The 55,186-nt window shown below is 70.9% G+C and carries 52 protein-coding genes, 3 tRNA genes and 1 pseudogene (1 of these 56 cut by a window edge); 31 read left to right on the top strand and 25 right to left on the bottom strand.

What is annotated here, in order from left to right; genetic code table 11:
• From ACLBYE_RS06475 to ACLBYE_RS06450, 6 genes are all read right to left on the bottom strand, one after another.
• On the bottom strand, positions 1-1,002 hold the 5' portion of the coding sequence (locus ACLBYE_RS06475; RefSeq protein ID WP_447693518.1) for an MmgE/PrpD family protein. 456 nt of this gene lie to the left of the window's left edge; the window shows 1,002 of its 1,458 coding nt (coding positions 1-1,002); the start codon lies at positions 1,000-1,002; its stop codon lies beyond the left edge, outside the window.
• 41 nt (positions 1,003-1,043) lie between these two features.
• Complete coding sequence (locus tag ACLBYE_RS06470; RefSeq protein ID WP_447693517.1) at positions 1,044-2,372, bottom strand: MFS transporter; 1,329 nt, start codon at positions 2,370-2,372, stop codon at positions 1,044-1,046.
• 123 nt (positions 2,373-2,495) lie between these two features.
• The gene (locus ACLBYE_RS06465) at positions 2,496-3,185 is read right to left on the bottom strand and encodes a 4-carboxy-4-hydroxy-2-oxoadipate aldolase/oxaloacetate decarboxylase (RefSeq protein ID WP_447693516.1); all 690 of its coding nucleotides are present in this window, start codon (positions 3,183-3,185) and stop codon (positions 2,496-2,498) included.
• Entirely contained in the window at positions 3,182-3,907 is a 726-nt protein-coding gene (locus ACLBYE_RS06460; RefSeq protein ID WP_447693515.1) for a PIG-L deacetylase family protein, read from the bottom strand. Before ACLBYE_RS06460 ends, ACLBYE_RS06465 begins: the two co-directional genes overlap by 4 nt.
• A gap of 178 nt (positions 3,908-4,085) precedes the next feature.
• Positions 4,086-4,982, bottom strand: a complete 897-nt coding sequence (locus ACLBYE_RS06455; RefSeq protein ID WP_447693514.1) for a LysR family transcriptional regulator — start codon at positions 4,980-4,982, stop codon at positions 4,086-4,088.
• 512 nt (positions 4,983-5,494) lie between these two features.
• Positions 5,495-6,481 carry an NAD(P)H-binding protein gene (locus tag ACLBYE_RS06450; protein ID WP_447693528.1) on the bottom strand — a complete coding sequence of 329 codons (987 nt, stop codon included), beginning with the start codon at positions 6,479-6,481 and terminating at the stop codon, positions 5,495-5,497.
• Between the two features lie 336 nt (positions 6,482-6,817).
• Between ACLBYE_RS06450 and ACLBYE_RS06445 the strand changes: the two genes are divergently transcribed.
• Positions 6,818-7,261: a hypothetical protein gene (locus tag ACLBYE_RS06445; protein WP_447693513.1), complete on the top strand. Its 444-nt coding sequence runs from the start codon at positions 6,818-6,820 to the stop codon at positions 7,259-7,261.
• A gap of 34 nt (positions 7,262-7,295) precedes the next feature.
• A complete protein-coding gene (locus ACLBYE_RS06440) occupies positions 7,296-7,547 on the top strand; it encodes a hypothetical protein (protein ID WP_447693512.1) in 252 nt (83 codons plus the stop codon).
• A gap of 232 nt (positions 7,548-7,779) precedes the next feature.
• Here ACLBYE_RS06440 and ACLBYE_RS06435 read toward each other — a convergent pair whose 3' ends face one another.
• Positions 7,780-8,307 carry an N-acetyltransferase family protein gene (locus ACLBYE_RS06435; protein ID WP_447693511.1) on the bottom strand — a complete coding sequence of 176 codons (528 nt, stop codon included), beginning with the start codon at positions 8,305-8,307 and terminating at the stop codon, positions 7,780-7,782.
• 1,316 nt (positions 8,308-9,623) lie between these two features.
• On the opposite strand from ACLBYE_RS06435, the gene ACLBYE_RS06430 reads away from it, so the two are divergent.
• The 4 genes and pseudogenes from ACLBYE_RS06430 to ACLBYE_RS06415 form a co-directional block, all read left to right on the top strand.
• Entirely contained in the window at positions 9,624-9,944 is a 321-nt protein-coding gene (locus tag ACLBYE_RS06430; protein WP_447693510.1) for a hypothetical protein, read from the top strand.
• Positions 9,945-10,516: 572 nt separating this feature from the next.
• The gene (locus ACLBYE_RS06425; protein ID WP_170855082.1) at positions 10,517-10,687 is read left to right on the top strand and encodes a hypothetical protein; all 171 of its coding nucleotides are present in this window, start codon (positions 10,517-10,519) and stop codon (positions 10,685-10,687) included.
• A 92-nt stretch (positions 10,688-10,779) separates the two neighbouring features.
• Positions 10,780-10,971 (top strand): hypothetical protein, encoded by a 192-nt coding sequence (locus ACLBYE_RS06420; protein WP_447693509.1) that lies wholly within the window; start codon positions 10,780-10,782, stop codon positions 10,969-10,971.
• Positions 10,972-11,296: 325 nt separating this feature from the next.
• Positions 11,297-11,650 (top strand): annotated as a pseudogene (locus ACLBYE_RS06415) (oxidoreductase); the annotation flags it as partial.
• Between the two features lie 535 nt (positions 11,651-12,185).
• On the opposite strand, the gene ACLBYE_RS06410 reads toward ACLBYE_RS06415, so the two are convergent.
• Positions 12,186-12,263, bottom strand: a tRNA-Pro gene (locus ACLBYE_RS06410).
• Positions 12,264-12,402: 139 nt separating this feature from the next.
• On the opposite strand from ACLBYE_RS06410, the gene ACLBYE_RS06405 reads away from it, so the two are divergent.
• The 9 genes from ACLBYE_RS06405 to ACLBYE_RS06365 all read left to right on the top strand — a co-directional run bounded on the left by ACLBYE_RS06405 (position 12,403) and on the right by ACLBYE_RS06365 (position 22,846).
• Complete coding sequence (locus ACLBYE_RS06405) at positions 12,403-13,683, top strand: glycosyltransferase family 4 protein (protein WP_447693508.1); 1,281 nt, start codon at positions 12,403-12,405, stop codon at positions 13,681-13,683.
• A 161-nt stretch (positions 13,684-13,844) separates the two neighbouring features.
• The gene (locus ACLBYE_RS06400) at positions 13,845-14,165 is read left to right on the top strand and encodes a rhodanese-like domain-containing protein (protein WP_427509070.1); all 321 of its coding nucleotides are present in this window, start codon (positions 13,845-13,847) and stop codon (positions 14,163-14,165) included.
• 145 nt (positions 14,166-14,310) lie between these two features.
• On the top strand, positions 14,311-15,465 hold the full coding sequence (locus tag ACLBYE_RS06395) for an efflux RND transporter periplasmic adaptor subunit (protein WP_091676637.1): 1,155 nt from the start codon (positions 14,311-14,313) through the stop codon (positions 15,463-15,465).
• 107 nt (positions 15,466-15,572) lie between these two features.
• Positions 15,573-18,770: an efflux RND transporter permease subunit gene (locus ACLBYE_RS06390; RefSeq protein WP_447693507.1), complete on the top strand. Its 3,198-nt coding sequence runs from the start codon at positions 15,573-15,575 to the stop codon at positions 18,768-18,770.
• A gap of 109 nt (positions 18,771-18,879) precedes the next feature.
• On the top strand, positions 18,880-19,395 hold the full coding sequence (locus ACLBYE_RS06385; RefSeq protein ID WP_447693506.1) for a hypothetical protein: 516 nt from the start codon (positions 18,880-18,882) through the stop codon (positions 19,393-19,395).
• A 74-nt stretch (positions 19,396-19,469) separates the two neighbouring features.
• The gene (locus tag ACLBYE_RS06380; RefSeq protein ID WP_447693505.1) at positions 19,470-20,249 is read left to right on the top strand and encodes a lysophospholipid acyltransferase family protein; all 780 of its coding nucleotides are present in this window, start codon (positions 19,470-19,472) and stop codon (positions 20,247-20,249) included.
• Between the two features lie 133 nt (positions 20,250-20,382).
• The gene (locus tag ACLBYE_RS06375; protein ID WP_012319408.1) at positions 20,383-20,829 is read left to right on the top strand and encodes a hypothetical protein; all 447 of its coding nucleotides are present in this window, start codon (positions 20,383-20,385) and stop codon (positions 20,827-20,829) included.
• A 137-nt stretch (positions 20,830-20,966) separates the two neighbouring features.
• Positions 20,967-22,073: a DUF2125 domain-containing protein gene (locus tag ACLBYE_RS06370; RefSeq protein ID WP_447693504.1), complete on the top strand. Its 1,107-nt coding sequence runs from the start codon at positions 20,967-20,969 to the stop codon at positions 22,071-22,073.
• Positions 22,074-22,186: 113 nt separating this feature from the next.
• A complete protein-coding gene (locus ACLBYE_RS06365) occupies positions 22,187-22,846 on the top strand; it encodes a phosphoribosylanthranilate isomerase (protein ID WP_447693503.1) in 660 nt (219 codons plus the stop codon).
• Between the two features lie 10 nt (positions 22,847-22,856).
• Here the strand turns inward: ACLBYE_RS06365 and ACLBYE_RS06360 are convergent, their stop codons facing one another.
• From ACLBYE_RS06360 to rpsA, 4 genes are all read right to left on the bottom strand, one after another.
• On the bottom strand, positions 22,857-23,225 hold the full coding sequence (locus ACLBYE_RS06360) for a LapA family protein (RefSeq protein WP_026604778.1): 369 nt from the start codon (positions 23,223-23,225) through the stop codon (positions 22,857-22,859).
• Positions 23,226-23,243: 18 nt separating this feature from the next.
• Positions 23,244-23,555, bottom strand: a complete 312-nt coding sequence (locus tag ACLBYE_RS06355) for an integration host factor subunit beta (protein ID WP_012319412.1) — start codon at positions 23,553-23,555, stop codon at positions 23,244-23,246.
• A gap of 50 nt (positions 23,556-23,605) precedes the next feature.
• A complete protein-coding gene (gene sppA, locus ACLBYE_RS06350; RefSeq protein WP_447693502.1) occupies positions 23,606-24,568 on the bottom strand; it encodes a signal peptide peptidase SppA in 963 nt (320 codons plus the stop codon).
• Between the two features lie 342 nt (positions 24,569-24,910).
• Positions 24,911-26,623, bottom strand: coding sequence for a 30S ribosomal protein S1 (gene rpsA / locus ACLBYE_RS06345; protein ID WP_447693501.1), 1,713 nt, complete (start codon positions 26,621-26,623; stop codon positions 24,911-24,913).
• 543 nt (positions 26,624-27,166) lie between these two features.
• Between rpsA and ACLBYE_RS06340 the strand changes: the two genes are divergently transcribed.
• The gene (locus tag ACLBYE_RS06340; RefSeq protein WP_447693500.1) at positions 27,167-27,934 is read left to right on the top strand and encodes a Crp/Fnr family transcriptional regulator; all 768 of its coding nucleotides are present in this window, start codon (positions 27,167-27,169) and stop codon (positions 27,932-27,934) included.
• A gap of 34 nt (positions 27,935-27,968) precedes the next feature.
• Here the strand turns inward: ACLBYE_RS06340 and ACLBYE_RS06335 are convergent, their stop codons facing one another.
• A complete protein-coding gene (locus tag ACLBYE_RS06335; RefSeq protein WP_447693499.1) occupies positions 27,969-28,817 on the bottom strand; it encodes a transglutaminase-like domain-containing protein in 849 nt (282 codons plus the stop codon).
• Positions 28,818-29,179: 362 nt separating this feature from the next.
• Between ACLBYE_RS06335 and serA the strand changes: the two genes are divergently transcribed.
• Together serA and ACLBYE_RS06325 are read left to right on the top strand one after the other, a co-directional pair.
• Positions 29,180-30,430: a phosphoglycerate dehydrogenase gene (gene serA, locus ACLBYE_RS06330; protein ID WP_447693498.1), complete on the top strand. Its 1,251-nt coding sequence runs from the start codon at positions 29,180-29,182 to the stop codon at positions 30,428-30,430.
• Positions 30,431-30,584: 154 nt separating this feature from the next.
• Positions 30,585-31,064, top strand: a complete 480-nt coding sequence (locus tag ACLBYE_RS06325; RefSeq protein WP_447693497.1) for a hypothetical protein — start codon at positions 30,585-30,587, stop codon at positions 31,062-31,064.
• A 3-nt stretch (positions 31,065-31,067) separates the two neighbouring features.
• On the opposite strand, the gene ACLBYE_RS06320 is transcribed toward ACLBYE_RS06325, so the two are convergent.
• Complete coding sequence (locus ACLBYE_RS06320) at positions 31,068-31,220, bottom strand: hypothetical protein (RefSeq protein WP_447693496.1); 153 nt, start codon at positions 31,218-31,220, stop codon at positions 31,068-31,070.
• A gap of 305 nt (positions 31,221-31,525) precedes the next feature.
• Here ACLBYE_RS06320 and ACLBYE_RS06315 point away from each other — a divergent pair, with 305 nt between their 5' ends.
• A complete protein-coding gene (locus tag ACLBYE_RS06315; RefSeq protein ID WP_020092165.1) occupies positions 31,526-31,741 on the top strand; it encodes a hypothetical protein in 216 nt (71 codons plus the stop codon).
• A 321-nt stretch (positions 31,742-32,062) separates the two neighbouring features.
• Here ACLBYE_RS06315 and ACLBYE_RS06310 read toward each other — a convergent pair whose 3' ends face one another.
• The 3 genes from ACLBYE_RS06310 to ACLBYE_RS06300 form a co-directional block, all read right to left on the bottom strand.
• Positions 32,063-32,395, bottom strand: a complete 333-nt coding sequence (locus ACLBYE_RS06310) for a hypothetical protein (RefSeq protein ID WP_020092164.1) — start codon at positions 32,393-32,395, stop codon at positions 32,063-32,065.
• Between the two features lie 345 nt (positions 32,396-32,740).
• Positions 32,741-33,319 (bottom strand): NADPH-dependent FMN reductase, encoded by a 579-nt coding sequence (locus ACLBYE_RS06305; protein WP_447693495.1) that lies wholly within the window; start codon positions 33,317-33,319, stop codon positions 32,741-32,743.
• A 72-nt stretch (positions 33,320-33,391) separates the two neighbouring features.
• Positions 33,392-34,051, bottom strand: coding sequence for a cell wall anchor protein (locus ACLBYE_RS06300; protein ID WP_447693494.1), 660 nt, complete (start codon positions 34,049-34,051; stop codon positions 33,392-33,394).
• A 476-nt stretch (positions 34,052-34,527) separates the two neighbouring features.
• Between ACLBYE_RS06300 and ACLBYE_RS06295 the strand changes: the two genes are divergently transcribed.
• The 3 genes from ACLBYE_RS06295 to ACLBYE_RS06285 all read left to right on the top strand — a co-directional run bounded on the left by ACLBYE_RS06295 (position 34,528) and on the right by ACLBYE_RS06285 (position 36,001).
• Positions 34,528-34,710 carry a hypothetical protein gene (locus ACLBYE_RS06295; protein ID WP_447693493.1) on the top strand — a complete coding sequence of 61 codons (183 nt, stop codon included), beginning with the start codon at positions 34,528-34,530 and terminating at the stop codon, positions 34,708-34,710.
• A 69-nt stretch (positions 34,711-34,779) separates the two neighbouring features.
• Entirely contained in the window at positions 34,780-35,097 is a 318-nt protein-coding gene (locus ACLBYE_RS06290; protein ID WP_447693492.1) for a hypothetical protein, read from the top strand.
• 217 nt (positions 35,098-35,314) lie between these two features.
• Positions 35,315-36,001: a BA14K family protein gene (locus ACLBYE_RS06285; RefSeq protein WP_447693491.1), complete on the top strand. Its 687-nt coding sequence runs from the start codon at positions 35,315-35,317 to the stop codon at positions 35,999-36,001.
• Between the two features lie 122 nt (positions 36,002-36,123).
• Here the strand turns inward: ACLBYE_RS06285 and ACLBYE_RS06280 are convergent, their stop codons facing one another.
• The 3 genes from ACLBYE_RS06280 to ACLBYE_RS06270 all read right to left on the bottom strand — a co-directional run bounded on the left by ACLBYE_RS06280 (position 36,124) and on the right by ACLBYE_RS06270 (position 37,147).
• The gene (locus ACLBYE_RS06280) at positions 36,124-36,366 is read right to left on the bottom strand and encodes a hypothetical protein (protein ID WP_447693490.1); all 243 of its coding nucleotides are present in this window, start codon (positions 36,364-36,366) and stop codon (positions 36,124-36,126) included.
• A gap of 136 nt (positions 36,367-36,502) precedes the next feature.
• Positions 36,503-36,727 (bottom strand): hypothetical protein, encoded by a 225-nt coding sequence (locus ACLBYE_RS06275; RefSeq protein WP_447693489.1) that lies wholly within the window; start codon positions 36,725-36,727, stop codon positions 36,503-36,505.
• 344 nt (positions 36,728-37,071) lie between these two features.
• A tRNA-Asn gene (locus ACLBYE_RS06270) sits at positions 37,072-37,147 on the bottom strand.
• Positions 37,148-37,415: 268 nt separating this feature from the next.
• On the opposite strand from ACLBYE_RS06270, the gene ACLBYE_RS06265 reads away from it, so the two are divergent.
• Positions 37,416-37,652, top strand: a complete 237-nt coding sequence (locus ACLBYE_RS06265) for a hypothetical protein (RefSeq protein ID WP_447693488.1) — start codon at positions 37,416-37,418, stop codon at positions 37,650-37,652.
• A gap of 320 nt (positions 37,653-37,972) precedes the next feature.
• Positions 37,973-39,652, top strand: coding sequence for a methyl-accepting chemotaxis protein (locus ACLBYE_RS06260; RefSeq protein WP_447693487.1), 1,680 nt, complete (start codon positions 37,973-37,975; stop codon positions 39,650-39,652).
• Between the two features lie 48 nt (positions 39,653-39,700).
• Here ACLBYE_RS06260 and ACLBYE_RS06255 read toward each other — a convergent pair.
• The 3 genes from ACLBYE_RS06255 to rocF form a co-directional block, all read right to left on the bottom strand.
• A tRNA-Cys gene (locus tag ACLBYE_RS06255) sits at positions 39,701-39,774 on the bottom strand.
• A 117-nt stretch (positions 39,775-39,891) separates the two neighbouring features.
• The gene (locus tag ACLBYE_RS06250; protein WP_447693486.1) at positions 39,892-40,770 is read right to left on the bottom strand and encodes an urease accessory protein UreD; all 879 of its coding nucleotides are present in this window, start codon (positions 40,768-40,770) and stop codon (positions 39,892-39,894) included.
• Positions 40,770-41,738: an arginase gene (gene rocF, locus ACLBYE_RS06245; protein ID WP_447693485.1), complete on the bottom strand. Its 969-nt coding sequence runs from the start codon at positions 41,736-41,738 to the stop codon at positions 40,770-40,772. The genes ACLBYE_RS06250 and rocF overlap by 1 nt, the downstream gene beginning before the upstream one ends.
• Positions 41,739-42,153: 415 nt before the next feature.
• Between rocF and ACLBYE_RS06240 the strand changes: the two genes are divergently transcribed.
• Positions 42,154-44,310, top strand: a complete 2,157-nt coding sequence (locus ACLBYE_RS06240) for a methyl-accepting chemotaxis protein (protein ID WP_020092153.1) — start codon at positions 42,154-42,156, stop codon at positions 44,308-44,310.
• 25 nt (positions 44,311-44,335) lie between these two features.
• Here the strand turns inward: ACLBYE_RS06240 and ACLBYE_RS06235 are convergent, their stop codons facing one another.
• Positions 44,336-45,745, bottom strand: coding sequence for an ATP-binding protein (locus ACLBYE_RS06235; RefSeq protein WP_447693484.1), 1,410 nt, complete (start codon positions 45,743-45,745; stop codon positions 44,336-44,338).
• Positions 45,742-46,497 (bottom strand): response regulator, encoded by a 756-nt coding sequence (locus ACLBYE_RS06230; protein ID WP_020092151.1) that lies wholly within the window; start codon positions 46,495-46,497, stop codon positions 45,742-45,744. The genes ACLBYE_RS06235 and ACLBYE_RS06230 overlap by 4 nt, the downstream gene beginning before the upstream one ends.
• Before the next feature lie 124 nt (positions 46,498-46,621).
• Here ACLBYE_RS06230 and ACLBYE_RS06225 point away from each other — a divergent pair, with 124 nt between their 5' ends.
• From ACLBYE_RS06225 to ACLBYE_RS06200, 6 genes are all read left to right on the top strand, one after another.
• On the top strand, positions 46,622-47,866 hold the full coding sequence (locus tag ACLBYE_RS06225) for an acyl-CoA dehydrogenase family protein (RefSeq protein ID WP_447693483.1): 1,245 nt from the start codon (positions 46,622-46,624) through the stop codon (positions 47,864-47,866).
• A gap of 126 nt (positions 47,867-47,992) precedes the next feature.
• Positions 47,993-49,858 (top strand): glycoside hydrolase family 15 protein, encoded by a 1,866-nt coding sequence (locus ACLBYE_RS06220; RefSeq protein ID WP_447693482.1) that lies wholly within the window; start codon positions 47,993-47,995, stop codon positions 49,856-49,858.
• A gap of 130 nt (positions 49,859-49,988) precedes the next feature.
• Complete coding sequence (locus tag ACLBYE_RS06215; protein WP_447693481.1) at positions 49,989-51,248, top strand: aromatic ring-hydroxylating oxygenase subunit alpha; 1,260 nt, start codon at positions 49,989-49,991, stop codon at positions 51,246-51,248.
• 2 nt (positions 51,249-51,250) lie between these two features.
• Complete coding sequence (locus ACLBYE_RS06210; protein WP_447693480.1) at positions 51,251-52,390, top strand: 2Fe-2S iron-sulfur cluster-binding protein; 1,140 nt, start codon at positions 51,251-51,253, stop codon at positions 52,388-52,390.
• Positions 52,391-52,452: 62 nt separating this feature from the next.
• Positions 52,453-54,495 (top strand): oxidoreductase, encoded by a 2,043-nt coding sequence (locus ACLBYE_RS06205; protein WP_447693479.1) that lies wholly within the window; start codon positions 52,453-52,455, stop codon positions 54,493-54,495.
• Between the two features lie 8 nt (positions 54,496-54,503).
• On the top strand, positions 54,504-55,186 hold a 683-nt coding region (locus tag ACLBYE_RS06200), incomplete at its 3' end, for a DUF3483 domain-containing protein (RefSeq protein ID WP_447693478.1).

Here is a 55,186-nt window from a genome sequence, read left to right as displayed (position 1 = left end):
CCGCACATCCTCGGCGCGCACGCCGTAGCGCTCGCGGAGCGTCAGCACGGCGTCGAGCGGCGACTGGATCGGGTACCCGACCGAGAAGGTCTTGATCGCGGTCTCGGTGACGAAGAAGCGGCTTCCGAGCCCGTCGAGCATCGCCTCGGGCTTCGGGTCACCGGAGAGCGCGATGAACAGGTTGTGCGTGCCGTCGAGGACGTCGCTGACGCCGGTCAGGCCTGCCTGGACCATGGAGACGGCGGTGACCCCGTTGCGCGCGCCCATGCCGGCGAAGTCGAAGGCCTTCTCGATATGGTCTTCGTCCTTGACCCAGCTCCACAGGCCGGAGACCTGCTGGGCCGCGTAGGAGATCGCGAAGCGCGTACCGCGCTCGTCGAGCTGCGCGAGCGCGGCCGCCGCCCCGAGCGCACCGAACGTCGAGCTCGTGCCCTCCGCGCTGCGGTGCGCGCCGCGCACGAGATCGGGCCCGAGCGCCATCAGGAGCCGGCAGCAGAGATCGTAGCCGAGCGCTACCGCCCGGATCATCTCCGCGCCCGAGCGGCCCTCCTTCTCGGCCATGGCGAGAGCGGCCGGCACGGTCGCCGAGCCTGGATGGGCCTTGGTGACGGGCTCGAAATCGTCGGTCTCGTCCGCGTGGGCGCACATGGCATTGGCGAGGGCCGCGTTGATCGCCGTCGTGCGGGTGCCGGACGCCACCACGGTGGCCTGCTCGATCCCGCCGAGGCCGCGCACATAGGCCGCCGCCATCTCGCCGGGCCGCATGCGAGCCCCGGAGATCATGGCGCCGAAGGTGTCGAGGATGCGGTGCTTGCAGGCCAGTACGACCTCGGGCGGCAGCGGCCTGTCGCGCGCCTCGACCATGTAGCGCGCGAGCCGCCCGGTGATCTCGGCTCCGGCCGGAGCCGCTCGAGCCGGCAGGGCGGTGGCGAGCAGGCTGCCGCCCGTCAGCTGCAGGAGCCTGCGCCGATCCGTGCCACGTCCGGGTGCGCTCCGCGACATCCGATGCTCCTCCCCGAGCCCTACCGTGCGGTCAGAGTCCGTCACGCATCGATCCGTACCAGATGGGGCTCGGAGGCCGTGCCGGCACCCTGGCCCGGCTCGACCCGGCGACCGTCCGGATCGCCCGGATCGCCGTGCAGGTCGGAGCCGGCGGTCTCGGGCAGGAGCAGCGCGGCGCAGAAGGCGACCCCGTAGGCGCAGAGGGCGCAGGCGCCCATCGCGGTGCCGAGGGGCAGGCTCCCGGCGAGGACCCCGACCGTCGCGGGCACGACCGACCCGAACCCGCGGCCGCCGCCCAGGCAGAAACCCTGGCCGCTCGCCCGGATCCCCGTCGGGAACAACTCCGCGAAGGTCGGGAGCATGCCCGACGCGAGCGCTCCCTGGAACGCGCCCAGGAAGAAGCTCAGCACGATCGTGGTGCCGAGGCCGATGGGCGCGAGCAGCAGGATCGCGACGTTGCCGGATTGCAGGACCAGGAAGGTCATGAAGGCCGGACGCCGGCCGATCCGGTCCGACAGCCAGCCGTAGAGCAGCGGGCCGACGAGCGAGCCGAGGATGTTCATCGCGAGATAGCCGGTGCTCGACTTGATCGAGAGGCCGAGCGCCGTGCGCAGGTAGGTGGGCAGCCAGGTGATCATCACGTAGGCGCCGCCGAAGATCCCCGTCGACATCACCGCGGCCGCGAGCGTGCGGCGCAGGTGCCGGCCCGCGAAGATCGCCCAGAAGGGAGGCGGGGCGACGCCATCGCGCTGCGCGGCCTTCGCCTGCGTGTAGATGCCGGATTCCGGGACCAGGCGGCGGATGAAGAAGACGAGGGCCGCCGGGGCGATGCCGATGGCGAAGAACACCCGCCAGCCCATCTCCTCCGAGAACAGCGCGGCGATCACCGGCAGCAGGCTCACCGAGATCGCGTAGCCGACCGCGTAGCTGCTCTGCACGGAGGCCGCGACCCGGCCGCGCAGGGCCGGCCGGATCACCTCGCTGATCAGCACGCCGCCGACCGCCGCCTCGCCCCCGTAGCCGAGGCCCTGGAGGAAACGGACGGCGGCGAGCGACCAGAAGTCGCTCATGAAGGCGGCCATGCAGGTGAAGCCCGCGACCATCAGGATGGTGAGTTGCAGGATGCGCACGCGGCCGATCCTGTCGGCCAGGATGCCCGCCGCCCATCCACCGACCGCGGCCCCCGCGAGCGAGGCGGTGGCGAGGTAGCCGGCCTCGGCCTGGGTCAGTCCGAGCGTAGCGATGAGGGCCGGGATGACGAGGGCGTAGATCGTCGTGTCCATGGCATCGAGGCCGAAGCCCGCGAAGCAGGCCCAGTAGGTCCGCCGCTCCGTGCGATCGAGTTCGTGATACCAGCCGAGCTTCATCATGGTGCGGGTCCTCCTGCCATGGGGGTTCGCGCCTCGCGCCGACCCTCGGCCGCGCGGGACGCGCCGCTCGGGCCCTGCCGTCTCTTGACGGACGGTCTGCCGGGCTCCGCGGTGGTGACTGCGTCAGTCCTGAGGATCGTCGACGTATCGCAGGCCCGCAGCGGCGAGCGGCCCGCGCATCGCGTAGAGGTCGAGGCCGAGCTCGCCCGAGGCGAGGCGGGCGCGCTTGGCCTCCTCGTTCGCCGCACGCGCATCGGCTTTCGCGGCGACCTCCGCCGCCTCGGCGTGGGGCACCACCACGACGCCGTCGTCGTCTGCGACGACCGCGTCGCCCGGGCGCACCAGGGCGCCGGCGCAGACCACCGGCACGTTCACGCTGCCGGGCGTGGCCTTCACGGTGCCCTTGGCCGAGATCGCCCGCGACCAGACCGGGAAGCCCATCTGCTTGAGGGCGCGCACGTCGCGGCAACCCGCGTCGATGACGAGGCCGACACCGCCGCGGGCCTTCAGCGAGGTGGCGAGCAGGTCGCCGAACATTCCGTCGGTGTTGTCGGTGGTGCAGGCCACGACCAGCACGTCGCCGGGCCGGCACTGCTCGATGGCGACGTGGAGCATCCAGTTGTCGCCGGGCTGGGCCAGCACCGTCACGGCGCTGCCGGCGATCGCGGCGCCCTCCCAGATCGGGCGCATGTAGGTCTTCAGGAGACCGGTGCGCCCCTGCGCCTCGTGGACGGTGGAGACGCCGTGCTGGGCGAGGCGCTGCGCCACCTCGGGCGCGATGCGCGGGATGTTGCGGACGACGACGGTCCTCATGCGAGCGCCTCCACGGTCATCGGGAAGAGCCGCTGGTAGGCCTCGCCATAGGTCATCGCGGTGCCGGAGTTCCGGCCGCCCTGAACGCCGCGGTTGAGGGCGACGCGCTCGTAATAGTCCCAGAGATGACGCTGGGCGGCGAGCACCCGGAAGGCGCGGCTCTTGGTCTCCCAGACCGGGTCGATGTTGAGGATCACCTGGGGCTTGAAGTTGCACTGCTCGGGCTGGTGCGGCTCGAACAGGAAGACCGGGGGCGCGCTGTAGCGACGCTCCGGGTCCGGCTTGTGCCCGGCGGCCTGGGCGATGACTCGGGCCTCCTGCGCGAGGTGAGCCGCGACCGGGTGGTCGAAGTTGTAGGGGTCCTCCAGGGCGTGCGTGAGCACGAAGGCCGGATTGAGCTCCCGGTAGACGTCGACCAAGCGATCGAGTTCGGCCTCGCCCACCCGCAGCGGGTAGTCGCCGACATCGAGGAACTCGATCTCGGCGCCGAGGATCGCGGCAGCCTCCTCGGCCTCGGAGCGGCGCTGCGCCTTCACGTCCTCGAGACGCACCCCAGCCGTCTTCCAGGCCCACTGGCTCTCGCCGCGCTCGCCGTAGGACAGGCAGACGATCTTGACGCGGTAGCCCCCGGCGGCATGGAGCGCGATGGCTCCGCCGGCGCGCCAGACGAAGTCGCCTGGATGCGCGGTGACCACGAGGCCTGCCTTCTGCACTGACGGCATGGACGCCTTCGTCCTCCCTGATCTCGCCGCGAGCCGGGACGCGCGGCCTTGTCTCAGGTCCAAGACTAGAAGGCGCCGATGTATGAGACAAATGAAATGATTATATGTTTTGTTGCATAAAATCGATGAATGGGGAACTCGCTCGCCCGTCCCCGCGGGCTGCTGCCGTGCTGAGACCTCAAACCGCCTGGAAGTAGTCTCGGAAGATCCGAGCCAGGCGCTCGGCCGGCGCCGACAGCGTATGGCCACGGCGGGTGACGACGCCGATCGTGCGCGAGATGCTGGGCGCGCGCAGCGGTACGGCGACGAGATCGCTGTCCGGCGCCGTCTGGAAGGCCAGGCGCGGCACGACGGTGATGCCGAGACCGCCGAGCACGAGGCCGATCGCTGTCGCGACGCGATGAACCTCATAGGTCCAGCCCATCTCGGCGTAGCGTCCGCCGAGGCCGGCCGCGATGAGGAGGTTGTTGCCGGTCTGCTCGCCGATCTTGACCAAGGCCTCGTCCCGGAGATCCGCCCAGGTGACCGCCTTCTCGCCCGCGAGCCGGTGGCCGGCCCGGCAGACCAGCACGAAGAGCTCCTGGTGGATCGGGGCGATGTCGAGGTCGTAGTGCTGCGCCGACATGATGGTGACGCCGAACTCGGCGTCGCCGGCGCGCACGCGCTCCACGATGGCGGTCGCCGAGTGATCGAGGATGTGCACCAGCACGTCTGGGTCACGCTGACCGAAGCGCTGCAGGATGACCGGCAGGTGGGAGCTCGCGATCGTCGGCAGGCACCCGATGCGCACGAGATCCTGGCTCTCGCGTCCCTTGGACCGCAGCTTACCGAAGATCTGGGATAGTTCCGCGACGATGCGCTGGGCGCTCGGCAGCAGGTCGACGCCGGCCGGGGTCAGGGTGACCTGCCGCGTGGTGCGGGCGACGAGCTTTACCCCGAGCTCGTCCTCGAGCTTCTTGAGGCGATGGCTCAAGGCGGCCTGGGACAGGTTGAGGCTGGCGGCCGCCCGGTTGAAGCTTCCCCAGTTGGCAATGCTGAGGAAGGCCTGGAGCCCCAGGAAGTCGACCCGCTCCATCGTGCACTGCCGTCCCGTGTCTGAAGGCGCCGCGGAACCGACGCAGTGGCACGCCTACGCCCAGGCGGGAAGCCTCGCCTGCACTGGGGAAGAGCTGGGCTGCAAGGGTCAGCCGATCGTCTCGTGGCCCGTGCAGGGAAGACCTGGACGCTCCGCTCACCTCGGGCTTGCCGGTCGCAGCACGGCGCCGAAGGCCACAGCGGCTTCGCCGCGCCGTTCACGGCAAGTGCGTCGTCCGATGGCTGCAGTTCCGCCCTCGCTGTCGGGGCTGATCTCGTGAGGGGAAGTGGCGGAAACTCGCCGCAGGCGCGATGGCGACCAGCGAGCCGATCTGTGCCGATGTCGGCTTCGGAGATGCCGGCTGATGCCACCGGATGGCCGAGATGGGCGCGAAGCCGAACGATCGGTTTTGCGCTCATCGGCGATCCACCGTGGCGGAGTTTGGCCGAAAGCTGCCGGTTCGCTTCGCAGTGATGCTGCCGGAAATGCCGACACGCTCCTGTCGCGCGTCGTCAGAACACCGCGTGGTCGCCGCGCTCGGCGACCGCCTCGCCACGGACCACGCGCGCATAGTAGTCGAAGAGCGTCTCCGATCCCGTCGACGGAGTGGCCTGGGCATCGTATCGCCCGGTCGCCGGGTCCAGGACGAGCATGGACTCCGTCGCGTAGTAGCGCCCGATCCGCGCGAGTTCGGCCTTGTCGGCCAGGGCCGGCACCCATCGGCCCATCGTCGCCAGAACGGCGACGATCACGTCCAGCAGCACGACAGGAACGTGCGTGAAGCGCGGTTCGCGCCCCAGCAGGGCGAAGAGCTGCTCGCCCTGCGCGCGCGGCGTGATCGCCTCGCCCGGGCCGCCGATCGGCAGAACGCGATTGCGGCGATCCCCATCGTCGAGGCAGTCCGCGAGATAGCGGCCAAGGTCGTCGTCGCTGATCGGCTTGCAGGCCGTCAAGGTCCCGTCTCCGAACACCAGAAATGGCTTTCCGCGTTTCACGCGTTCGATCTGTCCCGAGAGCGATTTGAAGAAGGCGGTGGGCCGAACGATCGTGTAGTCGAGCCCCGACGCGATCAGCTCTGCCTCGAAGGCGCGCTTGGCGTGCTGGAAAGCGAGGATCGGCTTCTGGACGCAGATCGCCGACAGAAGCACGACGTGCGTGACGCCGGCCGTCCGGCCCGCGTGCAAGGCCTCGACCTGCGCGCCGTAATCGATCGCCCAGGCATCGTCGGGCAGCCCGGTGCGCGAGGCGAGGCACGACACCAGGGCGTCGAAGCGTTCGCCGCGGACACCGTCGCGCGCCAGCGACGCCGTGTCGGTTAGATCCACGAGGCGCGCGGTAGCGCCCGCGGGGATCGCGGTTTCGGCAGGGCGCCTGACGAGGCAGACGACCTCGTGACCGCGCGACACCAGCGCCCGAACCGTCGCCCGGCCGATCGTGCCGGTCGCTCCCAGAAAGAGGACACGGCGCGGCCTCACTCCGTTCGCTCGACCCGCTTTCATGATCGCTTCATCACGATGCTCAACCATCCTGGCGCGACGGCGACGCTTGCGCTGCTCCGTCGAACGGCGAAAGCGGGGTTGCGACGGGATCCGCAGAACGAGCCGGGTCGATCCCGACGTTCAGCTGCGCGAGACCGCCTGTCCAGTGTCGACCCATGCCAGCCATACGGACGCACATAGGCGCTTCTCCGAAGCGGACACTCGTTGGCTGCCCGGCAGCTTCAGTTCGAAGTGGCACGCGGACCTTGAACGGTTGTCGTGAAGCGGGCCCACGTCCCATGATCGAATTTGACGATCCATCCTAGAGGTTGCATGTAGGCGCTAGAGAATCGCGCTATGATCGAAATCGATACACGCCTCAGCCAACTCCAAGCATCGGTCGAAGCCACCAGAGCCCGTGCTCGCGAGTTGCGGGCAGCTAGTCTCTCGATCCTGCGAAATCTTGAAGTGACGCGCCGAGAACTTATAGAGGTATCTTACCATACTGACGCGATACTCAAGGCAGTGCGTCAGCATCTCGCATCGCTGCGCATCGGATCAGCCGACCAGAGCGGATCCAAACCAGGATCGTCCAGCTCTGTGCTCAGAGCGATGACCATACTCGGGCGCGACGAATGCGATCTCGATGAGATGACCGACGACTTGATCGGGGCCTTCAAGACTGCGAGCGCCGTGGGCGACGATGAAGGGCGGGCACTGTTCGCCAACGCCCTCATGCTGGTCGGCCGACATCTCGCTACGCAGATCAGCCCCAAGGATGCGGGCGTGGTCATGAACTAGAGCCAACGCGGAGTCGCGATGGCAGAGGTACGTGATGGAACGTGAAACACCCGCCGCCCGCCTCGTCCAGCGGATTGCCGCTGAACTCGGCGTGTCTGTCGCAACTTTCTACGATCAGGATGGACCCTCATCTTCCGATAACATGGCGATGCAGAAGGCTGTTGCGGCGCTCCTCTGCGCCTTCGCTGCCGTCGGTAGCCCCCAGGAGCGAAGGCGCTCCGTCGCGGTCCTGACCGCTGAAGCAGAGCGTCTGCGTGACCTGTCCAGCGGCAGCGAGAAGGAGTAGGATTTCCTCAGCGTCCGCCCTGCTTCGAACGTTCTTAAAGCCCGCTAAGGGTCGTGTGCGGCACCTGCGGCTACATATGCTTGGATGCATCCGCCGCCAGAAGCAGAAATGCAGGAAACCACCCCGAGCGGTCCATCCGCATGCGACCCGATACAGCCGACCGGAGCGCTGTCGGCGCTTCTTCAAAGCGGACCGCTGTCGCTCGTTCGGCAACTTCGGCGCAAAGCGGAGGTCAGATTTCTAGTAGCGAAAGCGACATCAACACTTCATCGTAGTAAATATTGTCAATCTTCAACGCTCGAAGTTCGAGCCCATATTTTCGAAACCCTACGGATTTGTAAAACTCAAGGGCGCCATAGTTTTCCACTCCCACACTTAAGGTGAGCTCTTCTGCCGACAGGGTTGCATGCTCGATAGCCGTTCTCAGTAGTGCTGCGCCCAGACCGAACCGACGAACTTCCGCACGGACGTACATGCTCCATATCACTGCCTTATGCTTTGTTTTGGCTGCCGTAGGCCGATATATCCCGACAATCCCATCAAGGCGCGCGGTATCTTCAGTTATTGACCCAAAAACTACACCGCTATCTAGCCTAGCCGCAAATTCCGCTTCCGATTGTCTGACTTCATCTTCCCAGGATGCGCCGAACGCTTCTGGATGCTCATGAAGCCCTTCGAGTCGTAGTTCGCGGAAGGCGGCAGCATCGGGGCCGCTCAAGCGAATAATCTTCGAGGCAAGGGCTCGCGCTTCGGTGCTCATAGAGGAAGCTTACCGGCCAAGGGGCGGTGCGGCTACGGGTCCAGAGATGGCCAGCGGCTATGTCCGCTGTGACGCTCTGGCCGTCCAGAAGCGGACGGCCTCAAAACCACCCCAAGCAGTCGCGAAGCCGGACGGTGCGCACCCTGTCAGTGCGCAACCGGCAGTTTTCTCACTCGCGTCGCGCAGCGCGGGGTGCGCAACGCGAACCTGCCGGCGCCCTCGCTGACGAGCCCGCGCTACGCCGCAGGAAAGTGGCGGGCGGGTTCGGCACGCACCAGCGGGGCAGTTCCAGCGCGCCTTCGAGAAGCCGTCGGCCGCCGACGGGACGCCCGGCGCGGGCCGGGAGCGGCGTGGCGAAGAAGGCCGAGAATCTGTCCAGGCGGATGCCGGGCTCAGCGGCGCCGAAGGTGGTCGCCGGCGGTGAGACCGGCGAGGCGGAGAGTGTCACGAGCGCCGGTCAGTGGGGTTCAGATCCCCGACGACGTCGCCGAGAGCCTGCAGGGTTGATCGTCAGCCGCGCTCCTCGGCCGCGAACCCCTAGACCGGCGGTCTCGAGGACGGACTCGATCTCGACTCGCGATCGGCTTCGAGCCGGTCAACGCGAGTGCGATCCGAACGGTACCACCGTCGCCACAGGCTGAACGATCCCGGTCGTCGTGACACTGACCGGTCGACCAAACGTCTGTGCCCAACTCAACTGAATGACGCGAACTCTTTCTTCTCCCACCGATCGTCTCCGAGCTATCTCGATACGTCGACGTTTAGAGAAGCCGATCCAGCGCACGACCGGATGCCCGCATATATTGCGTGAGCCCACGGATTGCGCGATTTGATACCGAACGCGGGTCGAGCACTTGCACTTTTGCCTCACGATGCACATGGAATGCGGCTCCCTCCGGCAGCAGTGAGAGTCCACTGCAGAATTGAACCGGACGAGCTGGATCTATATTTCCAAACGATGAGCCTCGATGTCGGCCAGATGATGATTCAGTAATAATCTGCCCATCAATGATGATATAACATTGTTTGCTTGAGCTGGAATGGCGATCAACGCGTGGGCTTGCAACTAAATAACGTTCGCGCTTTGATACATTCAAGCTCGGATCGTGGTCTCGCACAGGCGAAATGCTTGACGGCCCCGCGACGAACTCTCCACTTCTGGACCAGCGAGAAGCCTGCTCAGATCAGTCACCCTCGGGGTGCACCGGGATGCGCGCCGCCGTCGCTGCCCCCCTCGACAGCGCGGCCGCCGAGGGAGCAGGCTGCGGGCGAGGTCAGTCTGACCGGAGATTCATCGCTGCGGCCTGATCCGAGCGATGACCGACCGCGCTCTGGTCACCGACGGCGATACCGGGGTGATCCGCGGGACCCGCATCCGCAATCGGACTGGAAGCGTGCCGCGCGCCGGCGGCGTCGAGACCCGGCCGGAGGCGGAGAAGCCCGCGGCGCCCACGGCAGCGCCCACGCGGGCTGCCTGCGCGATCGACGGCAACGTCTCGCGCAAGGGCGGCGAGATCGACCAACTGCCCGGAACCAGGGCCTACCGCCGGACCGTGATCGACACGAGCAACAGCGAGCGCCTACTCCGCGGCGAGGTCGAGGCGGAGGCCGCGAGCAGGCGAGCGGCTCGCGGGTGAGGGACGCGCCCGTCCCTGAACTACGCTCGACATCGACCGTTCCTGTGTCACAGCAATCGCAGGGACCTCTTCATGACTCGCACGCTCGCGGCGCTCGCAGGTGCCTTGTCCATCGCCTTGGCCGCGCCGGTCTCAGCGCAAACGGTGACGGGCGGCGCGGGAAACACTGGAGTCGCCCCGCCGGCGACAACCGGGGGTGCCAGCCCGGGTGCCCGGGATCTCGGACCGAGCCCGGTCACCCGCGGAAATGAGGCCAACCCGAGCCATTCGTCGATCCCGGGCACGACGCCGGGCGTCAACATTGGCGGCACCCCCACGAGCGGGCCGCCCGGTACTGGCGGCACGTCGGGCGGCCCGTCCCTCGGTCGGTAAGCCAGCTCGGCCCCGCCCCGATCTGCTCACGGGGCGGGAGAGCGCCTGATCTCACCAGCGTGGGAGCCGAGCCGATACGCAACGCGGCTCGGCGGCAGGTTCGCGGCCGGCGGTTACCGGGCGGCATCCCATGCACCGAAAGCAAGTTTTAAGATTACCGTTCTATAAGTCTGACATCGCATTGCGTTCTGATGTTGACCATGACTCTCGCGCTGTTGGCCGTCCTGATTGCCGGGGCGCTGTGTCTCGGAATGATCTCCGCGTTCCTGCCGTTTCAGCGTCCGCGCGAGGAGATCGAGCTGGCAGAGTTCACCGACGACGAATTCTTCGACATCGGCGGACCGATCATCGATTTGCAGGCTACACGCTAGAAGCGCTCGACACGGCATCGCCATCCATCGGTCGGCGGGGCATCGAGCGGCGCGCCACGGCGAACCGGGCAGGTCAAAGCGAGAGGTGCTTCGTGGACCCCCAGCCATTCACCATCGACACCGAGGCCCAGGCTCAGACGTACCTGACCGATCTCCTCAACAATCCGAAGAACCGGTCGATGAGCGAGATCGCGAGGCACTGCGCCCAGCGCGTCCGCAACCCGAAGATCAAGGCGTTCTTTCTGACCGAGGGCGCGAAGATGCTCGCCGAGATGAAAGCCTAGAGGCGAGACAGGAACGCCCCGTCCGGCGAACCGGGTGGCCCGTCCGGATCCGAGTCCCGGCGGGCGTGCAACAGCAGCGAGAACGAGAACGTCGCGCGCGGCGGTGCGGTCGGGGCTAAAGGCGGTCGCTTCGAGGGCATGCCGAGGCCCGGTCGACGCGTGGGCCGGCCGGGCGGTTATAGCCTCCGACGAGGATGACGCCCGGCCGGCGTCCAGGCCGACCTGACCGGCCGGCTTCGGACCGGGCTGATCGAGAGGATCAGCCAGGACCGGTGGAGCCGGATATGCGGCGCGGTCGGGAGACGCGCGCGGAGCAGGTCGCGCCGAAGAGTCGCTGGACCACGAGGTTCGTGGGCAAGGGATCCAGATCGTGCTCGTCGAGCCCGCCTTCACCCGGACGGCCTTCGACCGGAACCTCGTGCGCCCCGACGCGCCGCTCGGCATCTACGAGGCGGAGCACGCCGGTCGGGACCGGTTCCTAAGCGAGGTCATGAAGTCCGCCGACGCGCCCGAGGTCGTGGCGAAGGTCATCGTCGAAGCCGCCACCGCGACGAGCCCGAAGCGCCGTTACACGGCGGGCCCCAAGGCGAGACAGGTCAGCCTGCTGCGCCGCTTCGTGCCGGCCACAGCCTTCGACAAGAGCTTCCGTAAGGAGATGCGCCTCCCGCAGGTCCCGTGATCGACGAGCCCGGGGAGGTCGCGGATTCGGCGCGTGTCGGCGTGCAGGGTTCAAGATCCGCCGGGCGCCAGCGCCGTCGATCCTGACGCTCCGCGCCGCGTTGCGCGATGGCGAGCTTGCATAGCGCGGAAGGGAGTTCTCACCAGGCACACCGACACCACCCGCAGCTCCGCACCGCTTCGTCGACGTGTGGTGGAATGATCCGAGGTGGCCCAGGCAGAGCGAAGCCTGGACGGCTGCGCCTACCTGCGGGCGCTGAGAGTCGGGGAGGCGCGCCCCCGCCGCCGGTCGCGCTGCTGGGGATCCAAGTCGATCGCCTAGTCAGAAACCTCGGCGGCCTCGCGAAGCGCGGAGACGGTCGGGTTCGAGGCCATGGGCTTCGGCGACCCTTCGCCGCCAGGAATGCACCGACCGAGAACAGACCGCGGGTGGCTCTGGTGGCCCGTGGTCCCCACGTGCAGCGTGCGTTCCGCCTTTGCTCGCGGACTGACTGGCGATCGTTCCAGAATAAAGCCTTGGTGCCCAAAGGCTTTAATGGTCGGAGTGGCGGGATTCGAACCCACGACCCCTAGTCCCCCAGACTAGTGCGCTAACCGGGCTGCGCTACACTCCGACGCCGCGAGGGCTCGCGGCTCTTAGCCTCCGCGCCGCGCCCGCGCAAGCCCTTCGGCGCGCGGGCCGCGCGGATGTGCTGGCTCTCGCGGGTCAGGCCCGCTACGGGGAGGCCTCGCCCCCACGATTGCCAGAGGATCATGACGGACCGACCGATCGCCTTCGATCTCACGCGCCTCGTCACGCGGCTGCGCCACGCGAGCCCGTCGGGCATCGACCGCGTCGACCTCGCCTACGCGCGCGCCTATCTCGGCCGGGCGGGGACGGGCGTCGGCGTCGTCTCCACGGCGTTCGGACCGCGCATCCTCGACCGCGCGCAGGCGCTGGAGATCGTCGAGGCCGTGGCGGCCGGCTGGGTCGAGGACCGGGACGCCGCGTCGGACCCGGTCTACCGGCGGCTCGCGTCCCGCTGCGGCGATCCCGCCGCCGCGCCGCCGCCCGGCGCCGCACCGCAGGCCGGGTCCGCCGACCGGCGGAGGATCCAGGCGCGCAAGACCGTCGACATCGCGCTGCGCGGCCGGTCGGTCGCGATCCTGCCCCGGGACGCGCTCTACCTGCACACCTCGCACCTGCGCCTCGACGACCCGCGGCGGTTCGACTGGCTCTATACGCGGCGGGACGTCCGGGCGGCGTTCTTCGTCCACGACCTCATCCCGATCACCCACCCGGAATACGGTCGGTCCGGTGAGGCCGACCGGCACCGGGCGCGCCTGCGCACGATCGGGCGGCACGCCTCCGCCATCCTGGTGAATTCGGAGGATACCGGCCGGCGCACGCTCGCGCATCTCGCCGCCGAGGGGTTCGGGCGGCCGCCGGTGGCCGTGGGCCATCTCGGGGTCGAGGCCGCCTTCGGCCACGCCGGGCCGCGATTCACCCCCGACCGGCCGACCTTCCTGGTCTGCGGCACCATCGAGTCGCGCAAGAACCACCTGCTGCTGTTCCAGATCTGGCGGCTCCTGGCCGAGCGCCACGGGGCGGCCGCGCCCCGGCTCGTCGTGGTCGGGCGCCGGGGCTGGGAGGCGGAGAGCGCCATCGACATGCTGGAGCGCTGCCCCGGCGTGCGCGCCCACGTCATCGAGGCCTCGGGATTGTCGACCCACGGTCTGGCGGCGCTGATGCGCAGCTGCACCGCCCTGCTGATGCCGTCCTTCACCGAGGGCTACGGCATCCCCGTCGTCGAGGCCGCGGCCTCGGGGCTGCCGGTGATCGCCTCTGACATCGCCGTCCACCGCGAGATCGCCGACGGCTTCGCGCTGTTCCGCGATCCCTTGGACGGTCCGGGCTGGATCGAGGCGATCGAGGCGCTCTCGCGGCCCGACGGGTCGCTTCGCGCCGAACTGGCCGGCCGGCTCGCCGGGTACCGTCCGCCGGACTGGCCCGCGCATTTCGCGGCCGTGGCGCCGACCCTCGCGGCGCTCTGACACTGGCCCCGATCCGCTCCGGGCCGGGCCTCCTCGGCCGCCTGCCCCCCGGCCGACGGTCGCGGGACGACGACGCACGTTGCGCCGCCGGGGTCTGACGAATAAGGAAAAGCGTCAGTCAGCCAGCCTGGCCGAGAGCGGGCGGAACGGAGATCCTGCCGATGCGGGTGGTCGACCTCGATCGCGAGACGGTCAAGCAGGGGCTCGATGACGGCTCGATGCTGATCATCGACGTCCGTGAGCCGCACGAGTACGAGGCCGGGCACATCCCCGGCGCCGTCTCGCACCCGCTCTCCGGCTTCGACCCGCAGGCGGTCGCGGCCCTCGTCGCCGAGGACGGCCGGCGGGCGGTGTTCTCGTGCGCCTCGGGCGTCCGCTCGGTCCACGCGCTCATGGCGGCGCAGAATGCCGGGCTCGACCTCGCCGAACACTACAAGGGCGGTTTCAAGGACTGGTACAGCGCGGGCGAAACGGTCGCCTGATCTGCCGTTTCAATCCGGCTCGCGGGACCGTGATGTGCGTTCGCGCACAAGCAACACCGTCGACCGCGGGTTACGGCGCACCCGCGGCGGAACAATCGTCAAGCTCGGCGCGACCGGACGGTCGGCCAACGGACAGCAGGACCCGATGCGCAGCCGGCTTCCCAGCCTACTCACCGTCTTGTCAGGCCTGATCGCGGCTCTCGCGGCAGGCCCCCTCGCGACTCCGGCCCGCGCGCAGGCGCCGGGCGGCCCGCCGCCCAAGGTCACCGTGGCCAAGCCCGTGGTGCGCCAGATCGTCGAGCAGGATCAGTATACCGGCCGCTTCGACGCGATCGATTACGTCGAGGTCCGCGCCCGCGTCACCGGCTACCTCGAGAAGATCAACTTCGTCGACGGCCAGACGGTGAAGAAGGGCGACGTCCTGTTCGTGATCGACCGGCGCCCCTACAAGGCGGCGCTGGAGCAGGCCCAGGCGGCCCTGGCCTCCGCCAAGGCGCGCCAGTCCTTCTCGCAGACGGACCTGGAGCGCGCGCAGACCCTGTCCCGCAGCGGCAACATCTCCGAGCAGGTCACCGACCAGCGCCGGCAGGCCTCGCAGACCGCCCAGGCCGACGTCGACAGCGCCCAGGCCGCCCTCAACAACGCCCAGCTGAACTACGACTTCAGCGAGGTGAAGGCGCCGATCAACGGCCGCATCAGCCGCCGCCTTGTGACCGAGGGCAACATCGTCAGCGCCGACCAGACCATGCTGACGACGATCGTGTCCCTCGACCCGATCTATTTCAGCTACACGGTCGATGAGAAGTCGTTCCTCAAGTACCAGAACAGCCTCGGCATCGGCATGGGCCAGACCCAGCAGGGCAAAGGCGTGCCGATCCTGATCGCCCTGTCCGGCGAGGCGAAGCCCACCCGCAAGGGCACGCTCGACTTCGTCGACAACCGCGTCGACAACGCCACGGGCACGATCCTGCTGCGCGCGACCGTCCCGAACCCCGACCTGTTCATCAAGCCCGGCCTGTTCGGCATCGTCTCGATGCCGGCGACCAAGCCGTTCCAGGGCATCCTGCTGCCCGACGACGCCGTGGCGGCCAACCAGGACAAGCGGATCGTCTACATCGTCGGGCCCGAGAACGTGATCCAGCAGAAGGACGTCGTGCTGGGACCGAAGGTCGACGGCTACCGGGTGATCCAGTCGGGGCTGAAGGGCGACGAGACCGTGGTGGTCAACGGCCTCTCCCGCGTCCGGCCTGGCGCCAAGGTCACGCCCGAGACCATCGAGCTGCCCCCGAGCAAGACGTGAGCCCGCGCGGCTCGTCACGACCGCCTTCGTGCGCGCCGCGCGGCGCGCCCCGCACCGACGACGCAGGGCCCCGTCCGGGAGACCGGCGGGCCTCAGAGGTTTGACCGATGCGTTTCGCCCACTTCTTCGTCGACAGACCGATCTTCGCGTCCGTCACGTCGATCGTCTTCCTGATCCTCGGCTTCGTGGCCTACGAGAGCCTGCCGGTCTCGCAGTACCCCGAGATCGTGCCGCCGACCGTGACGGTGCGCGCCTCCTATCCGGGCGCCAACGCCGAGACCGTGGCCGCCACGATCGCGACGCCGATCGAGCAGGAGGTCAACGGCGTCGACAACATGCTCTACATGACGTCGTTGTCGACCAACGACGGCAACATGCTGCTGACCGTGACCTTCAAGGTCGGCACCAACCTCGATATCGCGAACGTGCTGGTGCAGAACCGGCTCTCGGTGGCGCAGCCGCGCCTGCCGCCGGACGTCCGCAACCTCGGCGTCACGGTCCGCAAGGCCTCGCCCGACCTGATGCTGGTCGTGCACCTGCTCTCGCCGAACAGGACCTACGATCAGAACTACCTCGCCAACTACATCTACCTGAACATCCGCGACGAGCTGCTGCGCCTCGACGGTGTCGGCGACATCACGATCTTCGGCGGTAACGAGTACGCCGAGCGTGTCTGGGTCGATCCCAACAAGCTCGCCGCTTACGGCCTCTCGGTTACCGACGTCACCGCGGCGCTGCAGGAGCAGAACGTGCAGGTGGCCGCCGGCCAGCTGAATGGTCCGCCGGCCGCCAAGGGCGAGGCGTTCCAGCTCGTCGTGCAGTCGCAGGCGCGGTTCAAGACGCCCGAGCAGTTCGCCGAGGTCATCATCAAGGCGCAGGACGGGCGCCTCGTCCGGGTCAAGGACATCGCCCGCGTCGAGATGGGCCAGAAGGACTACACGACCAACTCGTTCCTCAACGACACGCCCGCGGTCGGCATCGGCGCCTTCCAGCGGCCGGGCACCAACGCGCTCGACGCGGCGGCGTCGGTCAAGAAGGTGATGGAGGAGGTCAAGAAGAACTTCCCCCCGGACGTCGAGTACCGCATCGCCTACAACCCGACGGAGTTCATCGAGGAATCGATCCACGAGGTCTACAAGACGCTGTTCGAGGCGGTCGGCCTCGTCGTCATCGTGGTCCTGGTGTTCCTGCAGAGCTGGCGCACCGCGATCATCCCGGTGATCGCGATCCCGGTCTCGCTGATCGGTACCTTCGCGGCGATGGCGGCCTTCGGCTTCTCGCTGAACAACCTGACCCTGTTCGGGCTCGTGCTCGCCATCGGCATCGTGGTCGACGACGCCATCGTGGTGGTGGAGAACGTCGAGCGCAACATGGCCGAGGGCCTGTCGCCGGGCGACGCCGCCCACAAGACCATGGACGAGGTCGGCGGCGCGGTCATCGCCATCGCGCTGGTGCTCGCCGCGGTGTTCGTACCGACGGCGTTCATCCCGGGCATCTCGGGCCAGTTCTACAAGCAGTTCGCGCTCACGATCGCGGCCTCGACCCTGATCTCGGCCTTCAACTCGCTGACCCTGTCGCCGGCGCTCTGCAAGCTGCTGCTGGTGCCCCACCACGCCCGCAAGGAGCCGAAGTTCTTCCTGACCCGGTTCGTGAACTGGCTGGCGAACGGCTTCAACCGCGCCTTCGACGCCACGTCGAACGCCTACGGCCGGACGATCCGGGTGCTCACCGGCGGCATCGTCGGCCTAGGCGTGATGCTGCTGGTCTACGCGGCCGTGATCGCCGGGACGCTGCACCTCGCGCAGACGACGCCCACGGGCTTCATCCCGGACCAGGACCAGGGCTACCTGATCGGCGTCGTCCAGCTCCCCTCCGGCTCCTCCCTCGACCGCACCACGGAGGTGTGCCTGCGCGCCGCCAAGCAGGCCCGGACGGTCGACGGCGTGGCCAACGCGGTGATCATCGCGGGCTTCGACGGCGCGACCTTCACCAACACGACCAACGCCGGCGTGATGTTCCTGACCCTCAAGGGGGCGAAGGAGCGCGCGGAAGTGGGTCGGAGCGCGGCCGTCATCACCGGCGACGTGCTGAAGGCCACCTCCGACATCCAGGAGGCGCGGGTCATCGTCATCCCGCCCCCGCCCGTCCGCGGTCTCGGAAACGGCGGCGGCTTCAAGATGCAGATCGAGAGCCGCCAGTCCTCGGATATCGGCCCGCTCATGGCCGCCGCCGGCGAGGTGATCGCCCAGGCGAACCAGAGCGCGGACGTGCAGCGCGTCTTCACGACCTTCGACAACTCGACGCCGCAGCTCTTCCTCGACATCGACCGGACCATCGCGCGGATGCTGAACGTGCCGCTGGCCAACGTGTTCTCGTCGGTTCAGGCGGATCTCGGCGGCACCTACGTCAACGACTTCAACACTCTGGGCCGCATCTACCAGGTGCGCCTGCAGGGCGACGCGGCGTTCCGCACGTCGGTGCAGGACATCTCGCAGATCAAGGTGCGCTCCTCCACCGGCGCCCTGGTGCCGATGGGCACGCTCGCCTCTGTGCGGGACGTGACCGGTCCGCAGATCGTGCAGCGCTTCAACCTGTACTACTCGGTCCCCGTGCAGGGCGTGGCCAAGCCCGGCGTCTCCACCGGACAGGCGCTCACCGCCATGGAGGAGATCGCCAAGAAGGCTCTGCCCGACGGCTACTCGTACGACTGGACCGAGATCGCCTACCAGCAGAAGGCGGCGAGCGGCACGGCCGGCGCGGTCTTCGCCCTCGGCGTGCTGCTAGTCTTCCTCGTGCTCGCCGCGCAGTACGAATCCTGGGCGCTGCCGCTCGCGATCCTGCTGGTGGTGCCGACCGGCGTGCTCGCCGCGCTCGCGGGCGTGCAGTTCCGGGGGCAGGACAACAACATCCTGACCCAGATCGGCCTGATCGTGCTCATCGGCCTCGCGGCGAAGAACGCGATCCTGATCGTCGAGTTCGCGCACGACATCGAGCAGCGGGAGCATCGCGGCCCGGTCGAGGCGGCGGTGGAGGCGTGCCGTCTGCGCCTGCGCCCGATCCTGATGACCGCCTTCGCGTTCATCCTCGGCACCCTGCCGCTGGTCGTGGCGACCGGCCCCGGCGCCGAGATGCGCCAGGCGCTCGGCACCGCGGTGTTCTTCGGGATGATCGGCGCGACCTTCTTCGGCCTGTTCCTGACCCCGGTCTTCTACGTGGTGATCCGCCACTTCTCGATCTGGCTGGGCCGGTTCCGGAAGAAGCACACGCACGGCGATCCCGGCGGCGCCGCCCCGGCCCACGGCTGACGGCACACGCCCCCCGGGCCGCGGAACGATGGAAGCCGCGCCGGATCCGCGAGGATCGGGCGCGGCTTCCGCGCGACATGCGGCCGCGCCCGGTGTAGAGGCTCGCGGCATGCACGCCCTCGGTCGCCTGATTCTCGGGGCCTTCGCCCTCCTGCTCGCCGTCCCCGCCGGCTGCGCGGTCCTCGTCCTGGCGCTGCTCGTCGACCCGGCCGCGCAGGTCTGGCTGTCCGGCGGGGCGCTCGCCGGACTCGACATGGCCCTGTCGGACCTCTCGGCCGGGCTGCCGCCGGAGGGGCTCGCCCTGCTCCTCGCCGGCCTCGCCAAGGCGCTGTTCGCGCTGCTGTTCGTGCCCCCGGCCGTGATCGGCCTCGGCGGTGAGATCCTCGGGCGCCGCGGCCTGCTTTGGTACGGCGCCGGCTGCGGGCTGCTCACCGCCGCCCTCCCCTGGCTGACGCGCGGCGCGCTCCGGTCCGGCGGCGCCCGCGACGCCGCCCTCCTCGCGGGCGAGGCGCGCCTGACGCTGATCCTGTTCGCGGTCGGCGCCAGCGCCGGCCTGGTCTACTGGCTGGTCGCCGGGCGCGGCGCCGGGCTCCTCCGGGACTGGGATCTCCCCGAGGGGACCTGACGCCGCCCCGCACGTCGCCCTTGGCCGCGGACATGCGGGCGCGCTACAGGGGAGCCGCCACGACACGGTTCCCGATGCTCGCCCTCCGCTCTCTCGCCTTCAACGTCTGCTTCTACGCCGTCACGACGGTCCTGGCCTTCGCCGGCCTGCCCATGCTGGTCTCCGGCCGGTCGGTGCTGCGGCTCGCCCGCGCCTGGGGGCGGATCACCCTGTGGCTCCTGCGGGTCGTCGCGGGAACGCGGGTCGAGTTCCGCGGGCTGGAGAACATCCCGGCCGGCCCCCTGCTGGTGGCGGCCAAGCACCAGTCGGCCCTGGAGACGCTGGCCCTCTGCACGGTGCTGCCGAACTTCGCCTACATCCTGAAGAAGGAGCTGCTGCTCATCCCGCTGATCGGCTGGTACCTGTCGCGCAGCGGCATGGTGGCGATCGACCGGTCGAAGGGCAGCCGGGCCATGAGCCTGATGAACGCCGCCGCCGGCGCGGCGATCCGGGACGGCCGCCAGCTCATCATCTTCCCCGAGGGCACCCGGCGTCCGGTCGGGGCGCCGCCCGCCTACAAGCAGGGGCTCTCGCACCTCTACACCGCCCTGAACGTGCCCTGCCTGCCCGTGGCGCTGAACACCGGCCTGTTCTGGTCGCGCAACAGCCTCGTGCGCCGGCCGGGCCGGGCGGTGATCGAGTTCCTGCCGCCCATCCCACCGGGCCTGCCTCGCCAGGAGTTCCAGGCGCTGGCCCAGGAGCGGCTCGAGGCGGCCTCGAACGCCCTCGTCGGGGGCGGCCTCCAGGGCCTCGCGGCCGAGGGGCACGCCGTGCCGGCCGACGAGGCGCCGGCCGCCGCGGACGCCCGTCGCTGAGCCGTTCGCGGGCGCGGGTTTTCCGCGTCGGACCGGCGCCCGGCGGCTTGTGGATAACGGGCATCGTCGCCACATCTCTCCCTAGGAACGTCGCCCTTGACGCCTGTGGATATCGCGCGTTAGGTTGGAACAAATGGCGAACAGAAGAGCCCTGTCCTGGTCGGCCGCGCTCCGCGACCTGAAGGACGATCGCACCCGGAGGCAGGATGTGCGTGAAGAACGCCTCAAGACGACCGCGGGTCTGCGCGGCTCCCCCGCGCTCCCGCTCTCGGCCTGGCGCGGCCGCTCCGGCCGGCGCTACGTGGTCGGTGTTCATCCGGCAGGCGGCTTCGACCTCGACGAGATGGCGCAGGCCGTGGTGATCGCCGTCCGCCGGGACAATGCCGGCATTGCCGAGATGGTCTCGGTGGCGAGTTCCAGCGAGAGCCCGCGCGACCATCTGCGCCGGACCTGGCTCGACCGTGTCCGCCGCCGGGGCGCCACCGAGATGCACGTCCACCGCCTCGCTGAGAACGAGGCCGAGCGGACCGCGATCGTCGAGGATCTGCAGGTCGACACCGTCGAGCCGGCGCAGGTCTGACGGGGAACGCGCCGCGCGCGGATGGATCGCGTCCGCGGCGGTCGACCCGCGGCGGCGCTGCCCCAGTTTCGCCCCTTGCGTGGCCACAAGCCGGGGCCACGATGTCCCCCGCGGGGACGGGTCGGGGAGCGGAACGCATGGTGCAGGATCGGACGCGGCCGGAGGGTGCCGCTGAGACAGCTCCGGTACGGGGCGCGCGGCGATCCCGGCGGGGGCTGTTCCTGCCCTACATCCTGCTCGCCCTCGTGGTCGTGGGCTGGTCGGCCGGCTGGCTGTGGATGCGGGAGCGCGCGGCCAGCGAGATCGACGGCTGGATCGCCCGCGAGGCGACCGCCGGACGCATCTGGACCTGCGCGGACCGGTCCCTCGGCGGCTACCCGTTCCGCCTGGAGCTGCGCTGCAGCGCCGTGATCCTCGAGCGTGCCGACGGCCGATTCCGGCTCGGGCCGAGCACAGCGGTGGCGCAGATCTACCAGCCCCGCCTGGTCGTCTTCGAGAGCGCGGGCCCGTTCCACGTCGAGCAGGGCCCGCTGACCGGCGACGCGTCCTGGGCCGCGCTCCAGGGCAGCTTCCACGGCACCTCGGGGGGCTTCAGCCGCGCGTCCCTGGTCGTCGACAAGCCCGACATCACCGTGAAGGGCGCCGAGCCCGGCCCGATCGCGGTCTCGGGGCGGCACCTCGAGCTGCATGCCCGGCCGAGCCCGGGCCGCTTCGACTCCGACGGCGCCGTGGATGTCAGCCTGCGCCTGAACCAGGCGGCGGTTCCGCAACTCGACGCGGTCACCGGAACGCAGGATCCGGCCGACCTCGCCCTGGACGCGACCCTGACGCAGGCGACCGTGCTGCGCACCGGGACGGTGGCGCGCGAGCTGGAGCGCTGGCGTCAGGCGGGCGGCGCCCTGGACCTGACGGCCCTGTCGCTGGCGAAGGGGCCGCAGCGCGTCCAGGCGAAGGGCACGCTCGCCCTCGACGCCGCCCACCGGCCCGCCGGGCAGATCGACCTGCGGGCGGCCGGCGTCGACGCGCTGGTCGGCAGCATCGTCGGCCAGCGCTTCGGCTCGGACCGGGGCGCCCTGGTGGGCCAGCTGGTCGGCGGCCTCCTGGGGCTGGCCCAGCGCCCCGGCCCGGACGCGCCGGGCGACGGGACGCCGCTGAAGGCGCTCCCGCCCCTGCGGCTCGTCGACGGCAAGCTCGTCTTCAGCGGCTTCCCGATCCCGAACGTCTACGTGCCGGCCCTGTACTAGGGGAGCGGCCCTACCGGCCGGCGCTCCCGGGCGGCGGTGCGGGCGCGACCGGTATGACCGCCTCGGCGCGCCGCGGGCCTGCTCGTCGGCGCGGGATCGGCTATAGGAGGCCGATGGCCTCCTACCCGCCCCCGACCCGCGTGAAGATCTGCGGGCTCAGCACCGAAGCGACCCTGACCGCCGCTCTGGAGGCCGGGGCGGACTGGATCGGCCTCGTGCACTTCCCCCGCAGTCCCCGGCACGTGGCGCTGGCGGAGGCCGCCGCGCTGTCCGCCCTGGCCCGCGGCCGGGCCGAGCGGGTCATCCTGCTCGTCGATCCGGACGACGCGCTTCTCGCCGCGTCCGTCGAGGCGGTGGATCCGGATCTCGTCCAGCTCCACGGCCGGGAGAGCCCGGAGCGCGTCGCGGCGATCCGCGCCCGGACCGGGCGGCCGGTGATGAAGGCGCTCGGCATCGCGACGTCGGCGGATCTCGCGGCCCTGCCGGCCTACGCGGCGGTCGCCGACCGGATCCTGCTGGACGCCAAGGCGCCGCCGGACGCCGCCCTGCCGGGCGGTAACGGCCGGCGCTTCGATTGGGAGATCCTGCGCGGCGCCGCGCTCCCGCCCGGGACCATGCTGTCGGGCGGGCTCGATGCCGGAAACGTGGCCGACGCCCTCGCCCGCACGGGGGTCGGCGCCGTCGACGTCTCGTCGGGAGTCGAGACGGCGCCCGGGGTGAAGGATACGGCGAAGATCGCGGCCTTCGTGGCGGCCGCGCGCGGCGGGCGCTAGGGGGGCAGCCTCAGCGCGGGGCCGGCAGGGCCGTCCGGCCGGTATTCGGGACCGTGTAGACGCCCGAGGTCTCGGTCTCCGGCGCGTAGGCCCGCAGGCGGGTCGCCTCGCGCTCGTGCCGGACGGCCTCGCGGCGGTGGTAGCGCGCCCGCGCGCGGGTCTTGCCCTGACCGAGCCACGTGAAGATGCCGCCCACCACGATGCCGAGGGCCACCGCGCCGAACAGGATCGCGTAGAGCGGGAGATCGACGCTGAAGACCGGCGCGTCCACGTTGAACGGATCGAAGGAGAGCCGCACCGGTGCGCGATTGGCCACCGCCAGGAGGATCACCAGGGCGGCGATCGGCAGCAGCACGAGGCTCTTCAGGAAACGGATCATCGCGCTCACAGGTCCTTCCTACTCGGCGGCCGAGGCATTCTCGCCGATCCCGGCGGCGTTCAGGCGCTGGCGCATCTCCTTGCCGGTCTTGAACACGGGGATCGCCTTCTCGGACACGGCAACGGCGGCACCCGTGCGCGGGTTGCGTCCCCGGCGCGCCTCCCGGCGCTTGACCGAGAAGGCGCCGAAGCCGCGCAGCTCGACCCGGTCGCCGCGGGCCAGCGCGTCGGAAATGGTGTCGAGGATCGCGTTGACCAGGATCTCCACATCGCGCTGGTAGAGATGCGGGTTCTGCTCGGCGATCTTGAGGACGAGCTCCGACTTGATCATGGCGTGGGATCTTCTCGCGGGATCGGGGCGGGCTGCGCGGCGGCGGTCGTTCAGGGTTCCGGGCGCCAGAGGGCGAGCATCCCGCCCCGGGCGGTCTCGGCCTCTGCGCCGACGGACCGCAGCCGCGCCGCGAGGCCTTCCAGGCCGAGGAGGTCGGCGCCGATCCCGGCGGCCGACCACAGGGAGAACCGGCTCTCCGAGGCGGGCTTCCAGTCCTTGATCGGCAGGTTCGTCTGGACGCCGCGGGCGCTCTCCAGCCACGCCACCGCCTGCCGCTCGCCGCCGAGCTCGTCGACGAGCTTCAGCGGCACGCTCTGGCGCCCGCTGAACACCCGGCCGTCCGAGACGGTGCTGAGCTGGGCCGGATCCATGCCGCGGCGCTCCGCGACGAGGCCCTTGAACCACGCGTAGGTGTCGCCCACCACGGAGGCCAGCGCGGCGCGCGCCTCCGGCGAGGTCGGGGTGAAGCCCGAGGGCTCGGCCTTGAGCGGCGACGACTTCACCGACTCGACCTTGACGCCGACCTTGTCCAGCAGGCCCGAGAAGTCGGGGTACTGGAACAGCACGCCGATCGAGCCGACCAGGCTGGTCTCGCGCGCGACGATGTGATCGGCCGCGATCGCCGTGATGTAGGCGCCGGACGCGGCGGTGCCGTCCACGAAGGCCACGATCGGCTTCTTGGCGGCGAGTGCCCGGAGGTTGCGGAAGATCTCCTCCGAGCCCGTGGTCGTACCGCCGGGCGAGTTGATCGAGACGATCACGCCCTTCACGGCGTCCGAATTGCCGACCCGCTTCATCAGCTTGGCGGTGGCCTCGCTCCCGGCGATGAAGCCCGATACGGAGATGCGGGCGATCTGGGGCTGCACCGCGAAGGCGCCGTCCGCGCCCGTCCGCACCCGGTACCCGAGGGCCCCGACCGCCACGATGAGGCCGCCGACGCCGAGCACGCGCCAGAGGGACAACCTGCGGCGCAGGCGCCGCCGGTCAATCAGCAGTTCGGCATCGGCTGCCATGCTGTCGCTTCCCCTAAAGCACCCGACCGGCCCCTCGACGGGGTGCGGGAGCCGTCCCCCCGCGCCGGGCAAGTCCTTGGTTTCCTTCGGCTCGCTCCGTCCGAGCCGTGCGAGGCCGGTGTTCTAGAGCATTTTCCGCGGGCGTGGATACGGGGCGCGTGAAGAAAATGACGGGGCGGCCCGTCGCTGTCGCGTCGGGCGGCGCGACCGGACCGGCCGCGCGCCCCTGGCAACCTTGGATTGCCGACGCTCAAAGAAAAACCCGCCCGGGACCGGGGTCCCGCGCGGGTCTCAACGGGTCGGATCCGCCGCCCGGACAGGCCGGGCGACGGAGCCAGTGTCTCACTCGTCGTCGGAGCGCTTCTTGTTGAAGGCGGCACCGAGGATGTCGCCGAGCGAGGCGCCCGAATCGGCAGAGCCGAACTGGGCCATGGCCTCCTTCTCCTCGGCGACCTCGAGGGCCTTGATCGAGACCTGCACGCGGCGGGCCTTCCGGTCGAACTGGACGACGCGGGCGTCGAACTTCTCACCGGTGGCGAAGCGCTCGGGACGCTGGTCGCCGCGGTCGCGGGCGAGCTCGGCGCGGCGGATGAAGGTCTGCATGTCGGTGTCGACGATCTTCACCTCGACGCCGGCATCCTTCACCTCGATCACCTCGCAGGTGACGATCTGACCCTTCTTGATCTCGCCGGCCTCGGCGAAGGGGTCACCGCCGAGCTGCTTCACGCCCAGCGAGATCCGCTCCTTCTCGACGTCGACGTCGAGAACCTGGGCGCGGACCATGTCGCCCTTCTTGAACTCCTCGATGACCTGCTCGCCGGGACGGTTCCAGTCGAGATCCGACAGGTGGACCATGCCGTCGACGTCGCCCTCGAGGCCGATGAACAGGCCGAACTCGGTCTTGTTCTTGACCTCGCCCTCGACCTCGGAACCGACCGGGTGCTTCTCGGCGAAGGCCTCCCAGGGGTTCTGCAGGGTCTGCTTGAGGCCCAGCGAGATGCGGCGCTTGACCGGATCGACCTCCAGGATCTGAACCTCGACCTCCTGGGAGGTGGAGACGATCTTGCCCGGATGGACGTTCTTCTTGGTCCAGCTCATCTCGGAGACGTGGATCAGGCCCTCGATCCCCGGCTCCAGCTCCACGAAGGCGCCGTAATCGGTGATGTTGGTCACGCGGCCCTTGAGCTTGGCGCCCTCCGGGTAGCGGGCGGCGATGCCCTCCCACGGATCGGCGAGCAGCTGCTTGATGCCGAGCGAGATGCGGTGCGTCTCGTGGTTGATCTTGATGATCTTGACCTTCACGGTCTGACCGATCGTGACCACCTCGGACGGGTGGTTCACGCGGCGCCACGCCATGTCGGTGACGTGCAGCAGGCCGTCGATGCCGCCGAGGTCGACGAACGCGCCGTACTCGGTGATGTTCTTAACGACGCCGTCGATGACCTGACCTTCCTCAAGGTTGGCCACCAGCTCGGAGCGCTGCTCGGCGCGGCTCTCCTCGAGGACGGTCCGGCGCGACACGACGATGTTGCCGCGGCGGCGATCCATCTTGAGGATCTGGAACGGCTGCGGGGTGCCCAGCAGCGGGGTGACGTCGCGGACCGGGCGGATGTCGACCTGCGAGCGCGGCAGGAACGCCACGGCGCCGTCGAGGTCGACCGTGTAGCCGCCCTTGACTTGGTTGAAGATCGTGCCGGTGACGCGGTCGTTGTTCTCGAACGACTTCTCGAGCTTGACCCAGCTCTCCTCGCGGCGCGCCTTGTCGCGCGAGATGACGGCCTCGCCGAGCGCGTTCTCGATCCGGTCGACGTAGACCTCGACCTCGTCGCCGACCTTCAGCTCGCCCTCGCGGCCGGGACCGGTGAATTCCTTGAGCGCGACACGGCCTTCCGTCTTGGCGCCGATGTCGATGACGGCCACGTCCTTCTCGATCGCGACGACGCGACCCTTGACGACGGAGCCTTCGGTGATCTCGTGTTCGAGGAAGCTCTCCTCGAGGAGGGCTGCGAAATCCTCGCGGCTCGGGCCACGCCCCAGAGCGGTACCTGCGGTCATTCTGTCTCCTGAACGGCCCCCGGCGGAGGCCCGTTGCGTCGGCGGCTCGCGTTGCAGGCGCCCCCGTTCGCCGCGGCCTTCCCGGAGTCTTTCGGGAGAGGCGACCGGTCCCGCGGGACCCGGTTTGCCGACGCGTCGATACGGATGACGAGGGCGGTCCGTCCGGCGGCCCGGCGGGCGCGCCAGAAGACGAGCGCGCGAGGGCGGATCCGGGAGGACGCGCGTCCCTTACAACATCGGCCTTGCGACTTCAACCGATTAGGGTTTTAGGCTCGCCCGCCGGTCCGCGGAGACCGGGCGGTCTTCACGCGGTCTTCGGGCGGGCTTGCCGCCGGCCGCGGATCCGGCAAACTTGTCCGCCGTCGAACAGGTGCGGTCGCGCGGCCGCCGGTCGAGGGCATCCCCGACCGGCCGCGGTTCGGGCCGGTCCGGCGATGCGGAGCGTCTGGGGGTGAAGCGTGCGGCGTCCTGATCTCGATTCTCGGGTTGGCCGCCATCGGCCCGGCGGCGCGCGCTCCGCGCGCTCCGGGGGCTGAGCCTCCGATGCCGAACGGGTACAACGCCCCGATGGAGATGCTGGCGCGCAAGCTCGACAGCATCGCGCGCCTGTCCGATCCCGACCGCGCGGCGCTCCTCGATCTGCCGCACACGGTCCGGAACCTGCCGGCCCGCCACGACATCGTCCGGTTCGGCGACCGGCCGACCCACAGCTGCCTCGTCCTGCAGGGATGGGTCTACCGCTACGCCGCGCTCGCCGAGGGCGGGCGGCAGATCCTGTCGTTCTACATCGCGGGCGACGTGCCGGATCTGCAGAGCCTTCACCTGCACCGGATGGATCACAACCTCGCCACCCTGACGTCCTGCGTCGTGGCGCTGATCGCGCACGACGACCTGCGCGCGGTCCTCCTGCGCAATCCGGGGCTCGCCGGCACCCTCTGGCGCGACAGCCTCATCGACGCCGCCCATTACCGCGAGCGGATCACCAGCCTCGGGCGGCGACAGGCGCTCGGTCGCGTCGCCCACCTGTTCTGCGAGCTCTACCTCCGGCAGAAGGCGGTCGGGCTCGCGCGCGGCCCGAGCTGCCCGCTGGTGCCCAAGCAGTCCGAACTCGCCGACGCGCTCGGCCTGACCAGCGTTCACCTCAACCGGGTCCTGCGCACCCTGCGCGGACGCGGGCTCGTCACGCTGAGCGGCGGCATCCTGACCATCGAAGACTGGGACGCGCTGACGGAGGTCGCGGAGTTCGACCAGACGTTCCTGCACCTGGCGAACAACCCGGCGCCGGCCCGGGAGACCGCCGAGGCGGTCTAGCGGGTGGGACCGGGCGACCCGGCGGGCGGGCGCTTCAGGCGGCCCGGGCCAGGGTCTCCGGCGCCTCGGTCACCGCGTCGGTGTGGACGTCGAACCGGACCAGATGGGCGGCACCGAAGCTCGTCGTCAGGGCGCAGTCGGTGGCGTCGCGGCCGCGGGCCATGACGATGCGGCCGATGCGGGGCCGGTTGTGGCGGGCGTCGAACGTGTACCAGCGCGGCCCCTCGGGCCCTTCGAGGAAGACCTCGAACCACGCGGAGAAGTCCATCGGCGCCGGGTCCTTCTGCACGCCGATATCGCCGAGGTAGCCGGTGGCGTAGCGCGCCGGGATGTTCATGCACCGGCACAGGGTGATCGCCAGGTGGGCGAAGTCCCGGCACACGCCGACGCCCTGCGTGTAGCCGTCGAAGGCGGTGCGGGTCGCGTCGGCCTGCTGGTAGTCGAAGCGCAGGCGGGTGTGGGCGAAGTCGACGATCGCCTGGACGCGGGCCCAGCCCTCCGGCGTGCCGCCGAACAGGGACCACGCGATGCCCGACAGCTTGTCGGTGTCGCAGTAGCGGGAGCCGAGCAGGTACGGCACGACCTCGTCGGGCAGGTCCTGAACGGCGATCTGCCGGGCGCCGGGGGCCTGATCGTCCGGCAGCCCGCTATCGGCGATCGTGAAATCGGCCGCCATGGTGATCCGGCCGCCCGGCGCGACGATGCGCGTGCAGACATTGCCGAAGCCGTCGACGTGCTGCGACGCCGCGACCGGCGGATCGAAGGTGATCACCTCCGGCGTCAGGAGGTCGCCCCGCCGCTCCGGGCGCACGTTGAGGAGCAGGTTCATCGGCGTGGGGCCGAACGTGTCGAAGGCGATCGAGAAGCCGGTGCGGATATGCATCGTCGGGGACCGTGAGGAAGGACGCCGGCCGGCGGAGCGGCAGGCGGGTCGTTACAGTATAGGGCCCAATAAGCCGCGAGTCGGGGTCGAGTTCCGTCGGTGAGGTCAGTTCAAGGCGGTTTGAACTGCCCGAATATTTGGCAGAGCGATGCCGGCGTCGGTCGAGCCGCGCCCGGACCGGCCGGCATCCGATGAGTCATGCGGGAGCCATGCGGCAGGCCGGGGCCGGGGCTGCGGTCAAGCGGGGCGGTCCGTCACCGCGCCATGTTGCAACGCACACGGAGCCCTCTTATCCCAGGCCCCTCGACTCCAGGGCCTGCCGGCACCGCCCGGCCCGGCCTGCTGCCAGACGATCGACGCCCATGACGCCCGACAAGCTTTCCCTGCCGAAGGACAAGATCCGCGTCCTGCTGCTCGAGGGCATCAACGACAGCGCCGTGGCGCTGATGCGGGCGGCCGGCTACACCAACCTGACCCGCCTGCCGAAGGCGCTGGACCGGGAGGCCCTGCACGAGGCGCTCCAGGGCGTGCACATGGTGGGCATCCGCTCGCGCACGCAGCTCGACGCGGCCGCCTTCGAGGCGGCGGACCGGCTCCTGGCCGTGGGCTGCTTCTCGGTCGGCACCAACCAGGTCGACCTGGACGCGGCGCGCCACCGGGGCATCCCGGTCTTCAACGCGCCCTTCTCCAACACCCGCTCGGTGGCGGAGCTGACGATCGGCGAGATCGTGATGCTGCTGCGCCGGATCGTTCCGCGCTCGGTGGGCGCCCACTCGGGCCGCTGGGACAAGTCGGCGGTGGGGTCGCTGGAGGTGCGCGGCAAGACGCTGGGCATCGTCGGCTACGGCAATATCGGCACGCAGCTCTCGACCCTGGCCGAGGCCATGGGCATGCGGGTGCTGTTCTACGACCACACCGACAAGCTGCGCCACGGCAACACCGAGCCGGTCGAGACGCTGCACGCCCTGCTCACGCAGAGCGACGTCGTCTCGCTGCACGTGCCGGAGACCGACGCCACCGCCAACATGATCGGCCCCGCCGAGATCCGGGCGATGAAGCCCGGCGCCTTCCTGATCAACAACGCCCGGGGCACCGTGGTCGACCTCGAGGCGCTGGCCGCGGCCCTGCGCGACGGCCATCTCAAGGGCGCGGCCGTCGACGTCTTCCCGGTGGAGCCCGGCTCGAACGCCGAAGCGTTCGTGAGCCCGCTCCAGGGCCTCGAGAACGTGATCCTCACCCCGCATATCGGCGGGTCCACCGAGGAGGCGCAGGAGCGCATCGGCTCCGAGGTGGCGCGCAAGCTCGTGGACTATTCCGATATCGGCTCGACGGTCGGCGCCGTGAATTTCCCGCAGGTGCAGCTCCCGGCCCGCCCGACCGGGACGCGGTTCATCCACGTCCAGCGCAACCTGCCCGGCATGCTCGGGCGGCTCAACGACGTGTTCTCCCGCGGCCACGTCAACATCGCCGCGCAGTTCTATCAGACCGACGGCGAGGTCGGTTACGTGGTGCTGGAGACCGACGCCACCGACGCGGATGCCGAGGCGCTGCTCACCGAGATCCGCGCCATCCCGGGCACGATCCGGGCCCGCCTCCTCTACGAGCGCCGCTGACCCCGAGGCGCGCGCGGGAATTTACGATGCGCGCGTGAACGCGGCGGGTCTTGCCGCGTTCGTCTTGCGCGGCCAAGCTGGTCGTTGTTCAAGTCATGGACGGTACCATCGACGGCCTCGGCCGGTCGAGCGCCCGGCCGGCGGAGGAATTGCGGTGACGAAGCGTGTAGCGTGCGCATGGGCCGGCCTCGTGCTCGGCATCGTCGGGTCGGTCTCGGTCGTCTCCGGCGCGTCGGCGGATTGCCTGCGCCGGGTCTACAACCGGTCGAACCTCGTTCTGGTCGCCCGACAGGACGGCGGCCCGCCCGCCACGCTGCTGCCCGGCCAGTCGCTCCCGGTGCGGCTGGCGCGGCCGGGCCAGATCGACATCGCGGCCTATTGCGGTGCGCCGGGCGCGGGCGGGACCCCGGTCACCCAGCGGACCTTCGATTACGAGGCGGTGCTCGACCGCTGCTTCGTCCGGTTCGGGGGCGACCTGTTCGTGCCGCAGATCGGGCGCGGCTTCATCGGTCTCCAGGAGACGGCCCCGTTCACCGTCAACAACCCGCGCCAGGGCGACATCATCCTCGGTCCCGCGGCCGGCGCGTCTTGCCCGCTGCCGGCCGGAGCGCCCGTGCTGAGCCGCCGGGGTTGAGCGTCAGAGATAGTGCCGGAAGACGACGCCCGCGTCGTCGGTCGCGCCCGCTTGCGGGGGCGACTCCGGCCCGATGAACGGGCTCGCGAGGCGCAGGGCCACGAGTCCGAGGGCTGCGAGCGCCGGGGCGAGCAGGCGGAACGGGCGAGCGAGCATGGGCGCCTCCGTCGCGCCGCCGATCCCGCCCGCGTCGTGCGGACAGACTGGGTGCGCCTGTGAAGGATCGCACCTTACGGCCGAGCTGGACGTGCCGAAGCGCACATGGGTAACGTTAAGGTCGTGCCCGGATCGCGGTGCCGGCGGGGACGACGTGACGGTCGGGCGCTTGCGTCCATCACCTCGCTGGCAAGTCCGCCGATGCCCTCCTATGCTGCCCACATCGGGGGCTGCCTGGGATCGCGCTGCACGGGCCGCGGCGGCGCTTCCCGAGTAGAACCGACTGCGTGAACGAGGACGCGCGTATGCTGACCCAGACAGGCAACTCGATTCTCCGAGGCGATCTCGGCGTCGAGGAGACCACCGAGTCCGACAACATCGTCCGCTGGGACGGCGAGCGGCTCTACGTGGAGCAGGACGTCTACCACAACGGGCAACTGGTTCACCGCAAGTATCGCCGCACCGTCACCGAGCCCGTCGCCCACGCGCTCTGGGCGATCATCAACCGCGCCAAGCAGTGAGCTGGCAGTGAGTTGGCGGGCGCGTCCCGGACGCGCCCGCCCGATCCGGGCTTCCGCCAGCCCCGGCCGCGCCGGAGCGGAGCCTCGCGGACGTGTCCGGTCGGCCACGGCGGGTCGGGGCCGGATCTTCGAGCGGTGCGGCAGGAGACGCCGCCTGTATCGGTTGCGCGGCGGGGCGTTCGGTCCCGGATTCCGGTTCCTGCGTCCCAGATCCCCGCTGTCCTCGACGATCCCGCGGCGGCGCGTCCCTGCCCGAGGCGCGCCCGCACCGACATCCCGTCCGCGCCAGGCGCTCCGGGCTCGGCCCGAGACCGCGCGCAGCTAGGCGGCGACGGCCGCCGTCGGTGCGACGAGGGTGAGATGGGCCGGCCGCAGCGCCTCGAGGCGGTCATGGGCGTTGTCGAACGCGGCCCGGATCGTCGTGCCCGCGTCCTCGACGGCGACCAGCACCGCCAGCTTCTGGGCGGTGGCCCGATCGGCGAGACCGCGCGCGGCCGAGACGAGCGACTGCTCCAGGCTCAGGAATTCCGTCTCGGCATCTTTCCCGGCCTCGCGCGCCACCGACGCGAGGCGGTCCAGTACGGCTTCCAGGGCGTGGCGCAGGACAAGCGTCCGCACGCGCTCCTGCAGGAGCGCCCTCTCGTCGATCTTCATCGGAATCGGTCCGGGTTCGGGAACACGGCCAAGCTCTCATACTTCCGGGCCGTGTGCAGCCACCTTTTTGCAACAGCGCAATACTGTCTCGCGACATGAGCGCTCCGCGGGTTCAACGTCTCGCGGGCCCGATCCGGCACAGTTGTTCTACAATCGTGTGTCGAGTATTTGGGCATTTCCAGAATCGAATGCGCTGTCTCGACAGATTCAGCGCACAGAAACGCCCGCGTGGAGGCCCGGTTCGCCGTCCGAATACCTCCGCTCCGGCAGGGGCGATGCTGGCGGCCGCACCGCTCGAGCCACCGTCCGACCCGGGCCCGCGGCGTCCGGAGGGCGGTCCGCGGGTCAGTACGGCGTGCCGCCCCGGCGCCGGTCCCGCAGGGCCTCGGCGTGCCATTCCAGCTCGTCGAGGAAGCGGCCGGCCGCCGCCGTGAGCCAGGGCTCGGCGGGGACGCCCTGCGCGTCGATGACCTTCTGGAGTCGCGGGATCGGCAGAAGGGAGGGGATGCTGGACATGCCCATCTCGGCGAGCATGGCCCGCAGCGGCATCGCGGCCCGGACGCCGCCGAACTGGCCGGCCGAGTAACAGCAGATGGCCGAGGGCCGCCAGAAATACTCCTCGAGGAAGTGATCGAGGGTGTTGGACAGTGCCGGCGGCACACCGTGGTTGTACTCGGCCGTGACCACCAGGAAGGCGTCGGCGCGGCGGAAGAGGTCGGCGCAGCGCTGCAGGGGCTCCGGCGCCGTCCCGGCCGGGTATTCCTTGTACATCCGGTCGAGGAGCGGGAGCGCCAGCTCGGCCGGATCCACCAGGGGGGCGGCGTGGCCGCGGGATTCCAGCTGCGCGATCAGGAAGCGCGCGGCGCGGATGCCGATGCGGTCGGTCCGAACGCTGCCGAGGATCACGGGGACGGTCAGGGCCATGGCGCTCTCCGGTTGCCCCGATCATGCCAGAGGCGGCCGCGCCGCTCCAGCCGCGGGCCCGGCCCGGGATCGTCAGGCCTTGGTGGTGCTGGTCAGCGCGGCCGCGATGCCGAGCGGTCCGCCGGCCGCGTAGGCGGTCACCGCCTTGGTCACCTGCTGCAGGAAGGATTGCAGGTCGCTGCCGCTGCCGCTGCCCGTCGCCGTCGCGGGATCGGCGGTCGCGGTGGCGGACGTGCTCGCGGACGTGCTCGCGGACGAGGTTGCGGACGAGGCCGCGGACGCGTCGGTCGCGGTGCCGGCCTGGGCCGCACCCTCACTCTGCTCGGCATCCGACACCGGCCGGTGACCGTGATGGCCGCGATGGTGATGGACGGCGGGCGCGCCGCCCGCGGCCTGACCGGGCGCCGTACCCGTGGCGGTGCCGGTCGTCGACGAGTCGTCGGCGTTGGCCGCGGCTTCCGCGGGCGCCGTGACGCCGTTCTGCAGCCCCATCTGGCTGAAGTCCGACTGCAGCTGGAGGAGCGACGCCATCAGGTCGTTCGACAGGGTCGGCGTCGAGGCCGTCCCGGTCGACGGGGCGGTGTCGTCCGCGGCCGCCTGCTTGCCGGTCTCCTGGCCCGCCGTCGCGGCGGTGCCGACGTCGAGGCGGGCGGCGTTCGCCGCGCGCGCCTGCCTGAGGGCGCTGACGAGGTCCCGCTGGAGTGAACTGCCCGAAACCGTGTTGACCGACATGGTACGCCTCCGCGACCGCCCTCACGGTGGACAGGCACGGGTCGTTCCAGAATTTTCCCAATGATTTCAGCGGCGCATCCGGGTTCTCGGCCGGCAGGATCGGCCGAGCGGCAGAATCTGCCGGCCGCGTCGGCCGACAGATTCCGCATCGGCGGGGATCCGGTCGGGTCGCGCGCGCCGGTCGTCGCGACGGCGCAGGTTCTCGGGCGGTGTCGCCGTCGCCGCCACGGAGATCCGAGCCTGTTCGCATCGTCTCGCGCGGAATCTCGAACAGCCGCGACGTGCCGCCGTCGTCGCGCGATTGTCCGAAGTAGAACAGTAGACCAATCGCCCCATCGCGGTCGCGATGAGCGGAGGTGCGTGTGTCGTTCTATTCGCGAGCCTCGGCTCAGCTCGCGAGCGTGGCCGGAAAAACTGCGCCCGGAACGATGAGGACCCTGTCGGGTTGGCTCCTTACTGGCCACCACGAGGTGCACATGTCGACCAAGCCACCGCCCGTCCCGCCGGCCAACCGATCCGACAAGGGCCCCGGCAGCGCCACCGAAGCGCCGCTCACGCAGGGGCGCGCGGGATCCCAGACCAAGGATCCGGACAAGGTCGGCCAAGCCGGAAACTCCAAGGTGAATACCACCAACCAGGGCTATCAGCAGGATCGCTGACCGCCCGATCCGCGCGGGCACCGCGCGCCGCCGTGCCTGAGACGTGATGATCCGCATCGGAGAATGATCATGGCGAATGCCAGTCGGCACAAAGTCGGTCCCGGCGCTCAGGGCAAGGGGACCGGATCCGGGGCCATGTCTGACCTGCCCGAAGGCGTGCTGCCGGAGAACATGGTGCTCAGCAACCGCGACAAGTCGCGGCACAGCGACGAGCGCGGTCTGGACAGCAAGAACGTGCAGACCGAGCAGTACCAGGACCACGCCGGCAACCGGCAGGCGGTCGCCGAGACGGGCGCCGACACCGACGGCAACACGAGCGGCCTCGCGAACCCGAAGACGGACGAGTCCGGGGCGCAGAGCAGCCTCAAGGGCCAGCAGCACTCGTAGGCCTCCGGCTCACGATAGGGGCGGCGCTCCGCGCCCAGTGCGCGCGGAGCGGCGAACGTCCGGCGGCGCCGACCGTGTCGTCTTCGCGGTCCTGCCCGCCCACCGATGCAGCGACACGCGCCGTTATCCGATCTGTCGCGGGACAAAAGGAAGCGGGATTGGCCGTCTCGGGCGCGACGTTGATCAGAGTAGACGCAACAGAGCCTGAGTGGCGACCATGAACACGACAGTCACAGCGATCGCGTCGGCAATCCTTGCCGGCGCTCTTCTCGGGGCACCGACCGGAGCCCGGGCGCAGGCGGGCAGCTTCGCCAACCACGGCTTCGGCAACCACAATTTCGGCGCCGCGGCCGTCGGCGGCGGCGGCTTCAGCAGTCCCGGCGTCGGGGCCGCCGCCGCGGGCGGCGGCTTCGCCAACCGGGGCTTCGGCAATCACGGCTTCGGGGCGGCTGCCGGTGCCGGAGGGGGTAGCTTCGCCAATAACGGCTTCGGCAACCACAATTTCGGCCGACCGGCTGTCGGCGGCGGGGTCGCCAATCCCGGGTTCGGGCACGGGCTCGGCGCCCACCGGGGCTTCGGTCATCATCGCCATTACGGCTACAATCGCGGCTACTACGGCCGCCCCTACGGCTACGGCTACGGATACGGACGGGGCGGATACGGGCTCGGCGGGCTCGGCCTCGGCGTCGCCGTGGGCGGTCTGTACGGCGGCTACGGTTATCCGGGATACGGCTACGACACCGGGTATTACGGCGGTTATGCGCCCGTAACGTACGGCTACGCCGACACCGAAACCTACCGTGTCGCGGACGACGACCGCTACTGCGCGCGCCGGTTCCGATCCTACGACCCGCAGAGCGGAACCTATCTCGGCCGGGATGGACGTCGCCACCGCTGCCGGTGAGCCGCGACCGTCCTGACGACGGCCGCATCCGGCTCGGACCATCCCCGCCGACGCCGCGGCGTCGGCGGGGATGAAGGTGCCATCGTCACGACCGGCCGGATCGGCGCGGCGGATCGCCGGCGCTAGGCGTCCGCCTCGCTCGCGTCATCCCCGCCGGTCGCACCCAGTGCGGGCCCAGGCCGATACGCGTCGAGCGTCGCGTAGGCATCGGTGTCGGTGAGCCCGAGCCGTTCCATGTCGGTCAGGAAAGACAGGATGTCGGCGTCGACCGGCTCGCCGCTCTCCTTGCGCTCGATCAGAATATTGACCAGCTCGAGGGCGCTGATCGACGTGGCGCTGGGTTCGTTCGCATCGGGGAAAGCCATGGCCAGTCTCTCGCATGAGGGCTCCGGGAACTAGGTCACCGCGAGGCCATCGGCCACACGCGACGGCCGTCGCGGTCGATCAAGGTCGATCACGGTCGATGTCGCCGCGCGTTCCGATAGCGCGGTGCCGCGTCCGTCACATCGTCGGATGCGAGTTCGGCGGGCTCTCGCGATACAGGGCCTCGTGCTGCCACGTGGGTTGATGCGCGTCCGGTCCCACGTGCCGGCCGACATACAGGGACGCGAGCAGGCCGAGCAGGAGGAACAGGCCGATGGTCACCGCGTCCGGATGCCGGCGCGCGCTGTGGATGCCGAAGCACCCCAGCGTGAAGACGGCCGCCAGGGTCAGGGAACCGAGCATGCCGCCCGACATCGGGATCACCGCCGTGCCTGTCGTCGTGGCTCAGCGCGCCGCGCCGCGTCGGGGCGAGCGGCACGGCCGCGCGACGTAGACGTTCGAGGACGCGCGAAACATCCCGCCATCCGTCGGCGGCACCGCGCGCCGGATCCCGCGGGGAGTGTGGAGGATCGATCCGCGACGGCACCGGTCGGCAGAGGTGCCGGCACGCCCGCATCGCGCCAGTCGAACACGGCGCGTCGCACGTATTGCCGGATCCCGGAACCGCAACGCTGTTCGCGAACCTCAGAACCCGGGACGGGTGCGAGAGCCGAAAACTCAGTTCGATCAAGATGTTGGTAAGTGGATGGCTCCCCGAGCAGGACTCGAACCTGCGACAAGGCGATTAACAGTCGCCTGCTCTACCAACTGAGCTATCGGGGATCACGAGGGGGTCTCTACACATCGGGATGGCGGGACGCAAGGGCCTCGATGCACGATCCGCGTCCAAACCGACGCGCTGCGCCCCCCGACACAGCGCATGGCGCCTCCCGCGGAGGTCGGGAGGCCCGGATTGTGACTGATCGGCAACATCCTCGCCGGGGCCCGTCGCCGGTTCCGCCGGTCCGCGACCGGTGGAAGTCATCCGTCTGTCGTCTCCCGCTCCTACGGGGACCGCCTGCCGGCGCGCCGGTGTGACGACCCTGCCGCTATGCCGACCCATCGCTGCCTCGACCCACAGGACCCCTACGCCGAACGCGAGGTGCGCGTCGCCTTCGAGTGGAGCGCCGACCATCCCCGCCTGATCGCGGCCCTGGACGAGCACGAGGCCGATATCCTCCCCGACCTCGTGGAGGTCCAGCGCGACGATCTCCGTCGCGAGATCGTGGCCGCCCTTCCGCTTCCGGAGCCGTGCATCCCAGGCCGGACCGAGATCCGCCTGCCGTGATCGTCGACCCGTGTCCCGCGCGCGGTCGGGCTCGCGGCGATCCAGCTTCGTCCGGGCGAAACCAGTCCTCCTGCCTGCCGACGCACCTGCCGACGGCGCCCGCGAGACAGCACTGACCATCCGGCACCGGCCGAGATCCGCGAAGGATTCCTCCGGTGATCCCCTAGATCCTGAGGTTGAACCGGCCGCGCGCTGGCAAAAATCTTGGATTGTCAGAGTATAATATAAACGTTTTTGCCGGCTATATTTATCTGTTCAAAAAGATTTGCTTCGATATAGCTGCGGTCACACGAATCTCCGGCCAGAAGCGGCTCGTCGCCATGCGCATCTCACTCGGGCTGAAGCTCTCCGCGGTGATCGGGCTGCTGGGCCTGGTGGCGATCGGCATCGCTGCCTTCGCGGTTCGACAATCGAATTGGGAGCAGGAGCGGGCGGCCGCCACCGACCGGATCTGGAACGCCGGCCTTCAGGCGGGCGCCCTGGGGCAGGCGATCGAGCACGCGGTCGTGCAGGCCACGGCCCTCTACACCGCGGAGGACACGACGGAGGCGCGCACGCGGCTGTCGGCGCTCCACGACGCCCTCGCCACCGTGGAGCAGGTGCGGGTGCCCTTCCTCGAGGCCATGGAGGATCAGCTCCCCGCCGACCGACGGCGGCGGTTCGACCTCTTCGTCAAGGAATTCATCGCCTACCAGACCGATACGGCCGAACTCGGCCTCACGGTCTCGCCCAAGGCCGCGCTGATCCAGGCGACCGACGAGGCGACCGTGAAGAACCGCGAGCGCATGGTCGCCGAGATCGGCATTCTCGGACGGGAGGTGCTGAACCGCCTGAACGCCCGCCGGGCCGCGGACGCGGCCGACCGCCGCCAGGCGCGGATCACCCTGGTGGCCGTGCCGGCCGCGTCGCTGGCGTTCGGCCTCCTCGCGGCGATCTGGATCATCGTGAGCCAGGTGCGGCGGCCGCTGCATCGGCTCAAGGACGGGATGACGGCGCTCGCCGCCAACGATCTCGGCCGCGCGATCCCGTTCACGCATCGCCGCGACGAGATCGGCGAGATGGCAGCCGCCATCGCGGCGTTCCAGACGGCGCTGATCGAGAAGCGCGACCTCGACGCCGAGGCGCAGGCGCGGCGCGACCGCGACCGCAGCCGGGCGGAGGCGCTGGCCGCGGCCACCCGCACCTTCGAGGCCGAGACGCACCGCGCCGTCACCGATCTCGCCGACTCGGCCGAGGCGATGCAGGCGGCGGCCGACACGCTCTCGGGCAACGCGGGGGCGATGGCGGCCGAGTCGGCCGTCGTCGCCGGGGCGTCGGAGCAGAGCGCCGGCCTCGTCGACAGCATCGCCAGCGCCGCCGAGGAGCTCTCGGCCTCGGCGCGGGAGATCGAGGCGCGGGTCCGTCACACCAGCGCGATCGCCACCTCGGCCCTCTCCGACACGCAGGGCCTCAAGGAGACGGTGATGAGCCTCTCGCAGGCGGCCGAGGAGATCGGCGCCGTGGTCACGCTGATCCGCGAGGTGGCCGAGCAGACGAACCTCCTCGCGCTCAACGCCACGATCGAGGCGGCCCGCGCGGGCGCCGCGGGGCGGGGCTTCGCGGTGGTCGCCGCGGAGGTGAAGGCGCTGGCCGGCCAGACGGCGCTCGCCACCGACCGCATCACCGGGCAGGTCGGGGCGATCCAGGGCGCCACCGGGCGCACGGTCGGCGCCATCGGCACGATCGGCGAGACCATCGCGCGGATGAGCCTGATCGCCTCCGAGGTCGCGGACGCCACCGACCAGCAGGGGCAGGCCAGCCAGGAGATCGCGCGGGCGATCTTCGGCGCGGCCGCGGAGGCCCGGCAGGTCTCCGAGAGCGTGGCGGGCGTTCAGGCTGCGGCCGCGTCCAACGAGGCGCATGCCGGGCAGGTGCGCGGCAGCGCCGCCCGGGTCAATGCCGGGACCCACAGCCTGCAGCGGGCGATCAAGACCTTCATGGTGGAGGTCCACGGCGCCTGACGGGCGCGCACCGGCCCCTTACGACCGGCACAATCTGTCTGGGAAGGATGGAGGCCTCGCCCGGAATCGAACCGGGGTGCAAGGATTTGCAGTCCTCTGCGTAACCACTCCGCCACGAGGCCTTCCCGAACGGCGCTGCCGTCCCGTCCGGAGCTTGGCGGACAGCTCCGGGTGCGCGTCTCTAGCAGAGGTCGGCGGTCGCAGGCAACGGCCCCGAGGCCCGGATCGCGCGGACCGCGTCAGCTCTGCCAGACCCGCGGCATCGGCAGGCCGCGGTAGCCCGCGAGGAAGCGGGCGACGACCCCGCGCAGGGGCCCGACCGCGTCGCCCAGCGCGCGGACCGCCAGATGGCCGTTCCAGGCGCTCGCCGCCGCTGTCGTCCCGGGCGACGCGGCCTCGGCCAGCCGGGTCCGCGCCTCCTCGAGGCGCGCCTCCGCCCCGGGGGAGACGTCGAGGATCGTCGCGCAGGCGCGGGCGCCGCCGCCGATGGCTGGCCGGGCGAGGTGGTCGCTGATCGGCCCCTCCAGCAGGAGGTCGTCGGCGTAGGCGAGGCGCCCGCCCCGGCGGATCCGCCAGGAATCCGCGAACAGCCCGTCGGCGATCCGCTCGCCCCGGGCGGCGCGGCCGAACGCCACGACCTCTACGGCGAGCAGCGCGGCCCCCTCGGCGAGATCGGCCGCGAAGCGCCGCCGCACCCGGGCCCGATCGAACAGGATCGTCTCCTGCGGCAGCCAGGCGAGGCCGGCCCCCTCCCCCAGATGCAGCGTGTTGACGATGCGGCTCACGGGGCCGTCCGAGCGATAGATCTTCTCGGCCGCCGTCGTGGTCAGAACCAGCGCGGCGCCCGGTTCGAGCGTGAGGTCGATGGCGAAGGTGTCGCCGCAGGCGACGCCGCCCGCCGTGTTGACGAGGACCGCCTCCGGCGCGCCGGTCCCCCGGGGGAAGCGCAGCCGCGACGGCCCGGACTCGGCGAGATCCAGGATGCGGGTCGCGTGTCCGGGATGGGCCGGCCCGACGCGCAACCGGACCCGCCCGTCCGAGCGCTGGCGCGCGGGCGCGTTTTCGGGCGCGGCTTCGAGCCGCTCGGGTGCGGGTCCGGGCGTGCGAGGGCCGTGCATCAGGCGCGCCCGGCCGGCTCTGCGGGCACGGCCTCGATCGGCAGGGTCGGCCGGTCGAGGATGCGCCGGCCGAACAGGCTGGCCACCAGCTCGACGAGCACCCGGGCACTGCGGCCGCGCTCGTCCAAAAAGGGGTTGAGTTCCACCACGTCGAGGGAGCGGACCAGACCGGAATCGTGGAGCATCTCCATGATCAGATGGGCCTCCCGGAAGGTGGCGCCGCCCGGAACGGTGGTGCCCACGGCCGGGGCGATCGACGGATCGAGGAAGTCGATGTCGAGGCTGACATGGAGGTGCGCGCCCCGCGCGGCGACGCGGTCGAGCACCCGCCGCAGGGGCGCCACGACGCCGAACTCGTCGATCGTGCGCATGTCGGTGACGCCGACCCGGCGCGCCGTCACGAGGGCGCGCTCGCCGGCATCGATCGACCGGAGGCCGAACAGGTGGACGTCGGCGGGCGGCAGGGGCGCCGGCGCCGGCTCGGCGAAGAGCGGCGGGAAGCCCGGCTCGCCGCACAGGGCGGCGAGCGGCATGCCGTGGACATTGCCGGAGGGCGAGGTCGCCGGCGTGTTGAAGTCGGCGTGGGCGTCGAGCCAGAGGACGAAGACGGGCTGACCGCGCCGCGCGCAGTGCCGCATCACCCCGTCGACGGAGCCCAGGGACAGGCTGTGATCGCCGCCGGCGGTCAGCGGCAGCGCCCCCGCGTCGAGGGCGTCCTCGACGGCGCGGGACAGGGCCCGCGTCCAGGCGGCGACACCGTCCAGCCCGCGCGTCCCGGCGGGCCCGTCCGGGGCGACGTCGCCGCGATCCGCGATCGCGTGGCCGAGCTCGGCGAGCGCCCGCACCAGCCCGGCCGTGCGCAGGGCCGCCGGGCCCATGAGGGCGCCGGCCTCGCTGGTCCCGACCTCGATCGGCGCCCCGATCAGCGCGATGCTGCGCGCCCGGTCCGGCTCGTCTTCGCCGCTCATCCCACCTCCGTCGCCGTCCCGAAGCGCCCGTGCTCCGCGGCCGCTCTACCACCCGGACTCATAACCGGCCGATGACGCCGACCGCGAGACGGGATCGGCCAGCAAGATCCGTGACGGTGTGTCCGGGGCGGCCGCGGGACGACGAGCTGGCCGAGACGGGCTGACCGAAACTTGGCCGGATGCCGCGCATCCCTCAACTCCGCGCGGATGTCCGTGACGACCCGCGCGGCGAAATCTTGCCGGAGCGGGCGTTCGACCATTCATAACTTGGAATCATGGTGCCCGAACAGCTCTTTAAGTTGTATGTTCCGCATGTGCTCAAGTTTTGAGCGGTGTATCGGTGTTTACGAGATTTTTATAAGGATTGGGCGATCGGTTCACGTCAGACCAACCTTCGAAAGAATACAGGGGCATCATGATCTCGCTATCGCGGCTGAGCACGCGCCTTCCCGCGACGACCGTCGGCCTGGCGCTCCTGAGCGCCACAGCCATGGGCGGATTCAGCTGGTACTCGGCGCGGGCGGGCCTGATGACCGCGGCCCACGAGCGCCTCGAACTCGCCGCGGCGGCGCGCCGGGACGCGATCGAGCTGGTGGCGGATCGGGCGCAGGCCGACTTCCTGGCGGTGGCGGCCCACCCGCAGATCGTCTCGAACTTCCCCGACCTGCTCGAGAACCTCGACCCGGCGAAGCCCGACACCGAGAGCGTCATCGCGGCGTTCCGCGCGCCGCAGACCGCCGAGGCGCGGGTCGCCCTCGACGGCAGCGGCATGTCGTCGATGTATGCCCGCCGGCACGTCAAGGTTCAGGAGGTGGCGCGCAAGCTCGTCGCCCAGCCGGGCTACGCCGACCTGATGTTCATCGATGACAACGGCCGGATCGACTACACCACGACGAAGGGCGCCGATTTCGGCAAAGCGGTCACGGAGGACGGCTTGGCGGGGACGGCGCTCGCGCGCCTCGTCGAGCGCCTGAAATCCGCCGACCCGGGCGCGGTCCTGTACGAGGATTTCGCCGCCTACCCGGTGGACGGGGTCCCGGCCGCCTTCCTCGGCCGCGCCATGACCAAGCGGGCCAACGTCGCCATGGGCACCGCGCAGGCGGCCGAGCGGATCGGCTTCATCGTCATGCGGGTCACGCCCGCCCTGTTCGACCAGACGCTGTCGAAGCGGACCGGTCTCGGCGACACGGGCCAGATCCTGGCGGTCGGCGCGGACGGCCTCCTGCGCAGCAACCCGCCGCTGAACCCCGGCGTCCGGGCCGGCGCGGGCCTCGCCGGGATCGGCCTCGCCGCCGATCGGGTCAAGGCCGGCGGTCCCGTCGACTTCGCGGCGGAGAACGGCACCCACATGGCGGCCGCCTCGCCGGTGACCGTCCTGGGCGCGCCCTGGACGGTGGTGGCGGAGCAGACCCAGGCCGAGGCGATCGACGCGGTCCAGGCCCTGTCGCGCACGCTGATCCTGACCGGCCTGTTCGTGCTCGCCGGAACGGCCCTGCTCGGCCTGCTGCTCGCCCGCTCGATCGTGGCGCCGCTCGGTGCCCTCACCCGCGCGCTCAAGGCCCTCGCCGATCGCCAGGCGCTGACCGACGTGCCGGGCAGCGCGCGGCGGGACGAGATCGGCGACATCGCCCGCGCCGTGGTCACGATCCGCGACATGTCGCTGGAGGAGGCCGCCCAGCAGCTCCAGACCACCGAGGCCGCGCGCCTGCGCGAGGAGCAGAGCCGGCGCGCCATGCTCAAGCAGCTGGCCGACGGCTTCGAGCACTCGGTCGGCGGCATCGTCGAGGGCCTGACCGGCGCAGTCACGGAGCTTCAGGGCGCCTCGGACACGATGCGCGCCGCGGTCTCCAGCACCTCCGAGCGCTCGACCAGCGTCGCCGGGGCCGCGCAGCAGACCTCCGACAACGTCAACACCGTGGCGGCCGCGGCCGAGGAACTCGGCGCGACGGTCCAGGAGATCGGCCGGCAGGTCGAGCAGGCCGCCGGCATGTCCGCCACCGCCGTCGGCGAGGCCCGCCGGGCCGAGCAGACCATGACCGACCTCGCCGCCGCCGCGACGCGCATCGGCGACGTGGTCGGCATGGTCTCGACGATCGCCGGGCAGACGAACCTGCTGGCGCTCAACGCCACGATCGAGGCCGCCCGCGCCGGGGAGGCCGGCCGCGGCTTCGCGGTGGTCGCCGCCGAGGTCAAGGAACTCGCCGCCCAGACCACCCGCGCCACCGAGGAGATCAGCCGTCAGGTCGCCTCGATCCAGACGGTAACGGGCGACGCGGCCGGGGCGATCCAGGGCATCACCGCCCAGATCGAGGCGATGAACCAGGTGTCGACCAGCATCGCCGCCGCGGTGGACCAGCAGGGCGTCACCACGCAGGACATCGTCCGCAGCATGGGGCAGGCGTCGGCCGGCACCGGCACGATGACCCTGGAAATCGCCGAGGTCGCCCGGGTCGCGGGCGATGCCGGCGAGGCCGCGGACTCGGTCGCGCAGGCGTCCGACTCGCTGGCGACGCGCTCGGAGCAGCTCCGCGCCGAGGTGGCGCAGTTCCTCCGCAACGTGCGGGCGGCGTAGAACCGGACGCGATCCCGAGGCGGCCTCAGGCCGCCTCGGCCGGGAGCGGCGCGGGCTTCTGCGCCGCGCGCCCCGCGAAGGCCTGGGCGGCCAGGGGCAGCTCGATCGCCGCGCAGAGCCCGCCCTCGGGGCGGTTCTCCAGCCGCAGGCGCCCATTATGGGCCTCGACGATGGCCTGCACGATCGAGAGGCCGAGGCCGAAGCCGCTGGCCTCGTTGAGATTGCGCGCCCGGTCGCCGCGCACGAAGGGCTGGAGCATCGCCTCGCGCTCCGCCTCCGGGATCCCCGGGCCGTTGTCCAGGATGCAGACCCGGACGCCGCGCTCGGAGGCCTCCATCTGCACGTCGGCCCGGCCGCCGTACTTCACGGCGTTGTCCACGAGGTTGGTCACCGCCCGCTGGAGTTCCTCGGGCCGGCCCTGGACCAGGACGTGCCGGCTGCGGCTGACGCTGACCGGGGCGCCGAAATCCGAGAAGTCGTCGCAGACCGTCTGCACCACCGAGGCGAGGTCCACGAGGCTGTGGCTGTTCGCGTCGCGGATCTGGCCGTCGCGCACGAAGGAGAGCGCCGCCTCGACGAGGCCGTTCATCTGGTCGAGGTCGCGCAGGGTCGAGGCCCGGGCGTTCTCGTCCTCGATGAACTCGGCGCGCAGGCGCAGCCGGGTGATCGGCGTGCGCAGGTCGTGGCTGATCGCCGCCAGCATCTGGGTCCGGTCGTCGATCAGGCGGCGGACGCGCGACCGCATCCGGTCCAGCGCCCGGGACACGGCGAGCACCTCGCGCGGCCCCGCCTCCGGCAGCGCCACGTGGTCGTCGCGGGCGCCGAAGGCCTCCGCCGCGCCCGCGAGCCGCTTCAGCGGCGCCGTGAGGGCGCGCGTGGCCCAGACGCAGAGCAGCGCCAGCGTCAGCGCCAGGAACACCACGGTGAAGATCAGCGCCCCCTGGCGAGGACCCCTCAGGGGATCGTTCGGCAGCGTGGCCTGGAGCTGAGCCCCCGTCGGCGTGACGATGCCGACATGCAGGCGCGCGTTCGAGCGGTCCTGCTCCGGATCGGCGGCCGAGAGATCGGTGATCGTCACCGGCCTGCCAGCGCCGTTGCGCAGCTTGCGGATCACCGGCAGGTCGGGCGGCGACGCCGCCCCGGCCGGCGCTGTCCCGTCCCAGGGCTCGACGTGGATCAGCGGCAGGCTGCGTCCGCTCGCCAGCAGGGCCGGTCGCGCCGCCGGATCGGCGGCGTCCATGAGCCTCACGAGGACTCCGAGGCGGCTCGCGGCCACACCCGGCAGCGTGTCGGGATTCTGCGATTCGTGCAGGATCAGGAACGCCGCGGTGGCGACCACGTGGGCCACCGCGATGCCGGCGACCACGAGGAGCGCGATCTGGCCCGCGATGGTCTTCGGACGCAGCCGCGCGCGGAGGCGCCCCAGGCCGCTCATGACCGCGTGACCTCGGGCGTGAACAGGTAGCCCCCGGACCGGATCGTGCGGATGAATTCGGGGTTGCGGGTGTCGCGCTCGATCTTCTGGCGGATCCGGGAGATCAGCACGTCGATGCTCCGCTCGAACGGGCCCGCGGCGCGGCCCTGGGTGAGGTCGAGGAGTTGGTCCCGGGACAGCACCCGCCCCGGCCGGAGGCACAGGGCGTGGAGGAGGTCGAACTCCGCACCGGTGATCGAGATGCGCGCACCCTCGGGCGAGAGGACCTGCCGCAGGGAGACGTCCAGCGTCCAGCCCGAGAAGTGCAGGCGCCGCCGCTCGTCGGCGTCCGGCGCCTCGGCGGCGACCCGGCGCAGGATGGCGCGGATGCGGGCGAGCAGCTCCCGCGGGTTGAACGGCTTGGCGAGGTAGTCGTCGGCGCCGAGTTCGAGGCCGAGGATCCGGTCCACGTCCTCGGATTTCGCGGTCAGGATCAGGATCGGGATCTGCGAGGTGCCGCGCAGGCGCCTGCACAGGCTCAGGCCGTCCTCGCCGGGAAGCATCAGGTCGAGCACGATGAGGTCGATCCGCGCTTCCGCCAGGACCCGGTCCATGTCGGCGCCGTCGCCGGCCAGGGTGACGCGGCAATCGTTGCCGCGCAGGTAGCGCGCGATCAGCGCCGAGATCTCCCGATCGTCCTCGACGACGAGGATGTGGGGTGTTGCGGGTGCGCTCATCGCGAAGGAGTCGGTCTGCGGTTCGGCCTGCATCATCAAGCTATTATGACCCCGTCCGCCGATTATTCGAAGATGGGGCACGGAACCATTTTGTAAGCGCGTGTTTCCCGCACGGACCTGAACTGAGTTGCCGCACGGCGTCACATCGCAGGGGGGAACGATGACCGGAACCGAGGATCGGAAGGACCTGATCGCGCCGAAGCCGCCGGAACTCGCCTCGCCCTGGCGCACCGAGGCGCGGGCGGCGCTGCAGGCCGAGGCCCGGGCCTTCGCCCGCGACACCGTCCTGCCGCTCGCCGACGAGCTCGACCGTCACAAGGCCGAGATGCCGCGGTCGCTCATCGACGCCATGGCCGAGAAGGGCTGGTTCGGCATCACGATCCCGGCGGAGCATGGCGGCCTCGGGCTCGGCGTGTTCGAGTACTGCCTCGTCTCGGAGGAGCTGGCCCGGGCCTGGCTCTCGGTGGGCAGCATCCTGGCCCGCGGTCAGGGCCTCGGCACCCAGACCCTCGACCCGGACCGCCGGGCGGAGCTGCTCCGGCGCTCGGCCCGGGGGCAGTGGATCGGCTCGATCTCGCTGTCGGAACCCGATGCCGGGTCCGACCTCGCCGGCGTGCAGACCCGGGCGGTGCGCGACGGCGACCGGTGGCGGATCACCGGGACCAAGCGCTGGGCGGGGTTCGCCAAGGGCGCCGACTTCATCGAGGTCCTGGCCCGGACCCGCGACCCGGAGCCGGGCGAGTCGCGCTCGGCCGGCCTCGAGCCGTTCCTCGTGCTCAAGGAGCGAGACAGCTTCCCGCCCGGCGTGACCGGCCGGGTGATCGACAAGATCGGTTACCACGGCTTCCAGACCTTCGAGCTGAGCCTGGAGGACGTGTGCGTGCCCGAGAGCGACCGGCTCACCGGGCTCTACGGCGACCAGGGGGCGGACGCGGATTCCGGCGGGTTCGCCGCCGTCCAGCGCGGCCTCAACATCGCCCGGGTGCACACGGCGGCCCGGGCCGTCGGCGTCGCCCGCGCGGCGGTCGAGGATTGCCAGAGCTACCTGCAGGAGCGCGTCCAGTTCGGACACCCGATCGGCGACTTCCAGGCGCTGCGCTTCGCGCTGGCCGACATGGCCGCTGAGGTCGCGCAGGCGCGGGCCTTCTGGCATCAGGTCGCCCACCTCCTCGACCAGGGCGAGGCCGCTGAGAGCGAGTCGGCGATGGTGAAGCTCTTGGCCACCGAGATGGCGGTGCGGGTCACCAACCAGGCGATGCAGCTCCACGGCGGCAACGGCTACACCACCGAGCGCCGGGTCGAGCGCTACTGGCGCGACGCGCGGCTGACGACGATCTTCGAGGGCACGAGCGAGATCCAGCGGCGGATCATCAGCGACCGCATGCTGCCACGGCCCGGGGCCTGACCGACCGGGAGCGATCGCGCGTGGCCGTGCGGCGAATCGTCGATCGGGACTCCCCGCCCGGCGCCGCCCGGCTACCTCAGGACTCTGTCCTGCCCGGCGGACCGGGTGCCGCCATCCGGAAGCCCCGTGTCGAAGCCCATCAGCGATTACGCCCTCATCGGTGACACCCATTCCTGCGCGCTGATCGCCCGGGACGGCTCCATCGACTGGCTGTGCTGGCCGCGCCACGATTCGCCGGCGCTGTTCGTGAAGCTCCTCGACGACAAGAAGGGCGGGGCGTGCAGCCTCGCCCTCGACGGGCCGACCGGGAGCGCGCGCCGCTACCTGCCCGACACCAACATCCTGGAGACGACCTTCACCACGGAGACCGGCCGGGCGCGCCTCGTCGACCTGATGCCCGTCAACCCGCCGAGCCCGGAGCCCGAGGAGGGGCCGGACGGCGAGAGCGAGAGCCGTCTGATCCGGCTGCTGACCTGCGAGCAGGGCCGGGTCTCGGGCGTGTTCCGGGTCCGCCCGACCTTCGACTACGCCCGCCGCCCGTGCACGCCGCTGGTCGAGGGCGGGTCGGTCCTGTTCGAGGCCGGGGACTGGCGTGTGCGGGTCAACGCGCACGCGTGCCCGACCCTCGCGGGCGACGCGGCCGAGGTCCGCTTCGACCTCGCGGAGGGCGAGACCGCCTACCTGGTCCTGACCCACGGCGAGGATCAGGACGAGGCCTGCATCGAGGATTTCGCTGGCGCCCAGAGGCGGCTGGAGTCGACCGCCGATTACTGGCGCCGCTGGTGCGCCCGGAGCACCTATCGCGGCGCCTACCGGGACGCGGTGATGCGGTCCGCCCTGTGCCTGAAGCTGCTGACCTACTCGCCCTCGGGCGGGATCGTCGCCGCGGCCACGGCCGGCCTGCCCGAGGCGGTCCCGGGCAACCGCAACTACGATTACCGCTTCACCTGGATGCGGGACGCCGCCTTCACGGTTACCGCCTTCGTGATGCTGGGCTACGTCCGCGAGGCGTCCGAGTTCCTGCGCTTCCTGCGCGAGCGCGACGGCACCTTCGGGCGGGAGACGCGGCTCATGTACGGCATCGCCGGCGACATGCCGCCGGAGGAGGCGTTGAGCCACCTCGCCGGCTGGAACGGCGTGGGGCCGGTGGTGATCGGCAACATCGCCGAGTGCCAGGACCAGCACGACATCTACGGCGAGCTGATCCGCGCGCTGTGCGTCTTCCTCGAGGCGGTCGATTACGACCCGCCCGAGAAGGTCAACGACCGGTTGCCGGAGGTGCTGGACAACCTCACCGCCCGGGCCATCCGCCACCGCCACGACGCGGATAACGGCATCTGGGAGCTGCGCACCGGGCCGCGCCAGCAGGTCCACACCAAGGCGATGATCTGGGTCGCCCTGCGGGACGCGGCCCGGATCGCCCGCAACATCGCGGGCGTGCCGGAGGCGAGGATCGCCGAGTGGGAGCGGATCGCCGCCGAGATCCGGTCGGAATACCTGGAGAAGGGCTGGAACGCCGAGAAGCGGGCCTATGTCGGCGCCTACGACTCGCACCACCTCGACGCCGCGGTCCTGCGCGTCGCCCTGTTCGGGGCTCTCGACCCTCGGGAGCCGCGCATGCGCGATACCCTGGCGGCGGTCGAGCGTGAACTGGGCGTCGGCGACCTGATCTACCGCTACCGCATGGAGGACGGGCTGGAGGGCGACGAGGGCACGTTCACGGCCTGCGCGTTCTGGCGGGTCGGCTGCCTCGCCCTCGACGGGCGGACCGGAGAGGCCAGGGCCGCCTTCGAGCGGCTGATCGCCCGGTGCAACGATGTCGGGCTGCTCGCGGAGGAGATCGACCCGGCCACCGGGGCGCAGCGCGGGAACACGCCGCAGGGCTTCTCCCACATGGCGCTGATCAACGCCGCGCTGCGGCTGGAGGACAGCATCGCGCGCTCCGGCGTGGACGACGGCGCGGAGACCGTCACCCGGTCGGCCGCCGAGTAGCGGCGCCCCGGCGCCCGGCACGGACCGGTCCGCGCCACGTCGCGGTTGACCAAGCGAGTGTCGCTGGCGTGGCAGCGGGCGGTCGGTCCGGCGGCGATAGTTTCGGGGCCTGAATGGCTCCGGAGGTCCCATGCTCGACGTGACGCCGACCCCTCTGCAGCGTCTCCTGCGCGAGCGCCGTCGCGGCTACAGCCTGCCGGCCGAGTTCTACCTGAGCCCCGAAGTCTTCGAGGCCGACATGGCGGTCATCTTCGGCCGCCACTGGATCTACGTCGGCGTCGAGCCCGACGTGCCGGAGGCCGGCGACGTCATGGTCGTCGACATCGGCAAGACCTCGGTGGCGATCGTCCGCGACGACGACGGCGCCGTGCGGGCCTTCCACAACGTCTGCCGCCACCGCGGCGCGCGGCTCGTCCACGAGGAGAAGTCCACCGTCGGCAACCTCGTCTGCCGCTACCATTCCTGGACCTACGACCTGACCGGCGCCCTCATCCACGCCGACCACATGGGGCCGGATTTCGAGCGCGGCTGCCACGGCCTCAAGCCGGTCCACATCCGCTCCCTCGAGGGCCTGCTGTTCGTCTGCCTCTCGGACGACCCGCCCGCCGATTTCGACGCGGTGGCGGCCCGGCTCGGCCCCTACATCGCGCCCCACAACATCCGCGACACCAAGGTCGCCTTCCAGAAGGACATCGTCGAGCCGGGCAACTGGAAGCTCACGATGGAGAACAACCGCGAGTGCTACCATTGCGGCGCGAACCATCCCGAGCTGACCGTGCCGCTCTTCGCCTACGGCTTCGGCTTCGCGCCCGAGGAGATGGACGAGCACGACCGCGCCCAGGCCGAGCGTTACGGCTGCCTGCTCCGGACGCGCCACGGCGCGTGGGAGGCGGAGGGGCTGCCGTCGAAGGAGATCGACGAGCTCGACACCATGATCACGGGCTTCCGCACCGAGCGGCTGCCGCTCGACGGCGAGGGTGAATCCCACACGATCGACACCAAGGCCGCCTGCCGGAAGCTCCTCGGCAGCCTGACCAGCGCCAAGCTCGGTGGCCTCTCGGTCTGGACGCAGCCCAATTCCTGGCACCACTTCCTCGGCGACCACATCGTCACCTTCGCGGTGCTGCCGCTCGACGCCGAGCGCTCGCTCCTGCGCACCAAGTGGCTCGTCCACAAGGACGCGGTCGAGGGCGTCGACTACGACCTCGCCAACCTGACCGGCGTCTGGGAGGCCACCAACGACCAGGACAGCGAGCTCGTCGGCATCTGCCAGCAGGGCGTGCGCAGCCCGGCCTACGAGCCCGGCCCGTACTCGCCCCACACCGAGATGCTCGTGGAGAAGTTCTGCACCTGGTACGTCGGCCGCATGGCCGCGCATCTGGGGCGCTGATCGTGGCTCCGGCCCCCGCCAGGGTCCCCGGATCGGCCGAGCCGGCCGCCGCGTCGCTCGCGGCGTCCGCGCCCTGGGATGCCGAGACGGACGACGTCCTCACCTGCGTCGCGGTGCGGGCCGAGACGCACGACGTGAAGACTTTCGTGCTCGCCGCCCGCGAGCCGCGGACGTTCCGCTACCTGCCCGGCCAGTTCCTGACCTTCGCCTTCGAGATCGGCGGGGAGACGCTCCACCGCTGCTACACGATCTCCTCGGCGCCGACCCGGCCGCACACCCTGGCGATCACCGTCAAGCGCGTGGCCGGCGGCCCGGTCTCGAACTGGCTGCACGACAACCTGAAGCCCGGCGACACCGTCCGGGCGCTCGGTCCGATGGGCGAGTTCTCGTGCTTCACCCATCCCGGGGCGAAGTACCTGCTCCTGTCGGGCGGCAGCGGCGCCACGCCGATGATGGCGATGGCGCGCACCCTCCACGACCTCGGGGCGGGCCGCGACGTGGCCTTCGTCCATTCGGCGCGCAGCCCGGCCGACATCGTCTTCCGGGACGAACTCGCCCTGATGGCCCGCCGCGACGCGGCGCTCAGCGTCCACGCGATCTGCGAGGCGGACGCTCCGGGCGAGGCCTGGACGGGTCCGCGGGGCCGGCTGACCCCGGCGCTCCTGCGCGAGACGGTGCCCGACTTCCTAGAGCGCACGGTCTTCGTCTGCGGCCCCAAGCCCTACATGGACGCCGTGCGGGCGATGCTGGCCGAGGCCGGCTTCGACATGGCCCGGTACCACGCGGAGAGCTTCGACTTCGGCGCCCTGCCGGAGGCCGAGCAGGAGGCCGGCCGCGTGGCGGAGCAGGCCCTCGACGACGCCCCGGCCGCCGGCGTGCGCAGCTTCCGGGTCGAGTTCGCCAAGACCCGCCGGGTGCTCGACTGCCCGGAGGACATGACGGTGCTGGACGCGGCCCGCAAGGCCGGGATCCGCCTCCCCTCCTCCTGCGCCAAGGGCCTGTGCGGCACCTGCAAGTCGAAGGTGGCCTCCGGCACCGTGGCGATGACCCACGCGGGCGGCATCCGCCAGCGCGAGATCGATGCCGGCATGGCCCTGCTGTGCTGCTCCAGGCCGACGAGCGACCTCGTCATCGAGCGGTGAGGCCCGGGCCGCGCCCGGCTCCTCCCCGCATCGCACACCCCCTCGCCTTCGGGAGTGCTCCCGTGATCGCCAACGCCGACGCGCTGCTGAAGCCCCTGACCATCAAGGGGCTGACCATCCGCAACCGGGTGATGTCCACCAGTCACGCGCCGGGCTACGGCCGCGACGGCAAGCCCCAGGAGCGCTACCAGCTCTACCACGCCGAGAAGGCCAGGGGCGGGATCGGGCTGACCATGTTCGGCGGGTCGTCATCGGTCGCCCCCGACAGCCCGGCCGCCCCCTGGAATCAGATCTCCGTCGCCGACGACGCGGTGATCCCGTACTTCCGGCAGTTCGCCGACCGGATCCACGCCCACGGCGGCAAGCTGATGATCCAGCTCACCCATATGGGCCGCCGCACCAAGTGGGACACCGAGCACTGGCTGCCGACGCTCGCGCCCTCGCCGCGGCGGGAGCCCGCCTCCCGCACCCTCCCGAAGGAGATGGAGGCGGAGGACATCGCTCGCGTCGTGCGGAGCTTCGCGGCGGCCGCGCGCCGCTGCCGCGAGGGCGGCCTCGACGGCTGCGAGGTCTCGGCCGCCCACGGCCACCTGATCGACCAGTTCTGGTCGCCCGCGGTGAACCGGCGCACCGACAAGTACGGCGGCAGCCTGGAGAACCGGATGCGCTTCGGCATCGAGGTCCTGGAGGCGATGCGCGCAGAGGTCGGCGACGCCTACGTCATCGGCATCCGCATGTCCGGCGACGAGATGATCGCCGACGGCCTCTCGCAGGAGGATTGCCTCGCCATCGCGTCGGAATACGCGAGGCGCGGCCTCGTGGATTTCCTCAACATCCTGGGCGGGCAGGCGCGGGACCACATCGCCCACGCGATCTCCCTGCCCAACATGTCGTTCCCGGTGGCGCCGTTCCTGTTCCTGCCGAGCGCGATCAAGCGCGAGGTCGACGTGCCGGTCTTCCACGCCCAGCGCGTCACCGACCTCGCGACCGCGGCCCGCGCGGTGGCGGAGGGTCACGTCGACATGGTGGCGATGACACGGGCGCACATCGCCGACCCGCACCTCGTGCGCAAGCTGTCCGAGGGCCGGGCCGACGATATCCGCCAGTGCGTCGGCGCGGGCTACTGCATCGACCGCATCTACGTCGGCGGCGACGCCCTGTGCATCCAGAACGCCGCCACCGGCCGCGAGGCCACGATGCCCCACGAGATCCGCCGGGCGGATGTCCGTCGCCGGGTCGTGGTCGTCGGCGCCGGGCCTGCCGGGCTCGAGGCGGCCCGTGTCTGCGCCGAGCGCGGCCACGCGGTCGTGCTGTTCGAGAAGGGCGCCCAGGCCGGCGGACAGATCACCCTGGCGGCGAAGGCCGGGTGGCGCGAGGCGATGTCGGGCATCACCCGGTGGCTCGTCGCCCAGGTCACCAAGCTCGGCGTCGACCTGCGGCTGAACACGGCCGCCACCGAGGAGGCGATCCGCGCCGAGAACCCCGATGTGGTGATCGTCGCGACCGGCGGCAGCCCGTCCCGCGGCCACGCCAAGGGGGCGGAGGCGCACGCCGTAACCACGGCCGAGGTGCTCTCCGGCGCTGTCGAGCCGACCGGCTCGGTCCTGCTCTACGACGAGATGGGCCAGCACAACGCCGCCTCGGTCGCCGAACTCCTGGCCAAGCGCGGCTGCCTCGTGGAGATCGCCACCCACGACCGGATGGTGGCCGAAGAGGTCGGCACCACCAATCAGCCGATCCACCTGCGCGAACTCTACCGGCTCGGCGTTGTGTTGACGCCGAACATGGAGCTGATCGAGATCTATCCCGAGGGCAACCGCTTCGTGGCGGCCCTACGCAACACCATGACCGACGCCGAGGAGGAGCGCCTCGTCGACCGCATCGTGGTGGAGCACGGGACGCTCCCGGTGGACGGCCTCTATCACGGCCTCAAGGCCGGCTCGGTGAATCGCGGCCAGACCGACCAGGAGGCCCTGCTCCGCGGCGAGCCGCAGCCCTTCGACCTGTCCGGGGGCTACGCCCTCCACCGGATCGGCGACGCCGTGGCCGGGCGCAACATCCACGCGGCGCTCTACGACGCCCTGCGGCTGTGCAAGGACATCTGAGCTCAGCCATGGCCGGTCCCGTCTCTCTGGCCACCGTGTTTCCCGGCCTCGTCTGGGCGATGGCGGCGCTGGCCCTCGTTCAGGTCGCGCGCCGGGCGACCCTCTGGCGGGCCGGGGCGACGGCCCCGGTGGCGTGGCTCGACGGCCTCGCCAAGCTGCCTCGGCGCTATCTCGTGGACGTGCACCACGTCGTGGCGCGGGACGCCTACGCGTCGCGGATGCACGCGGTGGTGGCAGGCGGCCTGCTCGCGGCCTCGGTCCTGACGGCCCTGGCGATCCTGCCGCCGCTCGGCGAATCCGCGCCCTACTGGATCCTCGTCGCCCTGGCCTTCGGCGTCACGGCCGCCGGGTCGCTGCTCGTCGGCGCGCGCCGCTACCCGCGCAGGACGCCGCGCCTCTCGGTAGGGCGGTTCCAGATCCTGCCCGTCCTCCTCCTCGCCTACGCCCTCGGCGGCGCGGTCACGGCCCTGGCGCTGGCCTCCGGCGGCGGCGGCCTCCTCGCCCCGCTCGCCCTGGCGCTCGCGGCGGCCGGCGGGCTCGGCCTCGCCTTCGAGGTGCGGCACGGCCCGATGCGCCACGCGGCGGCGGGCGCCCTCCACCTCGTCGCCCATCCGCGGCCCGGCCGCTTCGCGGGGCGGCCGGACACCGCGCTCCAGCCCCTCGCCCTCGAAGCCCCGCGCCCCGGCGCCCC

Source organism: Methylobacterium sp. A52T, from assembly GCF_053346095.1.
This window is presented reverse-complemented; position numbering and strand designations above follow the sequence as displayed.

Excerpts from the sequence above, each read along its gene's own strand:
- ACLBYE_RS06430 (WP_447693510.1), top strand. The coding sequence starts at position 9,624 with ATGACCGACCGCGCTCTGGTCACCGACGGCGATACCGGGGTGATCCGC.
- ACLBYE_RS06395 (WP_091676637.1), top strand. The coding sequence starts at position 14,311 with ATGCGCAGCCGGCTTCCCAGCCTACTCACCGTCTTGTCAGGCCTGATC.
- ACLBYE_RS06400 (WP_427509070.1), top strand. The coding sequence starts at position 13,845 with ATGCGGGTGGTCGACCTCGATCGCGAGACGGTCAAGCAGGGGCTCGAT.
- ACLBYE_RS06450 (WP_447693528.1), bottom strand. The coding sequence starts at position 6,481 with ATGAAAGCGGGTCGAGCGAACGGAGTGAGGCCGCGCCGTGTCCTCTTT.
- ACLBYE_RS06285 (WP_447693491.1), top strand. The coding sequence starts at position 35,315 with ATGAACACGACAGTCACAGCGATCGCGTCGGCAATCCTTGCCGGCGCT.
- ACLBYE_RS06295 (WP_447693493.1), top strand. The coding sequence starts at position 34,528 with ATGTCGACCAAGCCACCGCCCGTCCCGCCGGCCAACCGATCCGACAAG.
- ACLBYE_RS06360 (WP_026604778.1), bottom strand. The coding sequence starts at position 23,225 with ATGATCCGTTTCCTGAAGAGCCTCGTGCTGCTGCCGATCGCCGCCCTG.
- ACLBYE_RS06275 (WP_447693489.1), bottom strand. The coding sequence starts at position 36,727 with ATGCTCGGTTCCCTGACCCTGGCGGCCGTCTTCACGCTGGGGTGCTTC.
- ACLBYE_RS06315 (WP_020092165.1), top strand. The coding sequence starts at position 31,526 with ATGCTGACCCAGACAGGCAACTCGATTCTCCGAGGCGATCTCGGCGTC.
- ACLBYE_RS06305 (WP_447693495.1), bottom strand. The coding sequence starts at position 33,319 with ATGGCCCTGACCGTCCCCGTGATCCTCGGCAGCGTTCGGACCGACCGC.
- ACLBYE_RS06405 (WP_447693508.1), top strand. The coding sequence starts at position 12,403 with ATGACGGACCGACCGATCGCCTTCGATCTCACGCGCCTCGTCACGCGG.
- sppA (WP_447693502.1), bottom strand. The coding sequence starts at position 24,568 with ATGGCAGCCGATGCCGAACTGCTGATTGACCGGCGGCGCCTGCGCCGC.
- ACLBYE_RS06260 (WP_447693487.1), top strand. The coding sequence starts at position 37,973 with ATGCGCATCTCACTCGGGCTGAAGCTCTCCGCGGTGATCGGGCTGCTG.
- ACLBYE_RS06370 (WP_447693504.1), top strand. The coding sequence starts at position 20,967 with ATGGTGCAGGATCGGACGCGGCCGGAGGGTGCCGCTGAGACAGCTCCG.
- ACLBYE_RS06240 (WP_020092153.1), top strand. The coding sequence starts at position 42,154 with ATGATCTCGCTATCGCGGCTGAGCACGCGCCTTCCCGCGACGACCGTC.
- ACLBYE_RS06445 (WP_447693513.1), top strand. The coding sequence starts at position 6,818 with ATGATCGAAATCGATACACGCCTCAGCCAACTCCAAGCATCGGTCGAA.
- ACLBYE_RS06365 (WP_447693503.1), top strand. The coding sequence starts at position 22,187 with ATGGCCTCCTACCCGCCCCCGACCCGCGTGAAGATCTGCGGGCTCAGC.
- ACLBYE_RS06235 (WP_447693484.1), bottom strand. The coding sequence starts at position 45,745 with ATGAGCGGCCTGGGGCGCCTCCGCGCGCGGCTGCGTCCGAAGACCATC.
- ACLBYE_RS06310 (WP_020092164.1), bottom strand. The coding sequence starts at position 32,395 with ATGAAGATCGACGAGAGGGCGCTCCTGCAGGAGCGCGTGCGGACGCTT.
- ACLBYE_RS06340 (WP_447693500.1), top strand. The coding sequence starts at position 27,167 with ATGCCGAACGGGTACAACGCCCCGATGGAGATGCTGGCGCGCAAGCTC.
- rpsA (WP_447693501.1), bottom strand. The coding sequence starts at position 26,623 with ATGACCGCAGGTACCGCTCTGGGGCGTGGCCCGAGCCGCGAGGATTTC.
- ACLBYE_RS06225 (WP_447693483.1), top strand. The coding sequence starts at position 46,622 with ATGACCGGAACCGAGGATCGGAAGGACCTGATCGCGCCGAAGCCGCCG.
- ACLBYE_RS06290 (WP_447693492.1), top strand. The coding sequence starts at position 34,780 with ATGGCGAATGCCAGTCGGCACAAAGTCGGTCCCGGCGCTCAGGGCAAG.
- ACLBYE_RS06355 (WP_012319412.1), bottom strand. The coding sequence starts at position 23,555 with ATGATCAAGTCGGAGCTCGTCCTCAAGATCGCCGAGCAGAACCCGCAT.
- ACLBYE_RS06465 (WP_447693516.1), bottom strand. The coding sequence starts at position 3,185 with ATGAGGACCGTCGTCGTCCGCAACATCCCGCGCATCGCGCCCGAGGTG.
- ACLBYE_RS06425 (WP_170855082.1), top strand. The coding sequence starts at position 10,517 with ATGACTCTCGCGCTGTTGGCCGTCCTGATTGCCGGGGCGCTGTGTCTC.
- serA (WP_447693498.1), top strand. The coding sequence starts at position 29,180 with ATGACGCCCGACAAGCTTTCCCTGCCGAAGGACAAGATCCGCGTCCTG.
- ACLBYE_RS06440 (WP_447693512.1), top strand. The coding sequence starts at position 7,296 with ATGGAACGTGAAACACCCGCCGCCCGCCTCGTCCAGCGGATTGCCGCT.
- rocF (WP_447693485.1), bottom strand. The coding sequence starts at position 41,738 with ATGAGCGGCGAAGACGAGCCGGACCGGGCGCGCAGCATCGCGCTGATC.
- ACLBYE_RS06380 (WP_447693505.1), top strand. The coding sequence starts at position 19,470 with ATGCTCGCCCTCCGCTCTCTCGCCTTCAACGTCTGCTTCTACGCCGTC.
- ACLBYE_RS06375 (WP_012319408.1), top strand. The coding sequence starts at position 20,383 with ATGGCGAACAGAAGAGCCCTGTCCTGGTCGGCCGCGCTCCGCGACCTG.
- ACLBYE_RS06455 (WP_447693514.1), bottom strand. The coding sequence starts at position 4,982 with ATGGAGCGGGTCGACTTCCTGGGGCTCCAGGCCTTCCTCAGCATTGCC.
- ACLBYE_RS06390 (WP_447693507.1), top strand. The coding sequence starts at position 15,573 with ATGCGTTTCGCCCACTTCTTCGTCGACAGACCGATCTTCGCGTCCGTC.
- ACLBYE_RS06300 (WP_447693494.1), bottom strand. The coding sequence starts at position 34,051 with ATGTCGGTCAACACGGTTTCGGGCAGTTCACTCCAGCGGGACCTCGTC.
- ACLBYE_RS06470 (WP_447693517.1), bottom strand. The coding sequence starts at position 2,372 with ATGATGAAGCTCGGCTGGTATCACGAACTCGATCGCACGGAGCGGCGG.
- ACLBYE_RS06460 (WP_447693515.1), bottom strand. The coding sequence starts at position 3,907 with ATGCCGTCAGTGCAGAAGGCAGGCCTCGTGGTCACCGCGCATCCAGGC.
- ACLBYE_RS06335 (WP_447693499.1), bottom strand. The coding sequence starts at position 28,817 with ATGCATATCCGCACCGGCTTCTCGATCGCCTTCGACACGTTCGGCCCC.
- ACLBYE_RS06265 (WP_447693488.1), top strand. The coding sequence starts at position 37,416 with ATGCCGACCCATCGCTGCCTCGACCCACAGGACCCCTACGCCGAACGC.
- ACLBYE_RS06230 (WP_020092151.1), bottom strand. The coding sequence starts at position 46,497 with ATGATGCAGGCCGAACCGCAGACCGACTCCTTCGCGATGAGCGCACCC.
- ACLBYE_RS06250 (WP_447693486.1), bottom strand. The coding sequence starts at position 40,770 with ATGCACGGCCCTCGCACGCCCGGACCCGCACCCGAGCGGCTCGAAGCC.
- ACLBYE_RS06215 (WP_447693481.1), top strand. The coding sequence starts at position 49,989 with ATGCTCGACGTGACGCCGACCCCTCTGCAGCGTCTCCTGCGCGAGCGC.
- ACLBYE_RS06435 (WP_447693511.1), bottom strand. The coding sequence starts at position 8,307 with ATGAGCACCGAAGCGCGAGCCCTTGCCTCGAAGATTATTCGCTTGAGC.
- ACLBYE_RS06320 (WP_447693496.1), bottom strand. The coding sequence starts at position 31,220 with ATGCTCGCTCGCCCGTTCCGCCTGCTCGCCCCGGCGCTCGCAGCCCTC.
- ACLBYE_RS06385 (WP_447693506.1), top strand. The coding sequence starts at position 18,880 with ATGCACGCCCTCGGTCGCCTGATTCTCGGGGCCTTCGCCCTCCTGCTC.
- ACLBYE_RS06280 (WP_447693490.1), bottom strand. The coding sequence starts at position 36,366 with ATGGCTTTCCCCGATGCGAACGAACCCAGCGCCACGTCGATCAGCGCC.